The organism is Acidimicrobiia bacterium, assembly GCA_040878325.1.
Classification (GTDB): Bacteria; Actinomycetota; Acidimicrobiia; order Spongiisociales; family UBA11373; genus JAUYIV01.
The window spans coordinates 1-56,503 of the sequence record JBBDMM010000013.1; the positions used below are offsets into that span (position 1 = coordinate 1).

The following is a 56,503-nucleotide window of genomic DNA, read 5'->3' on the forward strand; positions in this document are numbered from 1 at the left end:
GAACCCGCGACCTTCGGGTTATGAGCCCGACGAGCTACCAGGCTGCTCCACCCCGCGTCGTAGGGGCCATTGTACGGGGGGGACGAAAGATAAGGCAATGTGAGCCCTCGCCACTGATAACGCCGCTTCAGTCGAACTGCACCGACCGCTTGGAAAGGCCGAACCAGAAGCCATCGACGACGCTCCGACCCTCCGGTGACGAGGCGGCGGCGGCCCCGAGGGCCACGAACAGAGGGGCGAAGTGCTCGGTCCGCGGGTGGGCAATCCGTGCCGCCGGCGCGGTCCGGTCGAAATCGATCAGGGCGTCGACATCCCCTCGCTCGATAGCCCCGGCCAACCAGTCGTCGAACTCCCGCGACCACCCCGGCGGATCCGAATCGGCGCCGAGGTGCCAGTTCATCTCTCGAAGATTGTGGGTGGCGAAACCGCTGCCGACGATCAGCACACCCTGGTCGCGGAGCGGGGCGAGCCGGGCACCGACATCGAAGAGGACCTTTGGGTCCAATGTGGGCATCGAGATCTGTAGGACCGGAATGTCGGCGTCGGGGTACATCTCCACCAGCGGGACATAGGCGCCATGGTCGAGACCGCGCGCCGGATCTTGCGCCACCGTCATGCCGGCGGATTCGAGGAGCCGGCTCACCTCAGCGGCGAGGCCAGGCGCTCCCGGCGCGGGGTATTGCACCCGGTAGTAGTGGTCGGGGAAACCCCAGAAGTCATACACCAGCGGCACCGGGGTGGTGGCACCGAGGGTGACGGGCGCCGACTCCCAGTGGGCGGACACCATGATCACCGAGGCGGGCCGGGGCATCGCCGCCGACCAGCGGGCCAACTCCGCCGTCCACATCGGGTCGTCGGCGAGCGGGGGCGCGCCGTGGCTGAGGTAGGTGACGGGCATTCGAACGTCGTTGAATTCCACGTCCCCAACAACGCCTCCAAGGTCCCCGATTCTTCCCGCCGTGCATGAACCACACCGCGGCACGCCCCCGCAGCGATCGAGTGGGCGGCGGCAGTGACTGGCACCCACGCGCTGGAGCGGCAGAGCGTGCTCCGGCACCGAAAGCCTCACTTTGACCACAAGGTTCGGTCAAAATGGGTTGCCCTCGCCCGCAGCCGGGTAAGAGGGGGTGGTGCTCAGCCGACTTTCAAGAGGTCAGCACTTAGAACCAAGATACGGAGGAGGCGGCCCCCGGCCATGCCGGTGACTACAGAGAAGTGGACATTGCCGGTGAACGTCACGGCCCCAGCCATGGCCCGGTCTGCCGCGTCACCCTTCGCTCAGACACTCGGCCCCGATCGCAAGAGCGACTTCCTCCTGCTAGTGAGCGAACTCGTCACCAACAGTGTCCGCCACGCCGGACCCATCCCCGTTGATTCGATCGACTTGGTCGTCCACATCGACGACAAACGGGCACGGGTCGAGGTGCACGACCCGGGCCCGGCGTTCGAGTTGGCTTTCCGGCAGCCCCAGCCCAGGGACCGGTCGGGGTGGGGCCTATTCCTCGTCGACACGGTCGCTCAACGCTGGGGCGTGGAGCAGCGGGCGACCACCAACGTCGCCTGGTTCGAGATGGATCTCTAGGCCTCGCTTCGCTCGGCCCGCGATTCGCAATTCGACAGAACGGGTGACCGCGCTCGATGCGGGTCAGCTCGAATCTTGCGGAAGGCGGAAGGCGGAAGGCTCAGTCTTCGCCGAGTTGCGCCCGGGATCGGATCGCCTCGAAGGACCGCGTCAGCAGACGCGAGACGTGCATCTGCGACATCCCCAACTCGGCGGCGATCTCGGTCTGAGTCAGGTCATCGAAGAAGCGGAGGTAGAGAATTCGCCGCTGCCGCTCGGGCAGGGCAGCGATAGCCTCGGCCACCGTCCCGAGGCGTTCGGCCAGGCCCAGATCGTCGTCCGGCGAGGCGAGGTCGTCGATTCGGGCGCGTGATCCCTCCTCGTCCCCTACGGGAGCGTCCAGGGACGCCAGCGTGTAGGTGCGACCGGCATCAAGCGCCTCGATCACCTCCTCCTCGGACATGTCGGCGGCCTCGGCGAGCTCGGACACCTTCGGAGACCTGCCCAGGCGCTGGCTGAGCTCCTGCTCGAGCTGACCAATCAGCAGACTGGCCTGTTTGAGCCCGCGTGGAATACGCATCGCCCAGGCCTTGTCGCGCAGGTGCCGTTTCAGTTCGCCGATGATCGTTGCGGTGGCGTAGGTGGAGAACTGGACCCCACGAGTGGGGTCGAACCGCTCGATCGTCTTGAGCAGCCCGATATAGGCCACCTGCTCCAGGTCGTCGATGGGCTCACCCTTACCGGCAAACCGCTTGGCCAGATAGGACACCAGCCGTTGGTGCTCGCGCACCACCTCCTCGCGGGCGGACTCGTCACCCGCGGCGATGCGCTCCATGAGAAGGCTCACCCTCTCGCGATCACTCACTGCTGCTGGCGCTCCTGATATTGGGGTGCCAACGAGGCTAACCGCAGGGCCGGCAAGTGCCGACCCTGTACCAATTGGCTTCTCGAACTTCCCGAACCGAGCGGCATTCCCTCCTCCGGGGCCGGCGGTGCCGGGGTTTACCCGGCGCCCCACCGGGTAAACCGCAGGCACCCAATAGAGGAGATTCGTCTCATGGATTCGAAGCGAATGCAGCTGGAAGGCAACTGGAAGCAGGCCAAGGGCCGTGTGAAGGAGGCCTGGGGCTCACTGACCGACAACGAGGTCGACGAGGCCGAGGGGAACTGGGATCAGTTGGTCGGAAAGATCCAGAAGAAGACGGGCGAGACGATCGACGCCATCGAGCGCAAGCTCGGGGAGATCGCCGACTCCTTCAGTGACAAGGCCGACCGCAAGGCATCCTGAGTCCCTTCCTGGCCTGGAGCGCCCGGATACCACCCACCCTCGCGATAGGCTTCGAAGCCACGCCGAGAGGAGCCTCATGTCGGTAGCCAAGGTCATCGAGATCACGGCCCAGTCGTCCGACGGCTTCGAGGCGGCGATCGCCGAAGGGATCGCCAAGGCCTCGGAGTCGGTGAAGAACATCCGCCACGCCTGGGTGAAGGACCACGAGGTCCACATCTCCGACGGCAAGGTCACGACATGGCGGGTGAGCCTCAAGATCACGTTCCTCGTGGAGTAAAACCAAAGGCCCCTAGGGGGCGAGCCTGATTCGCGCACCCCCTACGCCTCTACAGACGACCGGCGGACTCGCCGGTCGTCTGTTTGTTTGCCGGAAGAGATCCGAGGGAACGCCCCCCTTCTGGAAAGGGGGTCCCCAGTGGACATTGCCAGCGAAACGACGATCTTGCGAGGCACGAAGGCCAACATCGGCGGGCGCCGGCCGAAGACGGATCTCGACGCCCGGGCCTGTGCCGAGGACGGGTGCCCCACCCGCCTGAGCCGGTACAACATGCGCCCCCGTTGCTATGCGCACCGAGCCACCAGTTTCCCGCGGACAAGAGGGCGGGCGGTCGAATGATCCAGCCGGTAGCCGGCCGGGCCGATCAGCTCGCGTCGCGGGCTGATTCGACCGAGTCGAACACCGGGAACGACTCGTCGAGCTTGGTGAGCGCCAGCAGGCGTCCCGCCGGGCCGTTGTCGGAAACGAGGAGGACGGCGGCGCCATCGGACTCGAGGCGGTTGCGGCCATCGATGAGCGTGCCAAGCCCCATGGAGTCCATGAACGAAACGAGGAGCAGGTCGATGATCACCTTGCCACTGTGGCCGGCGATCTCGTCGAATGCCCGCTTCAGCTCGGTGGCGCCGTTGATGTCGACTTCGCCCGAAACAGCAAGGACGACATCGCTGTCGACTCGGTCGATGCGGACCGCGCTCGGCCGGTTCTCCAAGATTCTCTCCTCCGTGATTCGTTCAACGCCTAGCCTTAGTATATGGCTCGCCCGATGACTACCTCCCGCCGCGACCCCACCCAGATTGCGATCCCCGCGGACCCGGATCGCCTCGATGTCCTCAGACTGGTCGTGCGGAATGCGTGTGCCCGACGGGGTGCGTCCGTCGACGAGATCGACGATGCGGCGCTCGCCGTGCATGAAGCGAGCCTCGCCCTGATCGATGCGGGCGCCAGCCGGCTCGAGCTGGAGCTCGGCGGCGATGAAGGCGAGCTGACGGTGACCATCGGGTCCCCTGCCCCGATCGCGCTCCAACGGGAGGAAGGAATGTCGTTCCGCATCATCGAGGCCGTCGCCGCCGGCGTCGAGGTGTCCAATGGCGACGGTGGCACTTCGATCACCCTACGACTGCGCGTGGGTGGCGAGCCGGACCCGTCCGCGACCGAGTAGCGTCGGCAGCCGATGACCGACCCGACGCGACCTTCTCGGGACCCCCTCGAGCTGGTGCCCACTCGGTCCGGCCTCCTTCGGACCCTGGCCGGCCACTTGCTTGAGAGCCGGCTCGACGTCGAAGAGACCATCGAAACGGCCGCCGGCGCGGTGATCGGCACTCTCGCCGACTCGTGCACGGTGTTTCTGTTCGAGTACGGGGGTTTCGCGGTGCTACGCGCCGCACGCCATCGCGACCCAGCCCTCGAGGCCGCCATCGATCACCTCGCCGAGGCGTACCGACCCGATCCATCGGCCTCAGACGGCTCGCCGGTAGCCGCAGCACTCGCCGGCCGCGAGATTCGGGCGGATTGGCGTGCCATCCAACCCGCCGACGAGATGACTCGCACGGCCGTAGACGCGCTCAAATCGAAGGCGTGGCTCGCGCTGCCGCTGCGCGACACGGACGGGCAGATTCTCGGCGCCTTCCGCTTCTCCCGGGGGCGGGAAGAGCCGGCTTTCGACGATGCCGACACCGCCGTCGCCCGCGAGATCGCCCAAATGTGCGGGACGGCGATCGCCCGGACCCAGACCGCGCATGCCGACCGGGTGGCAGTCGAACGGTTGTCCCGGGACCTCGCCCCCAAGGCATTGCCCGAGATTCCCGGACTCGAGTTGCAGGTTCGGTATCACTCGGGCACGAGCGCGGTAGGAGTGGGTGGGGATTGGTGCGATGCCCTCCGTATCGGAGACCGGGTCGTGATCGCAGTCGGTGACGCGGCCGGCCACGGTATCGGCGCCGCCGTCACCATGAATGAGGTCGCGGGCGCCCTGCGTGCATTTGCCTTCGTCGAGTCCGCGGCGGGCATAGTCCGCCAACTCAACCGATATGTCACGGGCCGCCACAGCGCGGAGATGATCACGGCGTGCGTCGTAGACCTGGACCCGCAATCCAGGAAGGCACGAATCGCCAATGCGGGGCACATGCCCCCGATCCTTGCGGCAAAGCGCACCACCAAGTATCTGGACAAGGGGAGGACCGCACCTCTGGGGAGCGGCAAGGCGAGCATCCGATTCCGTCCAGCCAAACTCCGGCTGGATCCCGGTGATCGCCTGTTCCTCTACACCGACGGGCTGGTCGAGCGGCGGGGTGAAGTGATCGACATCGGCATCGACCGGCTGGTTCGCACGGTGGTGGACGCTCCCGATGACCTCAGTCGAGCGTGTGACTACATCCTCGACCGCATGGCCCCGACTGAAGGGTTCACCGACGATGTCGCCCTATTCGGGATAAAACTGAGCCCGACTGCGGGGCCGGCGCCGGCACCGGGTTTGAGACTGTGGCCCGGTGGGAAGAAGGATGGGTAACCCAACGGAGGCACCATGATTTTCAACACCCGGAACCTGTTCTTTGCCGCACTTGGCGCGGCTGCCATGTACTTCCTCGATCCGACCGCTGGCACGGCCCGGCGCGAATCGATGAAGCGGAAGGCCCACTCGGCTTACGAAGAGGGCGCCGACAAGATTCGGTCGGTGGCCTGACCTCAGGCTCCGGACAGGGCCTCTTCCAGCAGCGCCCTCGCCTGGTCGATCAATCTCTTAGCCTCGGCCACCTCGGCCTGGTAGGTGGCGAGGTTGGCGTCGCGGAGGGCCTGATCCGCCCGGGCGAACGCTGCGTCCGCCCTGGTAAGCAACTCGGTCACCGCCTCGGTGAGATCCGCCGGAAGCTCCCCCGGATCGTCCGGGTCGTCGGGATCCGGATCCACCACCGGGCCATCCCCGAAGACCGCAGCCAGGGCCTGGGCAAGCGTGTCCCGCATGGCGATTCGGTTTCCGAACACCACGATCGCCTTCTTGAACTCAGGCAGGGCGACCCCGGACGAACCGGCTTCCGAGCGTGCACTCAGATAGACGGGCTGCACGTAGACGACCGATTCCTCAATGGGCACGACCAGCATGTTCCCGAGGATCACCTCGGAACCCTCCTGGCCGAGAAGGGTGAACTCGCGTGAGATGTCGGGGTTCTGATTGATGCGGGCTCCCACCTGCCCGGGGCCGTCGACGAAGGAGTCGCGGGGAAGCTGGAAATCGATCAGTTCGCCGTATTCCTCGGCATCGGACTTCGCCACCAGGAACGACACCATGTTCGGCCGGGTCGCCGCGGTGAACGGCTGCAGCATCAAGTACGCCAGATCGTCCTCGCCGGGGAGCTCCATCAACAGGTAATAGGGCACCATCGGCCGGTCGTCCGCCGGGAAGGTCTCCCGGGTGTTCTCGGAGGCGGTGGTGGACGGGTCGCGGGCCACCTCCCACGGGTCACCGTTGTTGAAGAACACCCGCGGATCGGTCACGTGGTAGCGGGTGTAGATGTCCGACTGGACCCGGAACAGATCTTCGGGGTACCGCAGGTGGTCGAGGAGCCCGGCCGGCATCTCGTCACGGGTCGAGAAGAGCTCGGGGAATATGTCGCGGTACGCCCGGATCATCGGATCGCTCTCGTCGACCACGAAGAATCGAATCGTGCCGTCATACGCGTCGACCGTGGCCTTGACCGAGTTGCGGATGTAGTTGAACTCCGATGGCAGGCCCGACCGCACGTTGAGACGCCCGGTGGCCTCGATGCCGCCCGACGTCGAGTCGGTGTCACTCGCCGGCGTGGAGTACGGGTAGCGGTTGGTGACGGTGTACATGTCTTGCACCCACACCAATCGGCCATCGAGCAGCACCAGGTACGGGTCGTTGTCGGCGTGGAGAAATGGCGCGGCCTTGTTGAGCAGGTCGCGGAGGTTGCGCACCAAAAGAACCTTGCTGTCGGAGCGCACCTGTGACGAGATCAGCGTGTTGACATCGGCGAATCGCAGCGCAAAGGCCGCCCGGCGGAGCAGACCCCCCACCTCGATTCCTCCGCTGCCGTCGTAGTGATTGAAGGCGACCGTGTCGGTACCGGACTCGACCGGGAAGTCCACCTCCTGCTCGTCGGTCCCCACGATGACGAACGACCCCGACGGCAGCCCCTCGCCGAAGTACACCCTGCCCTGATCGACGGCGAGCTCGGCAGGGACCTCATCGCTCGGATTGATGTCTTTGACAAAGAAATCGGGCTGCCCGTCCACGGTCACGGCGTTCGCGGGGCTGACGACCACTCCGAACCCGTGGGTGTAGACGAGGTGACGGTTGACCCAGCCCTCGCCGGGGAGGCTGCTCTGCTCGAGCTCCCGGGTGGAAAGCATCACCTGGGTGAGGTCGCCGTCCAGGAGATACCGGTCGACGTCCACGTCGACGAACTGATAAAAGGGTCGCAGCTCTTGCAGCTGGCGATAGGTGGTCAACAGCACGGTGGGATCCCAGAGGCGAACATTCGAAATCGTCTGCCCGTTGGCGGCGATATCGGCGGCGTCGAGATCCTCGGCGGCCTCGAAGTCGCGAGTCTCCACCGCGTCGAGACCGTACGCGGCACGGGTGAACTCGATGTTGCGAGATACGAAAGGCAGTTCCCGGTCGATCTCGTTCGGCTGGACCGAGAACCTCTGGGTGGCCGCCGGCCAGATTCCGCCCAGCGCCACCGAGACCACCAGCCATCCGAACACCGCTACGGCCGGCAACGCCCAGCCCTTGAGCCGGATGTTCACCAACAGCAGCGCCGCAAAGAAAAGCGAGATCCACATCAACAGGCTCAACGCCGGCAACTGGGCGTTGACGTCCGTATACGTGGCTCCGAACACCGCCCCCCGGTCGCTGTAGAGGAGGTCGAACCGGTCGAGCCAGTACCCGACCGCCTTGAGGATCGCCATGAGCGCGAGGAGCACCGAAAGGTGGACTTTCACCCCGGAGGCGACCTTCTGCCGGCCGGGGGTCACCTGGATGCCGCCGTTGAGGTAGTGGAGGGCGGCCACAACGAGGGTGGTGATCAGCACGAACTGAAACGACCATCCGAAGAGATCCCGGTAGAACGGCACGTCGAACACGTAGAAGCCGACGTCGCGACCGAAGACGGGGTCGGTCACCCCGAAGTCCTGCCCGTTGCGGTAGAGCAGCCAGTGCTCCCACCAGGCCCCGGCGCCGAGGCCGATCAGGATCCCGAAGAACCCCGCCACCGCAAGGCGAAAGCGGAACACGCGCTCGGAAACCCATCCCTGAAATCGCTCGATCAGCTCCTCGTCGGGACTGCCCGCCGAGAGCGACAAAGCCGGGGCGAGACGATCGGCGATGATCAGGTTGAGGAACATGAGTACGAAGGCGACCGCGGTGGCGATGACCACGAGCATCACCCGGCTGAATACCAACGTTCTCCATGCCGCCCCGAATCCGACCGAGTCGAACCACAGATAGTCGGTCCAGAAGGTGGCGATGCCTCGCAGAGACATCAGGAGCACGACCACGACGCCGAAGACGATGAACAGCCAGCGACGACCGCGCGAAGGCGAGCGCCGGAAGGGTATCGGGGAGGGTCCGCGTTCGATCACTGGCGGCAGTCTACGGGGGTGAGCGAATAGGTCGCTGGCATCATCATGGTTCCGGCTTGTGGCAAGCCGGAACCTGATCCCGGGACGAGCCTATTCGCTTACCCCCGACGGGGGCGCGTCGTCCAAGGCTGCCGGCATTCGGCAAGCGGCAGGGGCGGCAGCCGGTCGCGGCTCCGACGAGGCGCGCCGGGGTCAATCGGCGACGGTCACCGTGCAAACACAATCAAGGTTGGCCGGGGGGATGAGGTAGCCCTCGGGAGCACCCGATTGCGGATCCCAGCGAAGCCGGTCGCTACCTGCACACCGCTCGCACGGCCGACCCGACGGCCGGCCCTCCACCTCGGTCCACCCACCGACGGCCACCGCGGCCAGGAAACTGTCGTGATAGGCCGCAAACACCACCATGCGCACCCAGCGTTCGGCCTCGTCGCCGCGCCAAGCCCGGAAAACCCGGCTGACGGTAGCGGCGACCTCGCTGGGGCCTCCCTCGCTGCGTACCGCCTCCTGTAGTTGACCGGTCAGGTCCTGGGCCATCGCCTCTACGAGCTCGCCCGGGCGCGGCCCGGGGCGCGACCGGACCCGCGAGACTCCGGCGATCGCCTCGGCGCCGCTCGAGCCCGCGGTACCCGCCTTCTGAATGGCGGTCCCCAGCGCGGCCGCCAACTCGCCGGCGATCCGGTCTCGATCCGGCGACCACCCCGATCGCTGCAAGGCGTCGATTGCCTCGCTCTGGAGATCGACGATCCGCCGCTTCACATCGCGCAGGCCCTCGTTGTGGACCGGGAGCACGAGGCGGTCCCGCACTGCGATCGGATCGCGAGGGACCCCGACCGGATCGTGGTCGGCGGTGGTCCGCAACGCCTCGAAGAGCGTCCCGACATCGTCACCTGGCGCCCGCTGATTGCCGCGGGGCGGAATCGGCGGGCCGTTCATCTGCTCGACCTCGGCGGCCAATGCATCGCTGAGATCGGAGCCTCCCGAATCGAGGGCACCGAACCCCGCCTCTGCGGTATCCCGACGCGGTTCGGCGGGCAGGACCGCCACCCCTTCGATCGATCGCTCTGCGTGCAGGCGCTCTACCTCTTCGATCCGCTGGTGTCGGTCCCGGTCATCGGCGGAGGGAAATACGGACTCGTCGTCGTCGTCGGCACCGCTCGCCCGGTCGATGATCGTCTGAGCCAGGGTGCGGGCCTGATTGAGGAGGCGATCCGCCTCATACCGCGCGTTGCGGATGACGTCGTCGGACTCTCTGCGGGTGAGCGCGAGCCGTTGGTGGGAATCCCGCTCCGCGTCGGCTCGGATCGACAACGCCTGCTCGCCGGCTTCGGCGATGATCTCGCCACCCGTCTCCTGAGCCGACGAAATGAGTGTGGTGCCCCCATCCCAGGCATCCCGTCTCAACTCGAATGCCTGCCGCTCCCCCTCCGCAACGATGCCGGCGGCCTCCTCGACTGCTGCCTGAAGCCGGGAGACTGCCTCTGCCGCCGCCTCGGCCGCCACCCGCTCGGAGTCCTCGCGAGCACGGCTTCGCATCCCTTCGGCGGCCTCCTTGGCGGCTTCGAGGATCCGCGACACCTCGCTGCCCACGGCCTCGACGTCTCTCGCCAGCGCCTCGGGCCCGCCGGAGCCGGCGACATCCTTTAGAAGGTCCTTGTGTCGACGCTCTAGCGTCCCCCATCGCTCCACCGCCTCGGCGATCAGGGCTTCCACGGCCTTCTTCTCGTATCCCCGCCTTGCCGTGGGTAGATCGCGAGTCGAAAAAGTGTCGGGCCCCAGGGGCTCATCGGCCATGGAGCAGACGATAACGCCCGGCGACTCGCCGCCGCGGGCACCCGCGCTCAGCCGGTAGCAACCAGATCCGGGAGAGGCTCCAGAGCCCGGAGGTAGTCGAGGGCCTCCTGGAGAGTCGCCACCGGCACGATGGCGATCCCGTCGCCGGCGGCAGTGAGGGCATCCGGGTAGTTGTCGACCGGCACGAAAACGATCTCGGCGCCGATCGCCCGCGCCGCGAAGACCTTCTGGCGCACCCCACCGATAGGCCCGACGGTCTCGTCGAACCGGATGGTCCCGGTGCCGGCGATCCGGTGACCCCCGGTCAGGTCCTCTTCAGTCAAGAGATCGATGAGCGCCAGCGCATACATCATGCCCGCCGATGGGCCGCCGATGTTGCGCGCGTCGACATCCACGTCGATGGGGAGGTCCATCGCCAGATTGATCGTGTCGAACACGACTCCGATCATCGGGGCGCCGGGAATCTGGGTGTGTTCGACCAGCGTCACCGAAAGCTCGATGGGCTCGTCGGCGCGGGTCCCGGTGAGGGTGATCGTGTCGCCGATGGCGTGGCTCCGAATCACCGCGCTGGCCTCCTCGGCCGTGGCGACCACCTGGCCGGCGACGGTGGTGAATCGGTCGCCCACTTCGATCACACCCTCACCCGGTGTCCCTTCGACCACCTGCAGCACTTCGATGCCGTCTCCGACGAACGCGACCTCGTATCCAAGCCGAGTGAGGGCGACATAGATCGCGGTATCGATTGACTCGTTCATCGCCTGAAGATTCGTCCGCCGCACCTGCTCCTCGGTGACCCCGGGCGGGCGAATGACCTGCCGCTCCAGCAGGTCGACCCGGTCGTCGAGATACCGGGCCTCGAACCACTCGAAGGGGTTCACCTCGCGGAGAGTGACCGTGAGCAGATAGAGGTCACCGGTGGTCGGATGGATGGCCACCTCTTCACCAAAGGTCACCAGATCGGCGACCTCTTCGGTGGGCCCCGGAGCCATTGCGAAGTACGGCAGCTTGACCGGCCAGAAAACCAGCACCACCAACCCCACCGCGAGAAATGCTGCCACCAGCACATACGGCCACTTGGTCGAACGGCCCCGCGGCGCGAACGACGGAGGAGGGGTGAGGAAGGGGTCGCTGTCGATCATGGCGGAGTAGACGCGATGGTACAGAGGGTGGGGGGTAGGAATGGCCTCCAGCAAAGAATCAAGAATCAAGAATCAAGAGTCGGGAAGGAAGGCGATCTTGAATCTTGGCTCTTGACTCTTCCTCGGCCTCTAGCGTCCCGCCATCCTCCATGCGGTGGGGAGGGCTACCCCGGCGAGGACCACCTTGGCAAGGTCGCCGACCACGAAGGGGACCATGCCGAGCTCCATCGCCCGGGTGACTCCGATGTTCAGCTCGTTGGCAAGCCACGGAACGCCGAACAGATAGATCACCACCGTGCCTGCGAGGAAGGCAGGGATGGCGGTGACCACCGAGCGATCCTGCTGGCGCTCGGCGAGATGGCCGACCACGGCCGCCGCCACCACGAACCCGAGCAGATAGCCGCCAGTGGCTCCGGTGGCCGCCTGCCAACCGCCCTGCGCCTCGGCATAGAACGGAAGACCGACGGCGCCGAGGGCGACATAGAGGGCCATGGATGCCGCACCTGCCCTCCACCCGAGAGCCGCCCCGGCGAGAAGCACCGAAAACGTCTGCCCGGTGATGGGGACCGGAGTGAACCAGAGGGGAATCACCACCTGCGCCATCAGGGCGGTCATCAAGGCAAATCCGACAACGAGGGAGGCGGTGATGGTGCGGGTTCGGGGCAGGACTCGAGCGGAGATGGTGGCGGTGGTCATGACGAGAGGTTAACTATCACGACCGCCCGAAGGCCGCCGCGACCCGGCCCGTCGCAAACGAGAGGAGCCGCCCTCAAGGGCGGCTCCTCTCGTTTCACTCACTCGCCGATCACCCCACGAAGCAGGGGCCAGCGAACTCGTATGCAGCCGCGATCTCACTGATCGTGGCGTCCGTCACTGCCATCAGGCCGTCCGACGAAGTCGGGTCGACCCGGTTGACGATCGTCGAACGAACCACATGGTCGTTCGGATCACCGGTGTAGTCGCGATCCGGAAGCGCGCCGTCGTAGCTCACTCCGTCCAACTCGGCCGCGATCGCGGCCAGGTTGGCACGCGTCAGGTCGTTGGAGGCGATCGCCTGCTCGAGCAGCGCCTTGATCGGGTACTGCCACACCCAGCCGGCGACATACGCGCCGTGCGGGCTGCGGTCGTTGGCATCCGCGGCAGCACGCATGTCGGCATGCGCCGTGGAGTCAGTGTCCCAACCGCCCCAAGGGGTGGTCCCCCAGTACGTCGCCTGAAGCAGAGGCACCAGGTCGGCGTTCCCAGTCAGGGCCACGTTCCAGGTCGGCGAGGCGCCGAGAATCTGGAACGTCTGGAACCCGCCCTGGAACAGACCGCCGGCGATCTGCGCCATCTCGGTGGGGCCGGTCACCACGACGATCAGGTTCGGCTGAGTGCCGAGCAGGGTCGTCACGGCCTCGGTCACGTCACCACCGGCCGATACCGGGATCTGCAGGAGGTCGGAGACCGGATCGCCCAGTCCGAGCTGGGCTGCGGCGATCTTGGCACCCGCACCGTAGTCGCCTCCGTAGTCGCCGGGGAACGCCACGAGCGCCCAGGTGATCTCGGCGCCGAGCGCATCGACCATGGCGCTCATGCCGTTCATCGCCTCGAAGCAATATGGCGCACCGGATTCGAGGATCAGACCGGAGTCCACATCGGCGAAGGCCCACCCCGACCACCAGGTCGCCGGTGCCGCCACCATGTTGTTCTCCACGAAGATCGGCAGGGCCGCCTGGGTCTGCGGAGTGCCGAGCGACTGCGCCAGCGCGGCTACCCGCCCTGACAACGCCGTCGCCCCCTCAACCGTCTGTGCGCCGTCGTAATGGGCATCGAAGGTGTTCTCCGCCGTGATGACGACGTCCCAACCGTCGAGTCCGCCGCTGGCATTGACCGCTTTCCAGTAGTCCTCCTGCGCCTGCGTGAGCGGGACGCCCAGCGGAGCAAAGGGACCGTCGACCAGGTCGGAGATCACACCCAGATAGATGCACCCGTTGCCCTCATTTTCCGCATCCGGACAAGGAGCCGGGGTGACCCCGATGTCGAACGCCGTCTCCGGAGGCGGTGTCGTAGTCGGGGGCGAAGTCGTCGTTGCCCCCGCGGTGGTGGTAGTGGCCGGAGCGGCCGTCGTCGTGGTGGCGTCGTCGTCACCACACGCCGTCGCCACAAGGGCAAACGCCATGAGAAGGCTCGCAAGCACGAGCCATCGTTTTCTCATTCTCTGTTCCTCCCAAGGATTGCTGTTTCGCTGAAGAGTCCCGCCCCCCATGGGCAGTTGAGGCAGCAGCCTATCGGATCGGGCCGAAACCGGCGGGCCAAACAGGCCCTTTCACCCATTAACTACCGGATCAGTAGCTGAAGGGCCACGCTTTCCAGTAGTTCCGTACCCGAATCCAGATCCCGTAGAGGCCGAGCGGCTCGAAGATCAAGAAACCGACGATGAGCCCGCCGAACATGATCTGCTCGAACTGGGAGGCGGTCACGAACCCGCCCGCGGGCGAGGTCGAGATGAAGCCGAATAACCACAAGCCCGCCATCCATCTGACGATCCGGGGCAGGAAGGTGATGAAGAACGCGCCCATGATCGAGCCGGCGATGGTGGCCGCGCCCCCGATCAGGATCATGGCGATATAGCGGATCGAGAGCAGAAGATTGAACGAAGCCGGCTCCAATCGCCCGATCGCCGAGTAGAGAAGTGCCCCGGCGATCCCGGCGTAGAAGGACGAGACCACGAAGGCGATCATCTTGTAGCGGGCGAGGTTGATGCCCATCATTTCGGCCGCGATGTCACGGTCGCGCACGCCGGCCAGCGCCCGGCCGATCCGGGACCGGGCAAGGTTCTTCGCCACGAGAGCCATGACGACCAGAAGGATCAAGCCCAGAAAGAACAACTTCTGGGGCTTCGTCATGAAAATGCCGAACACCTCGCCCGGCTGGTCGAATCGGAACCCGAAGAGCTTCGGAATGCCGGTCTCTCGCCCGATGCCGACACCGCCGGTCAAGGTCTCGGACTCGCGGAAGAAGTGCTCCCCGAGAAAAACCAGGCCGAGGGTAACGAAAGCCAGATAGAGCCCTCGCAGCCGGAATGCCACCGGCGAGATGATCAGCCCGGCAAGGGCGGCGACGATCCCGGCCGCCGGCAACCACAAGGCCATGTCCAGCCCATACCCCACCAGAACCGTCTTCTCGACGTTCTGGCCGGTGGCAAGATCGAAGACCTGTCGGGTCACCTCGGTGCCACCGAGCACGGCGGCGGTGAAGGCCCCCAGTCCGAGGAAGAAGGCGTGACCGAGCGACACCTGGCCGGCGTACCCGGTCACGATGTTGAGGCCGATCGCGCCGATCGATGCGAACAACGCGCTCACCCCGAGGATCAGCAGATCGCCCCTCATCGAGAAATCGATCAGCCCGGGGATCAGAGGGATGGTGCCGCCGAGACCGAGGACCACCGCCACCACGAGCAAGACGACCATCCAGAACCGCTGGACGTTGTTGCGGAAGATCGCACTGTCCGCGCGGTAGTCGCCGATGAGCCCGGGCCGGTTCCTCATACCCGCTCGACCTCCCTGGTGCCGAAGAGCCCATAGGGCCGGACGAGCAGGACGAGAAACATCACCAGGTACGGGACCACCTGGGCAAAGTTCCTGCCGAGGAACTCCGCATGGATCGGTTGATAGGTGGTCGTCATTGCTTCGGCGATTCCCACGATCAGCGCGCCCACGAGCGCACCGGCGATCGAATCGAGCCCGCCGATCACCACCACCGGCAACGCCTTGAGGGCGACCACCCCGGCCGACCGATCGAGCCCCGGCGGGGTGGTCCCGATGAGTACCCCGCCGACCATCGCCAGCACCGACGCGATTGCCCACGAGGCGGCAAACACCGCGGTCACCGACACCCCTTGAGTGAGGGCTACCTCCTGGTCGAAGGCCGCGGCCCGCATCGCCAGTCCGAAGCGGGAGTACTTGAAGAAGGCAAGGAGGACGGCGACGAGGATTGCCGCCGCCACGATCGCCGCCACCTGCCGATGGGCGATGTTGAGCGATCCGAGTTGAAAGAACTTCAGGCCCCAGGGGTCGCCCACCTGACGGGTCTCCACCCCGAGGAGGTCCAGGGCGACCACGGTGATGACGGTGTTCAGCCCGATCGTCATGATGGCGACGGCGAACACCGGTTTCCCCACCATGGGCCGCAGTGCGGTTCGCTCCACCAGCACCCCGGTGAGCGCAGCGAGACCGGCGGCCATCAGCACCGCCACCCAGAACGGCCAACCGATGATCGTGGCGAAGTACACCACCCAGTAGGCGCCGAGGAGCATCAGCGCGGGTTGGGCGAAGTTGAGAACCTGCGTCGACTTGTAGATGATTACAAAGCCGAGCGCGATCAAACCGTAAATCGCCGCGAGCGACGTCCCGTTGATCAGCGCCTGCAGGAACTGGGTCATCGATACATCGACTCGATGTCGTCGGCGAACCGCTCCTCGATGATCGACCGCTTGACCTTCTGAGTCGCGGTCAACTCGCCGTCCTCATGATCGAGTTCTTTCGTGAGCAGGCGGAAGTGCTTGATCTGCTCGACGCGGGCGAACTTCTCGTTCGTCTTGTCCACGGCCTTCTGGATCAGCGACCGCACTTCGGGTTTCTCGGACAAGTCTCGGTAGGTGGTGTGCGGGATGCGTCGCCGCTGAGCCCACTCGCTCACCACGTCGAGGTCGATGCCAATGAGGGCGGTCAGGTACTTGCGCCGATCGCCGATGACGATCGCCTCCTTGACGAAGGGCGACGTCTTCAGAGTGTTCTCGATCTCGGAGGGCGACACGTTCTTGCCGCCGCTCGTGATGATGATGTCCTTGATCCGATCGACGATTCGGACATGCGTGCCATCGACCCACTCGCCAACGTCGCCGGTGTGCAGCCAGCCATCGTCGTCGATCGTTCGCGCAGTGGCGTCGGGCATATTCCAGTAGCCGGCAAACACCGCCGGATGGCGAGTCAGGATCTCACCCGTCTCAGCATCGAGCTTGAGTTCACACCCCATGTACGGCTCACCGACGGTGCCCAGCACTGTGCGCCCCGGACGGTTGGTGGTGGCGACGCCACAGTTCTCGGTCATCCCGTACGCCTCGTAGATCGGCACGCCGATCGACATGAAGAACTCGAGTATCTCGGGTGCGATCGGCGCCGCCGCGGAGACGGCGTAGCGAATCCGACGCAGGCCGACGCGCTCGCGGAGCGACCGATACAGGAATACGTCGCCGAGTCGGGCGAGCACCCTGGTGGCGATCGTGTGCCGCCCGTGCCGACGGACCAGGGTCCGCCCGATGTACCGGGCAACTCTCAGCCAGATGACCGCATTGAACTTCTTGAGGCGCGAGGCAGAGGCGAGGCGCACCTGGATGGCAGCGTGGATGCGTTCCCAGATGCGGGGCACGCCCTGGACGATGGTCGGCTGCACGTCGCGCATGTCGGGGACCAGCGTGTCGAGCGATTCGCCGAAATGGATCGGGACACCCGCCCCGGTGCTGAACACCACCGAGAACAGCTTCTCGTAGATGTGGCACAAGGGCAGATAGGAGACGATCAGATCGTCCGGCCCCGGGCGTGGCCGCACGATCCCGTGGTCGCCGGCGATCTCGGCCGTGGCGAATTCCAGGTTGCCGATCGTGATCATCGACCCCTTGGGTGGCCCGGTCGTACCCGAGGTGTACACCAGATACGCGAGATCGGTTGGCTCCGTCGCCGCCATCCGATTCGCCACCGCCTCCGGATGGGTTTCCCGGTGCTCGACACCGCTCTGCATGAACGCATCCCATGAAATGAGACGCGAATCGTCGTAGGCGTCGACACCACGATGCTCGAGGTAGACGATCGTCTCGATGTGGGGAAGGTCAGACGTCGGGATCGCCAATACCTTGTCGGCCTGCTCCTCGTCCTCGACCACCAGGATTCGCGCGCCAGAGTTGTTGAGGAGGTACTCGACTTCGGACACCGGATTCGTCGGATACAGGCCCATGCACACCGCCCGAGCCGCCAAGGAACCGAGATCGGTGAACACCCACTCGGGCCGATTGTCCGAGTGGATCGCCACCCGGTCTCCCGGCTCGATCCCGGCGGCAACGAGGGCATGGGCGAAGGTATCGACCTGGTCCCAATATTCGGCCCAGGTGATCTCGCGCCAGATGCCCCGGCTCTTCGCCCGCAGCGCGACCAGGTCGGACGTGGCAGCCGCGCGGTCCCGCACCCGCGAAGCCGGCGAGGCGATGGCGGCAGAGCGATCGGCGGTGGTCGTCATTTGTCTCCTCCGGTGTCGACAATCGAGTGTTCCTGTCCCAGGTAGGCCCTGATCACATCCGGGTTGGCCTGGATCTCACTTGGGCGGCCCACGGCGATGGGCTTGCCGAAGTCGACCGCAAGCACCTTGTCGGCCAGGTCCATGACCACTCGCATATCGTGGTCGATGAGGACGATCCCGATGCCCAACTCCCGCTTGATGTCGGTGATGAAGCGGGCCATGTCCTCGGTCTCCTCGAGGTTCATGCCGGCGGCCGGCTCGTCCAACAGGAGCAGCTTGGGCTCCATCGCCAGGGCTCGACCGAGTTCGATGCGCTTCTGTATCCCGTACGGGAGCATCAGGACGTAGGACTTCCGATGCTGCTGGATGTCGAGGAACTCGATGATCCCCTCGACGACCTCTCGATTGCGTGCCTCCTCGCGCGACGCCCGGCCGAATCTGATGGCGGCAGCAAACGTCCCGTAGCGCACGTGCTGGTGGCGGCCGAGCATCAGGTTGTCCAACACCGTCAGTTGTGGGAACAACTCGATGTTCTGGAAGGTCCGGGCGACACCGAGATCTGCGATGCGGTCCGGCCGCATGGTGAGGAGATCCCGGCCGAGGAATCGAATCGATCCCTCCTGCGGCCGGTACACCCCCGAGATGCAGTTGAAGATCGACGTCTTCCCGGCCCCGTTCGGGCCAATGATCGCGAACAGCTCCCCGTTGCGCACCGACAGCGAGACCCCGTCGATCGCTTTGACGCCGGCGAACGCCAGGTGAACGTTGTCGATCTCGAGGATTACTTCGTTGCCGTCGGCCGCGGGGAGAAACTCGTGGAGGAGCCGCGCTCTCATGACAGCCACCGCTTCTTGCGCCGGTAGTGCTTCACTTCCGCGAAGGACTTCACGTCCTCGCCGTGCAGTCCGAGGTAGAACTCCCTCACGTCTTCATCTTCGAGGAGTTCGGCTGCCGGCTTATCCATGACGACCTTGCCGGTTTCGAGGATGTAGCCGTGGTCGGCGATCGACAGTGCCATCGTGGCATTCTGCTCCACGAGCAGCACGCCTGTCCCTTGTCGGTTGATCTCAACGATGATGTCGCGGATCTGTTGAACGAGCAGGGGGGCGAGCCCAAGGCTTGGCTCATCGAGAAGCAGGAACCGGGGGCTGGCCATGAGTGCCCGCCCGATCGCCAGCATCTGTTGCTGGCCACCGCTCAAATAGCCGGCCGTGAACTTCGGTCGCTCCTGCAGCGTCGGGAAGAGGTCGAACACCCGCGCAAGGTTCGCGTCCGCCTGCTTGCGGGCGGTATGCGCCCCGAGGCGCAGGTTCTCCTCAACGGTCATCTCGGCCAAGACCCTGCGGCCCTCGAGGGCTTGCCCGATGCCGATCTTGACGATCTTGGCCGCAGAAAAATGGTCGATCCGCTGACCGTCGAGGCTGATCTCCCCCTTGGTGAGATCGCCGTTGTGGACGTCGAGCAAGCCGCTGATCGCTCGCAGGGTGGTCGTCTTGCCGGCGCCGTTGGCACCGAGCAGCGCGACGATCTTGCCATCGGGTACCTCGAGCGAAAGACCGCGCAGCACGAGGATCACATCGCTGTAGACGACCTCGACGTTCTTAAGCGCCAGCACGATGTGTCGGTCCTCCGGCCGTTGGCGCAGAGAGGCTAGTGATTGGTCGGCCGCCTCGCCGGGGAGACGAGAGGTCTACGGTCTACCACCCCAGCGAACTACCCGCTCCCCTCTTGTACCCACTCCGCTCCGCCTGGCCAGTATTCCTTTTTCCAGATGGGGGCTCGGGACTTGAGTTCGTCGATCACGTGGCGAGCGGCGGCAAATGCCTCGGGTCGATGTGGCGCAGAAACCGCCACTCCCACCGAATCCTCGCCAACCTGGACGGTCCCCACCCGATGGGCTGCCGCAATCGAACCGAATGCCCATTGCGCCCGGGTCTCGGTGATGATCTCGAGGATCTTGGCCTCGACCACCTCGCGGTAGGCCTCGTACTCGAGGTGGGTCACCCCCTCGCGTCGGTCGGAATGGTCACGGACGGAGCCGAGAAACAGCACGATCGCCCCCGCATCGGGCCGACGCACCGCGTCGAGCAGCGCGGACGGGTCGAGCGGCGATTCCGTCACCGAGACCAGATCGTGATGGGTTAGGTCGCCTGCGTCCATAGAATCGACCTCCATGGCCGACACTACCCCTCCAACGGGTGCCCGCCCCGAGGACGGCCTCCCCCCATCGGAACTCGCTCCGCCACCTCCGTGGTCGAAGGATCTCGGGTTCGATCCGCAGCCGACCGAGGGCCAGCCAGTTGACGAGTGGCTCGCCGGAGACCCCTACCCGACGGTGGCGGTCGAGGTGCTTCGGCCCATCGCACTGCCGACCCGACGACGGTGGTTGGCTCGCACCGGGCGGACCGCCGCGCTGGTGGCGGTCGCGGCGTTCGCCGGCGCGGCCGCCGCCCTGGGGGTTTCCTTCGTGCTCGACGAGGAACCGACGCCACCCGGGGTGACCGTCGTCGAGCGGGTGGAGACGCGGGTGGTGACCCCGGACGAGGGCCTTTCGGTGGTCGCCGCCGTCGCCCGCCAGGTACTCCCATCGATCGTCTCGGTCGAGGTGAGCTTGGAGACCGGCGACGCCTTCGTGATCAGCGGTAGGGGCTCCGGGGTCGTCTACGACACCGCGGGCCATCTGGTGACCAACGCCCATGTGGTCGCTGACGGTCAACAGTTCCGGGCGGTCTTCGCCGATGGCCGCACCTATGTCGCGATTCTTGTCGGTGCGGATCCACTCACGGATGTGGCCGTCCTCCGGATCGATGCCTTCGGACTGACCCCGATCGCCATCGGGTCGGCACAGGATTCCTCCATCGGCGACCTGGCAATCGCCATCGGCAACCCGCTGGGGCTGGAAGGCGGGCCCTCGGTGACGACCGGGGTGCTCTCGGCCTTCGATCGCCGGATCGTGACGGGGGTCGAGAGCGAGCTGTTCGGGATGCTGCAGACCGACGCTCCCATCACCCGGGGATCGAGCGGTGGCGCGCTGGTGGACGATGCTGGCCGTCTTCTGGGCATCACTACGGCATTCGGAGTGAGCGATGTGGGCCAGGAGGGCCTCGGATTCGCGGTTCCGGTGGAACTGGTGGTCCGGGTCGCCGACGACCTCATCGCCGATGGAGTGGCTTCTCACACCTTCCTGGGCATCAGCGGTTCGACCCGGTTCGAGGTTCTCGCGGACGGAGCCCTGGCCCCGGCGGGGGTGAGGGTCGCCCAGGTGATCGACGGCACCGCGGCGGATCTCGGCGGCATCGAGGGCGGCGACATCATCCTCTCGGTCGACGGCGAAGCGGTCTCCACCCTTGATGGCTTGGTGATCCGGCTCAGAGTCTTCCGGGTCGGCGACTCGGTGACGATCGCCATCCTGCGCGGATCCGAACCCCTCGAGCTGCCGGTGACGCTGCTCGAACGCCCGGCGGACCTGTGACCGACAACATATTCGACCGCCTCGCCGACCTGCTTCGATCGAGCGGCCCCGTCAACTGGCGCCTGGCCAGGGAGATCTCCGAGAGCATCGCCGGACCGGCCGAGCCCATCGATCCATGGCTCGAGGAGGAGTATCGGGACCTGGCTGCGACGGCGGCGCGGATGGTCGACCTGGGTTCGCCGCTCGACCCCTCCCTGGGGGAAACCGAGGCGCGGATCGTCGATCGCCGCGGCTGGGCGCATGCGAACATCGAGTCCCTCGCATATCTCGCGGAGCCGCTCGCCGACAAGCTTGCCTCCGATGCCGGCTCGCCGCTTCAGCCACTCGGCCCGGCTCTCCTCGGAATGCAGATGGGCGCCACGATTGGATTCAGTGCCCAGACCGTCCTCGGTCAGTTCGACCTCGGTCTGCCGGGCAACTTCCCCACCGGACCGACATTTGTCGTTCCCAACATCGAAGCCTTCGCGGACGATTCGGCTCTGGATGCCCGCGAGACACGGCTGTGGGTCGCCCTCCACGAGGTGACCCACCACGCCGCTTTCGCGGTGCCGTGGCTCCGAGAGCACGTGATGATGCTCGCCCACACCTTCGTCGAAAGCCTGGAGTTCGACAGCGAAGGGATCGAGCGGCGGATCGAGGCAATGCAGGACCCGGAGGTGCTGCAGAGAATGATGAGCGAACCGACCGGCCTCGCCGGCCTGCTGTCACCCGACGACGACGGCGAAGCGATCGGCCGGATGCGCGGCGTCCTCGCCGTGGTCGAGGGATATGCGGATCACCTCGTGAGAAAGACCGCAGGCACGATGATCCCCGGCGCGTCCCGCCTGCGCGATGCCATCGATTTGCGGCGGGCCGAGGCATCCCAGGGTGAACAGTTGCTCCACCAGGCGGTTGCCCTGAACCTGCGGCACGCCGACTATCGGCGGGGTGACGAGTTCTGCGCCGAGGTGGTGAGACGGTGGGGAGAAGACGCCCTGGATCGAATCTGGGAAGGGCCCGAGATGGTCCCCACCGAAGGCGACCTCACCGACCCGGTGGGTTGGGCAGCCCGGGTCCTGCTCTAGAAATCAGCAAGCGGGCGACCGAGCCGAATTGCGACCTCAGGCCGTCTCCGCCAATGCCGCGACCGAAGCCGACGGCAACTCGAGTACGAACTGGGTCTCGTCGCCGACACGGGCGTAATTCAGTTCGCCGCCCATGAGGCGTGCCAGGCGCTGCGATACGGCGAGCCCGAGACCGATCGAGCCGGGCTGACGGGCCGACGACTCGCCGCCGCTGAAGAAGGCATCGAACATGCGGGCCACGGTGCGGTCGGGAATCTCACTTCCGCGGTCGGCGACCACGATCCGCACCCTGCCCCCTCGCGATTCGGCCCGCACCTCGACCGGCGCGCTCCCGTACCGAATCGCGTTCCCGACGAGATTCCTGACGACCTGACGTACTCGCGCCGCATCCGCCAGAACCAGCAGGCCCGGTGGCACACCGACCAAGACCCCGCTCGGACCACCGCCAGTGACCGAGGTGACAGCGACCTCGACGGTCGACCGGACATCGAACACATCCCGCTTAACCACCAGTTCCTGATTGTCGAGCCGCGCCGCCGTCAGCAGGTCATCCACGATCCCGGCGATGTCGCGCGCCTGGCCGGCGGCCAGGCTCAACAATTCAGCCTGTTCTCCAGCGTCGTCTCCAGTTTGGAGCAACTCGAGAAATCCGATTACGGCGGTAAGAGGTGTCCTGAGCTCGTGGCTGACCGCGCCAATCAGCTCCGACTTCGACCTCACCAGGGCCTCCAACTCCTCGAGGTTGCGGCGCTGGTCGGTTACGTCCTGTAACTCACCTTCGAAGAACACGATCTTGCCGTGCTCGTCGGTGACGGGGCGGGTGTGGTCGCGAAGCCAGATGGTGGATCCGTCGGGTCGTCGGAACCGGATGTCGGTGGTGACGGCATCAAGCCGATCTCCAATCGCGTTGCGTAGACGGTTGAAGTCCTCGCGATCGAAGAAAAACTCCTGGGCGAGACGGCCGATGCTGCTCTCGGGGAACGCCGACCAGATCGGCGAGCGCTGGGTTCCCGTCAAGGAGCTCACCCGCAAGACCGGTCCGATAGAGGCCGACCGGTACCCGATCGAACAGTTGACGGTACGAAGCATGCTCAGCGCGCAGCCGACCCACGATGTGGTGGAGGAGAAGCCACGTCACGAACGCACCGGGCAGAAGGATCCCGGCAGTCGCCAACCCAGCCCAGCCACCGCTCGCGACGACCAAAGTGACGGTGTGAGCCGAAAACGTCGCGAGGGCGGCGAGCATCGTCCATCGCGACGGCTCGACGATGGTGAAGAGCGGGAGGGCGAACATCACCGCGGCCGCCACCACGGCGATGACCGAGTCGGCAGGTCCGAACGGCGCAGCCACCGCCACCCCGACCGCGATTGCGACGGTCAACAGTTCGATGTCGGTCCTCTTGAGAAGCACCTCGACCAAGAGCAACGACCCGATCACCAGACCGAGCACGACCCATGCCAGAAGTGCGTTGTCCCCGGTGATCAGTGCGAGGATCGCGATGAGCGCGGTCATGACGGGAACCGCCACAGCGCCCAGCACCACCGCCCGGCGCAAGAGCGGAGCGGAGCCGGTGGTTACGACCGGGGACCGGAGGGGCCCGGTCGAAGAAGGCATGGGGTTGCTATCGGAAGCGCCCAGCGCCCCCTTGAGGAAGGTGGGTGCCGACGAATCCTGCCCCCGCTCCGATCGGTACCATCGCCGACACCCGTCGAGGAAAGGCTTCAGACCCATGGCTGCTGAGATCGGCTCTCCGGCTCCCGACTTCTCCCTGCGCAACTTCGACGGAGAGTTCGTCTCCCTCGGCGATCTGAAGGGACGGAAGTCCCTCATCGTCTTCATTCCTTTCCCGTTCACGGGGACCTGCGAGGGTGAACTGTGCGCCATTCGTGACCGGCTGGCCGACCTCGAGAACCTCGACGCCAATGTCATTGCCATCACGACGGATACGGTCTTCGCCCACAAGGTGTGGGCCGAGCAGAACAACTTCGGGTTCCCCGTCCTATCGGACTTCTGGCCTCACGGGGCGGTGACCACGGCCTATGGGACTTTCGACGAGCGGGTGGGGGCGGCCAACCGCAGCAGCTACGTCCTCGACGAAGAAGGCATCGTCCGCGCGATCATCGCCACCGAGACCCGCAAAGTGGCCCGCGAGTTCGAGGACTACGTAGAGGCGCTGGCTTCTTTCTGACAAAGACCCTGCGACCCGGACCGACCATAGGATCTGCCGATCATGGGTTCTGATCTTCTCTCGACCCTCGACTTCGGCAGGCGTGAACAGCCCGCCGCAGACACCGAACTGCGCGTGCAGCTCACTGAATGGCTCGGCTACCAACGGCACGAGTTCAACCGGAAACTCCGCGACCTGACGCCCACTGGGCTCGTTGCCTGGTCGATACCGCCGGTCGAACTCTCGGTCCTCGGCCTGCTCAGGCACCTGACCCAGATGGAGCACGTGTTCCTGTCGTGGGGGCTTGCCGGCGGAACCCGGTTGGACCACTACGGGGACGACGACTACGCGGGTGGATCGGTGGAGACCATCGACACCGACCTCAAGCTCTACCTGGACGAAGTGGAGAAGGCCGACATTGCGATAGGCGCCATGTCCGATCTGGACGCGGTCGGCGCGGGCCACGGACGGCCGCTCGGTGCCGTGCTGATCAAGATGATCGACGAGTACGCCCTGCACAGCGGCCAGGCCCACATGCTGAGGTACGCCGCCCTCGGCAAGATCATCCGCTGAGCAGGGTCTCGATCGCGGGACCGTTTCTTGTCATACCGGGGCGATACGTTTGAGCCATGTTGGAAACCCTTCAAGCACCTGCGACCGATACGCCGTTGCTTTCGGACGATGAACTTCTCGCCGCTTTCGAGCAGGGATGGATCGAACACCGGCGCATCGAAGCCCGCAACGCCGCGTTGTTGGCCGAGATCGATCGACGGCGCGCCTACCAGCCATACGGCTACCTGTCGACCACCGCCTATGTTGCCCATGCCACCTCTGAGTCCCAGCAGGCAGCCGCCGGTGAGGTCCGGGTCGCCCGGGGCCCTCACCGAGATGCCCGCAACCGCAGCCGCCTTCACCGAGGGTGATATCGACCGGACCCGGGTCCGTCGCCTGATCAAAGCCTGGGAGACCGCTCCGCAACCGTTCGCCCGTGCCGAATCGATGCTGGTAGACAAGGCCCGCAGCCTCGACGCGGCAGGTTTCACCATCGCCGTCGAAATGTGGCGACGGGGAACCGAACCCGAGATCGCCGCCGAAGAAGAACGCCAACGATTCGCCCGCCGACGCCTGACGATCCGGGAACGCTTCGATGGGATGATCGAACTCGAAGCCCTCCTCGACGTCGTCTCCGGCGAAACCATCCGCACCGCCATCGAATCTCTCGCCAGTCCCGCCAACCGCAGCAGCTACGACGAGCGGACCCCCACCCAGAACCGCGCCGACGCCCTTTCGGAGATCTGCCGCAACCACCTCGACACCGGCACCGCCCCCACCCAGGGGGGCCGCAAACCCCACCTCAACATCCTCGTCGACCTTGACACCCTCCACGGACCCACCCGCCGCTCCGAAATCGGCCACGGAAGACTCCTCGGACCAGCGGGCATCGAGTTCCTCGCCTGCGACTCCACCGTCTGCCGCGTCGTCGGCGACGGCCCCGGTCACATTCTCGACATGGGAAGAAGCGTCCGCACCGCAACCCCCGCCCAACTACAGGCACTCGCCATCCGCGACGGCGGCTGCGTCATCCCCGGATGCGGACGCCCACCTGCTTGGTGCGACGCCCACCACCTCATCGCATGGATCGAAGGCGGCTTCACCAACATCGACGAAATGTGCCTCCTCTGCCGACCACACCACCTCGCCCTCCACCTCGGCGCGATTCAGTTACCCCAGTTGGAGTGACCGCGGCCGGCGGTCACTCCCTACGGTTCAGAAATATCAGAAACCACCCGCCGACCTCTGCTGATTGATGCCGTCTGGCGACATTCGCCGCACCCTCAGGAACGGCACCGTGCTCCGACACCTACCCCGTCAGCCGATACCCCACCCCTCGCACTGTTTCGATCCGGGGGGCGCCTTCGGAGGATTCGAGGCGGCGGCGGAGCCTTCTGATGTGCTGGTCGAGGGTGCGGGTCTCCCCGACCCAGGTGTAGCCCCACACCCGGTCGAGGAACTCGTCGCGAGGCACCACCCTGCCCGGTTGGTCCATCAGGAGTTCCAGCACCTCGAACTCTTTCTTGGGGAGGTCGTGCTCGCCGTCCGGCAACCGCAGGCGCAGCGAGGCGCGGTCGAGTGTGGCCGTGCCGACCGAAATGGTGTCCGAGCCCGCGATGGGTGACGATCTCCTCGCGGCTGCCCTCACCCGGGCCAACAGCTCTCGCAGCGAGTAGGGCTTCGTCACATAGTCGTCGGCCCCCAACTCGAGGGCGGTCACGATGTCGCTCTCATGGTCCTTGGCGGAAACCACCACCACCGGGACCACGGAGTCGCGCCTGATGGCCTTGAGCACGTCGAGGCCCGACATCCCCGGGAGCATGAGGTCGAGGAGCACGAAGTCGGGCTTGATCTTCCGAAAGGCGTCGAGCCCCTCCCGGCCGTCCATAGCGACCGTGACCTCATGGCCCTCACGACCGAAGGCGATCTGTAGGGCCTCCACGAACGACGGCTCATCCTCGACTATCAGGATCTTCACGCCGGCTGCCTCCATCGCGGCAGCGTCACCGTGAAGGTCGACCCGACCCCTTCAGTGGAGTCCACCGAAACCTCGCCTCGGTGGTTACGGGCGATGTGCCGCACGATCGACAGGCCCAGGCCGGTCCCTCCCGTCTCGCGGCTCCGGGCTCGATCCACCCGGTAGAAGCGCTCGAAGACCCTTTCGACATGTGCCTCGGGGATCCCGATCCCCCGGTCGGCCACCTCGATCACGATCACGCCGTCCCGAGCCTCGGCCCCGATGGTCACCCTCGGGGAGCTGTTCGCGTCATCGGCGAACGAGTACTTGATCGCATTGTCGACGAGGTTCGACACCATCGTCCGCAACTGACGGGCATCGCCGGCAACCCGCAAAGTCGGGTCGACTGGCACCACCACCAGCTCGACCTGACGAGCCCGCGCCACTTCATCCAACTCCTCGACGACATCGCCAAGCAAGGCGGCAACCGCCACCGGATCGTCGTGAGCCGCGAGCGCCTCGGCTTGAGACAGGTCGAGGATGTCACCGACGAGGGTTGAGAGCCTGGTCGACTCGGCCTGGAGCCGCTCCGCCAACCGAACCGAGCCGGGGTCGGCGGACACACCGGCCGCCAGGGTCTCGGCAAGGACAGAGAGCGCCCCCAGGGGGGTCTTCAACTCGTGACCCACATTGGCGATGAAGTCGCGTCGCATCGCATCGACCCTCCGCTGTTCACTCACGTCCGACACGAACGCCACGCACCCGGCGCTCTCGACTCCGAAGTCGAGGGGGATGGCGGTGACCTCCAGAGCCGTCCGCACCGGGCTGTACAGATCGAGTTCCATCTCGACCGCGGACCGCTCTCGCATCGCCCGCTCGATCGCCTCGCGAATCCTGACCTCGGCAACCGCCTGACCCAGACGCGCCCCGAAGTAGCGGGCCGCGGCGGGGTTGGCGGTGACAATTACGCCGTGGTCATCGGTGATCACGATGCCGAGGGGCGCCGTCTGGATCGACCCGGCCAGCTGGGCTCGCTCCCGTTGCGCCTGCGCCGTCGATCGCTCCAGCCGACTGAGTCCAGCATCGAGCGCCTCCACCCGATGCCGCCGCCGGCTGGGAGAACCCGCCCCGATCCGCCGAATCGCGTCGTCCAGGGCCCGTCCGAGGCCCCTGCCCCGGAGCAACGCCCACAGAGCCAGAAGCAACCCAAGCGCGGCCACCACAGCCAGCACGATCGTGAGCGTGTCCACAGGGCCGAGGATAAGGGGCCTCGCGTTCGCTCGGCCGCGATTGGCGGCTTCGCCGCCCATCGCGGGAGGCCGCCAGAGGCCGCCGACACTCTTCACTTCCAGTTCACATTCACGCCCCGTCGGCGTCACCGGGGCTCTTTACGGTCGTTTCCGGCACCGACCGCGTCGGCCCATCAACCAGGAGGAACACCAGAATGAATCGCAGGAGCGGAAGGGTGGTTGTGGCGCTGATCGCGTTGTCCCTGGTGGGGGCGGCATGCGGTGGCGGCAACGGCGATGGCGGCGACATCACCCGAATTGCCATCTCCGGCTCGTCGACCGTCGAACCCATTTCAGCGCGGGTGGCGCAGGCATTCACTGACATTCCCGAGAACTCGAGCGTCGCCATCGCGGTCGACGGCCCGGGTACTTCGGATGGCTTCGTGCTGTTCTGCAACGGAGAGACCGACATCTCGGATGCCTCCCGGGCGATCAAGCAGGAGGAGTTCGACACCTGCATCGCCAACGGGGTGGAGCCGATCGAGATCAAGGTGGCGATCGACGGGCTCTCCGTGATCACCTCGGTCAACAACGACGCCGTCTCGTGCCTCGACTTCGGCGACCTCTACGCACTGCTTGGTGCCGAATCCGTCGGATTCGACAATTGGTCCGATGCAGACACCCTCGCCGCCGAGCTGGCCGCGGCCGGGCTGGGGGGATCACACGCCCCGTACCCGGATGCGCCGATCGTGATCACCGCGCCGGGTGAGGAGTCGGGGACCTTCGACTCCTTCATCGAGATCGTCCTCGAAGGCACCGCCGACGCTCGCGGCACCGAGGCCGAGCCGCGGCTCGACTACCAGGCGTCGCCCAACGACGACGTGATCATCGACGGGATCAGCCGAAACGACACCTCGCTCGGATGGGTCGGGTACGCGTTTTACGTCAATAACGCCAGCTCCGTGAAGGCCCTCGATGTCGACGGTGGCGACGGGTGTGTGACCCCCAGCCCCGAGACGATCGCCAGCGGCGAGTACCCGATCTCCCGACCGCTGTTCATCTATGTGAACGGGGCCGAGCTCGCCGAGAAGCCCCGGTTGGCCGACTTCGTCGACTTCTACCTGGGTGAGGCCGGCAACGTGGCCACCGACGGGGCAGGCTATGTCCGCCTCACCGATGAGGAGCGCGCCATGTGGAAGGCCAACTGGGACGCCCGCACGGTCGGCAAGGTCGACGGCTGAGCAGAGGGCGTAGCTCCTCCCGCCTCTCTCCCGGGCGGGATGAGTGGGTGGTGGGCCGGATCAGGATCCTCCGGCCCACCACCCACCCCTCGAGCAGTCCGGATCGATGATTACTCAGGACGACATCAGCATCGCACTCGCCGGCAGCCCGGTGCGCCGGCGCCGCGAGCGCCGCATCCGACGCCTCTTCCTGGGGGCTGCAGCCGCGTCGGTGCTGATCAGCGTGGCGATCGTGGCATCCCTCTTCGGTGAGGCTTGGACCTTCATCAGCAACGTCGGCTTCACACCGCTGGCCGACATCGGCTGGTTCCCGCGGCGCGGCCTGTACGACATCCGCACGCTCCTCGTGGGGACCCTGCTTGTGGCGGGCATCGCCATGGTGGTGGCCGGACCGCTGGGTATGGGCACCGCGGTCTACCTGAGCGAGTACGCCTCGCCCCGCACCCGGAGGTGGCTCAAGCCGGCCGTCGAGATGCTGGCGGGAATCCCCAGTGTTGTCCTGGGCTATTTCGCCCTGACCTTCATCTCGCCGTCGTTGCTCCGCCCGATCTTCGGAGAGGGCCTCTCCGGTTTCAACATGCTGGCCGCCGGACTTGGCGTGGGAATCCTCACGATCCCGCTGGTCGCTTCGGTTACCGAGGATTCGCTCCGCGCGGTCCCGCTCGCCCTGCGGGAGGCCGCCTACGGCCTCGGCGCCACCAAGATGTCGACGAGTATCCGCGTCGTGATCCCCGCCGCGGTCTCAGGAATCGTGGCCTCCATGATCATCGCTTTCTCCCGGGCGATCGGAGAGACCATGGTGGTAGCGATCGCCGCCGGCGCAACCGGCGGCTCGCTGTTCACCGTCGATCCACTCGGTGGTGGCCAGACGATGACTGCGGCTATGGCGTCTCTCGCGATCGGATCCGACCGGGTCCGCGGTGACGACTATGCCTTCCAGAGCCTGTTCTTCCTCGGCCTGGTCCTGTTTCTCGCCACCCTCATCCTCAACGTGGTCGCCGAGCGCTTCGTCCGCAGAGTGAGGCGGCAGTACTGATGAACGCTTCGGCAATCGCCACCGCTCCGGAAGCCGTCGTTCGGGCGCTGACCACCCGCCGCCGTGATCTTCGGGGCGGGGCATTCCGACTGGTCTTGCTGGGGTCCCTGCTGGTGGCCATTGGTGTCCTGGTCACGCTGCTGGTCGATATCGGGGCGAGAAGCGCATCGGTCTGGGGAGACCGCGGGATCGTGGATCTGATCAGCACCGAGATGTCAGCAGACCCCGAGCGCGCCGGCATCTGGCAGGCCTTTTACGGATCCCTCGTGCTGATGGTGTTCACGGCCGCGCTGGCCTTTCCTCTCGGCATCGGAGCCGCCATTTACCTGGAGGAGTACGCCCTGGACACCCGCTTCACCCGAATCGTCAACGCCAACATTCGCAACCTCGCCGGGGTTCCATCGATCGTCTATGGCCTGCTGGGACTGGCCATCTTCGTGAAGATCCTCGGCGGGTTGACGGGGCCGAACGTAGAGGGACGGAGCATCATCTCGGGCGGCCTGACCCTCGGAATCCTGGTGCTGCCCATCGTCATCATCACCACGGCCGAGGCCCTCCGCGCGGTACCGGTGGCGATCCGCGAGGGAGCGGTAGGTGTGGGGGCAACCCAGTGGCAGGCGATTCGACACCACGTTCTCCCCGTGGCCGCTCCAGGCATCCTCACCGGCACCATCCTCTCCCTCGGCCGCGCCTTCGGCGAGGCGGCACCGTTGCTCCTGGTCGGCGGGATCACCACCTTCTTCAGCTCGGGAGGGGCGGGGTTCGTCGAGACACTCCAGGGAAGGTTCAGCGCCATGCCGGTGCTGGTGTTCTCGTGGGCCCGGCTCCCCCAGGCGGAGTTCAAGGCACTGACGGCGGCGCTCATCGTGGTGATGCTCGTGGTGCTGCTGCTCATCAATGCGACTGCGATCTACCTGCGCAACCGATTCGAGAAGGGCGTGAAGACGTGACGACTCCCGACAAGCGGCCCCAGAGCCGGCGGTTCGAAGTGGCGGCCAGCCCGAAGTCGTCAAACGGTGGTGCGCTCTTCGCCCTCGAAGACCTGGCGGTCTCGTATGGCGCCTTTCAGGCGATCGCGGGAGTCACGATGAACGTCCGGCCGAACGAGATCACCGCGTTCATCGGGCCGTCGGGCTGCGGGAAGACCACCCTCTTGCGGTGTTTCAACCGTATGAACGACCTGATCGAGTCGGCAACGGTGAGCGGCTCGGTCAAGTATCACGGAGTGGATCTCTACGGGCCGAGGGTCGACCCGGTCGAGGTGCGCCGCCGGATCGGCATGGTGTTCCAGAAGGCGAATCCGTTTCCGAAGTCCATCTACGACAACATCACCTTCGGACCCCGCATCGCAGGCTATTCGGGCGACCTCGACGACCTGGTTGAAGAGTCCCTCATCCGAGCCGCCCTCTGGGACGAGGTCAAAGACAAGCTCGACGAGTTCGCTCCCGCGCTCTCGGGCGGCCAGCAACAGCGGCTCTGTATCGCCCGAGCCATCGCCACCAACCCCGATGTCGTGCTGATGGACGAGCCGTGCTCGGCGCTCGACCCGATCGCCACCCACAAGATCGAGGAGTTGATGCTGACCCTCAAGCAGGACTACACGATCGTGATCGTCACCCACAACATGCAGCAGGCGGCGAGGGTGTCGGATCGAACCGCCTTCTTCACCGTCGACGTCGGCGAGGAAGGGCAGCGAACCGGCCGCCTCGTGGAGTTCGACGACACCGGAGTCATCTTCACCAATCCCCGGGAACAGGCAACCGAGGACTACATAACCGGCCGGTTCGGCTGATGAATTCGAGTGCGGCGAGCAACCCCTGGCGTACCCTCTGAGAGGACACGATGCAACATCCCCACGACGACACCCGGCACCATTTCAACGAGACTCTCGACGCCATCCTCCGGGGGACGGTCGAGCTGGGCGCCCTCGTCCACGAGAACATGCTTCGAACCACTGAAGCAGTGCTCGAGAACCAGCTCGAACTGGCCAACCAGGTGCTCGCTGCCGACGACGAGATCGATGAGAAGTATGTCGCGCTCGAGCATCGCGTTTTCGAGGTGATGGCTCGCCAGCAGCCCGTGGCCGGCGACCTGCGGTTCCTGGTGTCGATGACGCGGGTTCTCTACGAGATCGAGCGAAGTGGCGACCTCGCCGTCAACGTGGCCAAGGGCCTGATCCGGCGCGAGGGCTACACCCTCCCGCCCGCCATCCACAGCCTGATCGCCCGCCTGTCGCGCGAGGCGGCCGCACTGTTCCGCCAGGGGCTCGACGCCCTGGCCGACCTGGATTCCGAGGCGGGCGTGCGCCTGGATGCAGAGGATGATGCAGTCGACGACCTGGTGGGCGAGTTGTACTCGGCCATAGCCCAGGGATCAGGCGACATGGGCTTCGATCTCGCGGTCGAGCTTTCTCGGGTGGGCCGCTACATGGAGCGGATCGCCGACCATGGCGTGAACATCGCCGAGCACGTGACCTTCATCGTCACCGGCTCGTTCCCCGAGGAATCCGCAACCACTTCCGACGAGGGCTGACACCCACGCTGGCGGCGCTTCTCAGTCGAACCAGCGTCGCCAGAGTCGCACGAAGAAGCCCCGCTCGCCCGGTTCGGGCAGTTCGGCCAGCACGGCCACCAGGTGGTCAGGGGGAAGGTCGCCAACCAGCACATACGACCGATCCGGGCTGCTCCAGTGCACCCAGACGGTGGTCGGGCTCACGATCCGGCGATACACCCCACCGTCGACACTGAACCGGGTCGCCTGCCGGAACTCCACCGGTATCGCCCCCCGCTTCGCCTCGAATACCGAGAAGGAGAACAACCCGTCGGTGTAATACGACTGGACACCACCCAGCGGAGCCGAATACGAGTCGGCCCGGCGATATCCGGCGGCGGTGGCCGGCAAGTGGGCGGACTCGCCGGCCGACTGCATGACGCTGCGCGCATCGAAGTCGGTCGGCATCGGCGGGTGATCATCCCTCGAGCCGACCGAGAACTCGACGAGGGTGGCGAGCCTGTAAAGGCGTCCCTCTCCGTCGAAGATCTCGGTCACCAACGGAATCGTGCTCTCGTCGTCGATGACGAGCCGCGCTCGCACCCGCTGGTTCTCCAGGATCGTCACCGCCGTTGCCGGCCGGCCCAAACGGTTCGTGGCGACAGGCTCTCCGAGCGTGTACCGATCGCTCAGCGTCCACGACGACCATTCAGCCACCTCGAGCGCGTACCACCCCGAGTCCGAGCCGACTGCGACCAGGGATCCGGAGAGCATGAGGTCGCGATGGGGTCCATGCACCATGGACATTCCGGCGGACCTCTCCACCTCGTAGGTTGCCGCAGCCGAGTCCGCCCCCCAATAGCACATCACTACCCCGACCGCGTGGAACTCGCCCGAGCCGGCGTTCGCCATCAAATCCTCGAGGGAGTCGTCGGCGGCGGCGCCTAGCGGCAGCGACACGGCCACCGCCACGATCAGGGTGGTCAGTCCCCGGCGGCTCACGGGTCACCCGCCGGGCCGCGGAGTGTGGAGATGCCGGGATCGACGACGAGCCGGGCGGTGTGCTGGTCGCGGAGCGTGTCGAAATCGAAAGCAGCCTCGGGCTCGTCGGGAACAAATGCCAGGCCGAGAGCGATCACCGCCGCGGCGACACCCGATAGCGCCCAAGCCACCGAGGGACGCCAAGCTCTGGCGGGGCGCCGACCGATCCGAGGAGGTTCGAGCATCGGCAGCGAGCGGACCGCATCGCGGGCTTCCTCGAGAGTCCGGAGCCCATCCCGGCATCTCGAGCACCCCTCGAGATGCTCGAGCACGAGGCGTCGGTCGGCGGGCGAGGCTTCGCCGTCCAGGTAGGCCGACAGGAGGTCGCCGGGGTGGCTCACGTCAGCAACTCCTTCAGCATCTTGCGCCCTCGGTGGATTCGACTGCGCACCGTGCCGACAGGTATCGCGGCCGCCTCGGCGATCTCTTCATAAGTGAGTCCCACGACGTCACGCAGGACGACGGCCTCGCGGAAATCGTATGGCAACTGCAGCAAGGCGCGCTGGACGTCCTCACCGAGCCTGACCCGAGCCAGTTCCTCGTCCGGGGACGGTGATGGCGCCAGGCCTCCCGGATCGTCATCCGGGAGGGGCACGCTCGGCCGGCGTTTGCGCCGCCTGACATCGTCGAGGAACGCGTTGCGGGTGATCCGCCACAGCCACCCGTCGAATGATCCCGGGCGATAGCCCTCGAGACCCTTGCGGACGCGGAGAAGAACCTCCTGGACGAGGTCGCCGGCATCGTCGCGGTTGCCCGTGAGGCGGTACGCGAAGTTGTAGATCTTGCGCCCATGATCGCGTGCTACCTCTTCCCAGGAGGGGACGGCGTCGTCAGCCATCCGCCATTCCCGCTAACGCCAGGAGCCCGGGCCGAGTTCCTCGGCCGGCAGCGCGCAATCCGGTGGAGGGCACTAGCGGAGTGCGAGTGCGTCGATGAACCCCTGCAAGCGTTCCCGCGTGACGAATCGAACCCGCCCGTCACGCCGCTCACGGTCATAGATCTCGAACGGGGCGTACTTCTCGGAGAACAGCAAGCCACGATCACTACCTGAACCGCCGAAGTCGACCACGAACTTTCTGATGGCCGACTCATCGAGCTCCGGATGGGCGCCCGCCGAGTGGGGAACGACCCGCACGAAGGTCGTCTGACCGGCCCGGCGAGCCCGGAAGGTGTCGGGACCGGCCGGCTCGATCATGTACCCGCCTGCACGCATCAGGCCGACCGCGACATCGGGGCCGGTTGCCACCGTCGGGTCGATGCCCTGGGTGCGCAAGGCGGCGGCGGCCGCGGCGGGAAGCCGGACTTCCGTGGAGAACGGGGGAAGTTCCTCGCCCCTGGTGGGGACCGCGACTCCGGGGACGGTCTGGGGCAGGGAGGAGATGTGGTCGAACACGTCGAGATCGCGGGCGCCGTGCGGCATCAGCTCGGGAAGCATCGGCGGAGGGAGTTCCCCGGGGGTGTCGAGCGACACGGTCGCCGCCACCGACCAGTCGCCGCCGCGGCGGCCGAGCGCCACGACTTCGTCGACATCATCGATTGGCAGTGAGTGCCGCTTCTCCCGTACGACTTCGACGGCCTCTCGGCCGAGGAGCTCGGAGAACACCTCGTCGGGCTCGTCGGGTAACGGGACGTCGAAGTGGACCCGGGCCGACTGTTGACTGACGTGAAACTCCGCCACCGTTGGCCGCAGACGGTCGGATTCGACCGTCTGCGTCCCCGGTGAGCTCGCCGCGGTCACCGACCCGACCGAGGAACGTGAACGAGAAACCAGCAGGATCACGATGCCCAGGGCGACGACACCTACACCGACGATGACCCACACCATGTGTCCACTCCCTGGTCGAGTCGGGCCATTCTACGGTGGCCCAGCCGCTCGGCCCGAAATGCGCAATGAGCGCATCGCTTGAGGCCACCCGCTCGTCAGGTGCTCCGGGGGGAGCCGAGGGGCGGGAGGCGGACGACCTACGACGCCCGGCGCGCCGCGGCGATCTGGCGGTCGCGGCGGACACGGCGCCGCTCACGCTCTGACATGCCACCCCAGATGCCGAACTTCTCGCCCGTGACGATGGCGAACTCGAGGCATTCGGCGCGTACCTGGCATTCCCTGCAGATTGCCTTGGCTGACCGGGTGGACGCCCCCCGCTCGGGAAAGAACAGGTCGGCGTTCGCCCCCTTGCAGTTGGCCTCGTCCTGCCACTCCATGTCGGCCCCGGCCGATAACGCCGCTCTCAAGTCTTCGAGCATTTGCCACCCGCTTCTGGGGGAATTACACGCTTGTCATTATTGCGCGCGCACCGCGCGCAGTCAAAGCCGGAAAGTGGCAACGCGCTAAGTGGCGCGCGAGATGCCCGCCGCGCGAGGAGTCGCGGGCCGCAAGGGGGGCGGCTTTCGGCCCGAGGGTGAAATCGCGGTGCCGCAGGTGCGCCCTACACCTGGGACGCATACCGCCGGTTGCGCAGCTTGGCCTTGAAGTAGTCCCGGTTCATGACGGCGATGAAGTCGATCGAGATCGACTTGGGACAAGCGTCCTCGCACTCGCCATGGTTGGTGCAGGACCCAAAGAAGGACTCCATCGTGTCGACCATCGCCTCGACGCGCCGCCACCGCTCGGGCTGGCCCTGGGGCAAGAGATTCAGGTGGGCGATCTTGGCGGAGGTGAACAACTGGGCGGCGCTGTTGGGACAAGCCGCCACACACGCGCCACAGCCGATGCACACCGCGGCGTCCATCGCGGTCTCGGCGACGTCCTTGGGAATCGGGATCAGGTTGGCCTCGGGGGCGCTACCGGTGTCGACACCGATGTATCCGCCCGCTTCGATGATCCGGTCCAGCGCCGAGCGGTCGACCACCAGATCCTTGAGCACCGGAAACGCCGAAGCACGCCAGGGTTCGATGACGATCAAGTCGCCATCGGTGAACTTGCGCATGTGAAGCTGGCACGCGGCCGTGCCCCGCTCGGGGCCGTGGGCCCGACCATTGATCATCATCCCGCACGAGCCACAGATCCCCTCGCGGCAATCGTGCTCGAAAGCGATCGGCTCTTGCCCCTCGAGGGTCAGCCGGTCATTGACCACGTCGAGCATCTCGAGGAACGAGGCGTCCGGGCTGATCTCCCGTGCCCGGTACTCCTCGAACTCACCCGGATGACCGGGCCCCTTCTGCCGCCAGACTCTGAGCGTGAGGTCCATCTACTTGTAGCTCCTGGTCTTCAACTCGACGCTCTCGAACTCCAGCGGTTCCCGAACCACCTCGGCCGGGTGATCGCGGCCCTGCCATTCCCAGGCGGACACGAACGCGTAGTTCTCATCGTCGCGAAGCGCCTCGCCCTCCGGGGTCTGGTGCTCCACCCGGAAGTGGCCCCCGCAGGATTCCTCGCGGTAAAGGGCGTCTCGGCACATCAGTTCGGCCAACTCGAAATAGTCGGCGACCCTCCCCGCCCTCTCGAGAGACTGGTTGATCGACTCTTCCTCACCGAGGATCCTGACATCAGCCTCGAACTCGGCCCGGAGGGCGGGTATCTCGCCGATCGCCTTCTCGAGCCCTGCCGCACTGCGCCCCATCCCGCAGTGCTCCCACACGATCTTGCCCAGCTCGCGATGGAACCAGTCGACGGTCCGCGAACCCTTGGTGGACATGAGCCGCCTCGTGTGATCCCGGACCTCGTTCGCTGCTTCCGTGAAGGCCGGATGATCGCTTGGGGGCGCCGCTTGCCCGAGCATCCCCGACAGGTAGGCGGCGAGGGTGTTGGGAAGGATGAAGTAGCCGTCGGCCAACCCCTGCATGAGGGCACTCGCCCCGAGGCGGTTGGCGCCGTGGTCCGAGAAGTTGGCCTCGCCGATGGCGTACAAACCGGGAATGGTGGTCATCAGGTCGTAATCGACCCACAGCCCTCCCATCGTGTAATGCGGGGCGGGGTAGATCCTCATCGGCGTCCGGTACGGATCCTCGCCGGTGATCCGTTCGTACATCTCGAAGAGGTTGCCGTAGCGCTCGTCGATCGCCGCCCGACCGAGCCGCTCGATCGCGTTGGCAAAGTCGAGGAACACGCCGTTGTGGAGTGGGCCGACGCCCTTGCCCGAGTCGACGGCGCGCTTGGCCGCACGAGATGCGACGTCCCGCGGCACCAGGTTGCCGAATGCCGGGTACTGCCGTTCGAGGAAGTAGTCGCGCTCCGACTCGGGGATTTCGCCCGCGGCGCGACCGTCGGTGCCGGAAGCGGGAACCCAGATCCGGCCGTCGTTACGGAGCGACTCGGACATGAGGGTGAGCTTCGACTGGAACTCGTCGCTTTGAGGAATGCAGGTGGGGTGAATCTGGGTGAAGCAAGGATTGGCGAACAGCGCCCCCTTGCGGTGGGCCCTCCAGATCGCCGTCACATTGCAGGCCTTGGCATTGGTCGAGAGGAAGTACGCGTTGCTGTAGCCGCCAGTCGCCAGGACCACGGCATGCGCCGAGTGCGCGGTGATCTCACCGGAGACGAGGTCACGCACCACGATGCCCGCCGCGCGGCCGTCGACCACCACCACGTCGAGCATCTCGGTCCGGTTGAACATCTGCACCGTGCCGGCCTTGATCTGGCGGGCAAGCGCCTGGAAGGCGCCAAGGAGGAGCTGCTGTCCCGTCTGGCCTCTCGAATAGAAGGTGCGGGCCACCTGGACGCCGCCAAACGAACGATTGGCGAGGAGGCCCCCGTACTCGCGGGCGAACGGCACCCCCTGTGCGGTCGCTTGGTCGATGATCTCGTTGGCGACCTCCGCCAGCCGGTACACGTTCGCTTCACGGCTGCGGTAATCGCCGCCCTTGATCGTGTCGTAGAACAACCGGTAGACACTGTCGCCGTCACTCCGATAGTTCTTGGCGGCGTTGATGCCACCCTGGGCCGAGATGCTATGAGCGCGGCGGGGGCTGTCGTGATAGGTGAAGGCCTTCACCTGGTACCCCTGCTCGCCCAGGGTGGCGGCGGCCGACGCGCCCGCGAGGCCAGTGCCCACCACGATCACCTCGAAGCGGCGTCGGTTGGGAGGGGCGACCAGCGGCATCTCGAAGCGATGATTCGCCCACTTGTCCTCCAGGCGCCCTGCGGGAATCTTGGCGTCGAGTTGCACCGTCACCTCACAGCTCCAGCAGCCCGAGTTGGACCGCGATCGGGAAGGAGAGGTTGCCGAGGACGATGAACCCGGTGAGCGCCAGTGCGATGTACCTCCGCCACCGGTTGAAGCCCGGGTGGTTCAGTCCGAGGCTCTGGAACATGCTCCAGGTGCCGTGGTAGAGGTGGAAACCGAGGGCGATGTTGGCCACTGCGTAGATCACCGCCGACACCGGCCGCTGCATACTGAGGATGAGATTGTCGTAGACCTCACCCCGGGCGAACCCATCCACTGCAGCCGGCTGCACCCCCCAGGTGAGGTCGGCTAGATGAAAGAAGATGAACAGCAGAACGATGGTGCCCGTCCACCGCATCGTCCGCGAGGCGTAGCTGGCGACCGCGTAGTCACGGTCCCGATACGCCCCTCCCCGGGCCTTCCAGTTGGTGTAGGTGAGTGAGTACGCCGCGTGCACGTGAAGCACGAAGGCGAGGAGCAGACCGCCCCTCATCAGCCACAACAGGCTGGTGCGCGGAACGAGGTGGCCGCCGAGGTCACGCAGGGCTTCGGCATAGGAGTTGATCTCGTCTTCGCCGAGATACACCTTCAAGTTGCCGACCAGATGAGCGATGAGGTAGGCGATCAGGACGATGCCGGTGACCGCCATCACCCACTTCTTGCCGATGGCCGACCGGTAGAAGCGGATTGGAAGCGGCGGGGTCCGGGGTGGCTTCGCGGTCGTCGTACTCACGGCTATCGCATTCTCGCGCGCTGAATCGACGGTGGCGAAGCCGATTGGCAGTCCTGCCGCCTCGCTCCCGCACCGATCTACCCTCCGACGATGCGCACACCCCCCAGACTGATGCCCGCGGTGGTCACCGCGTTCGATCACAAGGGCGAGCTGGACCTCGACGCCCACGGCCACAACGTCTCCCTGCTGACCTCCCGCGGCGTCCAAGGATTCGTCCTCGGCGGTTCCACCGGCGAAGGCCCGTACCTCGAATTGGGCGAGCGAACCCGGTTGGCCGCAGCCGCCCGGGCCGCCGCGCCCGACTCCTTCCTGATGGTGGGGTTGGCCGCAGAGTCGCTGCGATCGGCCCTGGCGCTGGCCGAGGAGGCTGCCCACGGTGGCGCCGACGCGGTCCTTGCCCTCACCCCCACCACCCTGGTGCGTCATCGACCCGATCTGGCCGAGGGGTTCTTCCGCGATCTGGCGGCGCGTTCTGCCCTTCCGATCTACCTCTATTCGGTCCCGCCGGTCACCGGCGTGGAGGTCGCGCCTGAATCCGCCATTCGCCTCGCCGCCGAGGCAAATATCGTCGGCATGAAGGATTCAGGGGGGCATCCCGGCAGGATCTCGACGATCGCCCGGGAAGCGGGTTCGGAGTTCTCCGTTTTCTGCGGAGCCTCGGCCGCGATCGCCCTCAGCGTCACCGGCGGGGCGTTCGGCGCGATCACCGCCAGCGCCAACTATGCCCCTGCTCTGGCAGCACTTGTCGTCGAGAACGCTCGGCTCGGGTCCTCGATGGCCGAACAGGATGCGCTGCGAGTGCTTGCTGCATCCGTCGAGCGGCACGGAGTCGCCGGAGTCAAGTACGCCGCATCCCGGGTGGGTCTGGTGACGGGCCCGCCGCGACGACCGCTTCTCGAGCCGGACACCGCGGCGCGCCACGAGATCGATCGGGCGTTGGCCGCAGCCGCATTGACCGGCTGACGACCCCGAGCCGGCGGGTATCCTCCCGCTCCAGGACGGAGAAAGGACCCCCGTTGGCTAAGTTCCTCAGCAACGACTGGCTCGACGCTCTCAACGAGACGGTGAACGCCCACCAGGGTTTCCGCACCGCAATCGCCAACACCGAGCTGACCCTCCAATTCGAGGTCCCGGACGCGCCCGACGGTGTGGAGAAGCGTTACTACCTGGAGATCCAGAATGGCGGCTTGACCGCAGCCGCCGGTGATGCCGAATCCCCCGATGCCACGATCACCAACAACTACGAGACCTCCGTGGCGCTGTCCAAGGGCGACTTGAACACCCAGATGGCGTTCATGTCCGGCAAGCTCAAAGTGAGCGGCAACATGGCAAAGATCATGATGAACCAGGGGATGTTCAACGCATTCGCCGATGCCGCCTCGGGAGTGTCGGTCGAGTACTGAGAGGGCCTCGCTGCGCTCGGCCCGCAATTGGCAATTCGCAATTTGGCCGACCGGAGGTCGGCCCAAGTCGGCCGTAGGCCGCCCGGCGATCTTGGCGATCGTCCAAGAGAACCAAGTTGGAAACGCGTGAGGGGCGCCCTGGGGCGCCCCTCACCTCGTTCCGATTGGACTCGGTCAGTGGTTGACCTGATCCTTCAGATTCTTCGCGGCCTTGAAGCCAGGAGCCTTGCTCGCCGCGATCTGGAGCGACTCGCCGGTCCGCGGGTTGCGACCGGTGCGAGCCGGACGATTCCGGACCTCGAACTTGCCGAAACCTGACACCTGCACCTCGTCGCCCTTGGCGAGCGCCTTGGAGATCGCCTCGAATACGGCGTCCACCGCCGCGGCGCCCATCGCCTTCGAGCCTCCAAACGACGTACCTACGGCGTCGCCGAGCTCTTTCTTGTTCATTGGAATTCCTCCTCTAAAGGGAATCACATCGATGTGACTGTATACCCGATCCACGACAGAATGCCACATTTCAAACCGGAAAGTGTTGATTTGCTTGCGGAACCGTGGCGAGGGCGGCGGCTGCGCCGCCCACTTCGGCGATTGGCGAGTCCGGCGAGGCGTATCGGCTCTCGTGGCCTCAAAGAGCCTCGAGTTCAGCCACCTTTTCCTTCACCGCTGCGGCCGCCGACCTGAGCTCGGCCAGTTCTTGGCCGGTCAGCGGCAATTCGACGATCTTGGTGACGCCACCGGCCCCGATCTGAGCAGGAACGCCGAGATATACGTCCGCTACGCCATACTCGCCCGTAGTCCAGGCACAAACCGGCATGGTCTCGTTGGAGTCGAGAAGAACCGCCTTCACCATCTTCGCCGCTGCCGATGACGGGGCGTAATAGGCGCTTCCGGTCTTGAGGAGGGCCACGATTTCCGCTCCGCCGTCGCGGGTCCTGGCGACGAGATCGTCGATGGCCGAGGCGTCCAACACCTCGGTGAGGGGCTTGCCCCCGACCCGACACTGGGAGGGCACGGGCACCATCGTCTCACCGTGGCTCCCCAGAGTCAGCGCCTCCACCGACAGAATGTCCGCCCCGGTGTGCTCAGCGATGAAGTGGGCGAACCGGGCACTGTCGAGATTGCCTGCCTGGCCGATCACCTGCGAACGAGGGAAACCCGATACGTCGGCGGCCAGGGTCGTCATCTGGTCCAAAGGGTTGGTGACGACGATCAGTACGGCATCTGGCGACGCCGTCGCCACCTGTTCGACGACCTCCCGGATGATCTTGGCGTTCACTCCGAGCAGGTCCATCCGGCTCATGCCCGGCTTGCGAGGGAGTCCGGCCGTGATCACCACCACGTCGCTGCCGGCGGTGTCGGCGTAGTCGTTGGTCCCGGTGACCTTGGTGCGATACCCCTCGAGCGGCCTGGACTGATTCATATCCAGCGCCAATCCCTGAGGCAGTCCCTCGACGATGTCGGTCATCACCACTTCGGCGGTGACATCGGCCTCGGCGATGCGCTGGGCAGTCGTCGAACCGTACTTGCCCGCACCCACCACGGTCACCTTGGTCATTGTGCCCTCCACTGGCTGAATTCGAGGTGAGCGTAACCGCGGCCTGTACGCGGTCCGCAGAGGCAAATGGCCATGCGCCGGCCTCAGCCGGTCGCCACCAGCCCCAACGACGCCATCAGCGCTCGCACCCGGCCCTCGATGTCCTCGCTGATCGACCTGACCACCTCGATTGGCTGGCCAGCCGGGTCGGCCAACTCCCAATCCTCATATCGTGGGCCGGGGACAACGGGGCACTCGTCGCCGCATCCCATCGTGACAACCACATCGGCAGCCGCGATCTCATCCAGTGTCCACGCCCGGGGGCTGTTGCCGGCGATGTCGATCCCCGCGTCAGCCATCACCTCGACCGCCACCGGGTTGATCGAGACGGCGGGTTCCGAACCACCGGACAGCACCACGACCTGGTCGCGAGCCAGGTGACCCAGCCACCCGGCAGCCATCTGTGACCGTCCCGCGTTGTGAACACATAGGAACAACACGGTCGGCTGGCTGCCGGAACTCACAGCCGCTCGATCACCGCGTCGGCGAACCCGCTGGTGCTCACCTCGGTGGGTGCCTGCATCATCCGGGCGAAGTCGTAGGTGACCACCCCGTCGCCGATCGCCGCCTCGATACCGTGCTCGATGCGGTCGGCGGCATCCCCCCAACCGATGTAGCGCAGCATGAGCGCGCCCGACAGGATCACCGAACCGGGGTTCACCTTGTCCTGACCGGCGTATTTCGGCGCGGTGCCGTGGGTGGCCTCGAACACGGCGTGTCCGGTGTCGTAGTTGATGTTGGCCCCCGGGGCGATGCCGATGCCGCCCACCTGGGCGGCGAGGGCATCACTGATGTAGTCCCCGTTGAGGTTCATCGTGGCAATGACGTCGTAGTCGTCGCCCCGAGTGAGGATCTGCTGGAGGAAGGCGTCTGCGATCGAGTCCTTGATCAACATCCGCTCACCAGGCGTGCCGCCGCACTCCTCCCAGGAGACGGTCCGGTCGCCGAATTCGTCCTTCGCCACCTCGTAGCCCCAACCTCGAAAGGCGCCCTCGGTGAACTTCATGATGTTCCCCTTGTGAACCAGCGTCACCGATCTCCGCTTATTGGCCAGGGCGTACCGGATCGCCGCTCGTACCAGGCGCTTGGTACCCGTCTCGGAAATCGGCTTGATCCCGATGCCGCTGTCGGGGCGGATCTGCCAGCCCATTTCGGCCTCCAGGAACTCGAGGAGCCGAACCGCCTCGGGGGTCCCGGCGGCCACCTCCAAACCCGCATACACGTCCTCGGTGTTCTCGCGGAAGATCACCATGTCGATCTTCTCAGGATGGAGGACCGGCGAGGGGACACCCCGATACCAGCGGACGGGCCGCACGCATGCGTACAGGTCCATGATCTGGCGGATGGCGACGTTGAGGCTGCGGATCCCGCCTCCGATCGGGGTCGTGAGCGGCCCCTTGATCCCCACCAGGTGATCGCGCAGGGAGTCGATCGTGGATTGGGGAAGCCACTCACCGGTCTCGTCGAAGCCCTTCTGCCCGGCGAGAACCTCCACCCACTCGATCCGGCGCTTCCCCGAGTACGCCCGCTCCACCGCCGCATCGAAGACCCGACTGGCGGCCCCCCAGATGTCAGGGCCGATCCCATCCCCTTCGATGAACGGGATCATCGGCTCGTCCGGGACTGCCAGGCCGTCGGTTCCAATGGTGATCTTCGAAGGCATTTGCTCCTCGCGTGACGGCGACCGGTTGATTATCGCGGCTCCCCGGCGGGTGCCCGCCACCAGCACGGCGCGCTAGCGAACAGATCCCTCGGCCAGGGCCACCGTGTTGAACAGCAGGCCGGCGATCGTCATCGGGCCGACGCCTCCAGGGACCGGGGTGACCCCTGCCGCCACCTCCACCACCTCGTCATAGACACAATCACCCACCAGGCCACCATCGACCCGGGTGGTGCCGGCATCCACCACGAACGCGCCCGGTTTGACGTGCCGCCCGCTGATCAGGCCGGGTCGCCCGGCGGCGACGAATAGCAGGTCGGCCCGGGCGGTCACCTCGTCCAGATCGGATGTGGCGGTGTGGGCCAGGGTGACTGTCGCGTCTCTCCCTTTGAGACCAAGCATCACGGCCAGGGGTCGGCCCACGAGCGTCGATCGCCCTACGACCACGGCCCGGGCGCCGCGGGTCTCGATCCCGTAGTGATCGAGCAGGCGGAGGATCCCGGTAGGGGTGGCGGGCCGCGGTCCCGGCACATTGCTGACCATGCGACCGAGGTTCACCGGATGGAGACCATCGGCGTCCTTGTCGGGATCCATCCCACCGAGGACCGGAGCGGGATCGAGATGGCCCGAAAGCGGCAGCTGGACGATGTAGCCATCGACCTCGGCATCGCCGTTGAGCCGTTCGACGGCCTCCTCCACCTCCCGCTGGGAGGCGCTCGCCGGTAGCCGCAGGTCGAAGGAGCGCATCCCGGCAGCCTCCGCCGCCTGGTGCTTGTTGCGCACATAGACCGCCGACGCCGGGTCGTCACCGACCAGGAGGGTCGCCAGACCCACCCTCTTCCCTTCGGCGGCCAAAGCCCCCACCCTGCCGGCGATCTCGGCGCGCCACACCGCAGCCGCTTCGGTTCCGGAAAGTACGCGCGCGGTCATTGGCGGGAGTGTATGGCGCAAGCGGCCACCCGCCTCCCGCCACCCGCCTCCCGCAAGAACCAAGAATCAAGACCCAAGAGCCAAGTCAAGGTAGAGACTTGCCGCTAGAAGGGTTCAAGCTCGCAACGTTGCGACCAATGCGTTGCGCATTGCGCATCGCGGTCCGAGCGGAGAGGCCCCCAGCTCAACTCTGGCGCAGTACGTCGCGGATCATCGAGATCACGGTCCCCACCGCTCCGAGGTTGTAGCCCTCGGGAATCACGATGTCGGCATATCGCTTCGACGGCTCCACGAACTGGAGGTGCATCGGGCGCACCGTCTCGAGGTACTGCGCTCGGACCGACTCGAAAGTACGGCCCCGCTCGTTGATGTCTCGGGCGAGACGGCGCACGATCCGCAGGTCGGCATCGGTGTCGACATACACCTTCAGGTCCATCAGGTCGCGTAGGTCGGGCTCGTAGAGGACCACGATGCCCTCGACCACCACCACCGGCTTCGGCTCCACCGCAACGGTCTCCAGCGCCCGGTTGTGCACGGTGAAGTCGTACACCGGACGCTGAATCGCGTTTCCCTCGAGCAGGCTCTTCAGGTGGCCCACCAGCAGGTCGGTCTCCAGCGAATCGGGGTGGTCGTAGTTGACCTTCGCCCGCTCCTCGAGTGGCAGGTGGGTGAGGTCGCGGTAGTACGCGTCGTGCTGGATGAGGGTGACGCTGTCCTCACCGATCGACCCGACGATCGACTCGGCGATCGTCGTCTTGCCCGATCCCGACCCGCCGGCGATCCCGATGATCAAGGGCCCGGCCGTCGGCCACGACCGCAGCGGAAGAGGAGGCATGGGCAGACAATACCTGCGTGGCCCAGACCGCCACCAGGTGCGTTCTGGGCCTCATTTCTGCTGGACTAGGCGAATGGGACCACCGTTCGCCGAGAGCCTGCCACTCGTCTTCCTGCTCGGAGCCCTCATCGTGATTGCGGTGTTCCTCGCGGCCACGGAGGCCGCGCTGCTCCGGGTGTCGTCGGTCAAGGCAAGGGTTCTCGCGGATGAGGGCGACAAACGGGCGGCGCGAGTAGTCGCCCTCATCGACGATCTCCCCCGCGTGCTGAATTCGGTGCTCCTGGTGGTGTTGCTCACCCAGATCGGGGCAGCGACGTTGGCGGGGGTGATCGCCGATCGGCACTTCGGCAGCCTCGGGGTGACACTGGCTTCGATCGGCCTCACGTTTGTGATGTTCGTGTACTCGGAGGCGATTCCGAAGACGATCGCGGTCCGCCGGCCTCTCTTCGTCGCCCGCCTCGTGGCCGGTCCGGTTCTGTTCCTCATCAGACCGCTGGGGCCGGTGGTGAGCGCCTTGATCTGGTTCGCCGACCTCCAGGCTCCAGGACGGGGAGTCACCACCTCGGCCTCGGTCACCGAGGCGGAGCTCCGGCGCATGGCCGCGGACGCTCAGGAGGCGGGAGAGATCGAAACGTCGGACTTCGAGCTGATCGAGCGGGCATTTCGGGTCGGAGACGCCACGATCGCCGAGGTCGTCGTCCCCCGGACCGCAGTGGTGGCGGTAGCGGCGACGGAATCGATGGCGAGTGCGCTCGACATCGCTCTGGAGTCCGGCCACCGCAGGCTCCCCGTGTACGAGACAACCATCGATGAGATCACCGGAGTGGTGCGGCTCCGAGACCTTGCTGCGGCTGTTGCCGACGGCATCGGCGGAAGCATCGCATCGCTCCAGCAGGCGCCTCTGTTCATACCGGAGACCCGTCGGGTGGTGGATGTCCTCCGCGACATGCAGGAGCAGGGGAACACCATCGCGGTGGTCGTCGACGAACACGGCGGGACGGCGGGCATCGTCACCGTCGAGGACATCGTCGAGGAACTAGTCGGGGCAATCGCCGACAGCGAGGGGGCGATGCCCGAGATCCGCGCCATCGGCCCCGGCCGCTGGGTGGTGCGAGGTTCGGCCGACATCGATGATCTCGAACTCGCATTGGGCACCAAGCTGCCCCGGGGTGATTACCACACCGTGGCCGGGCTCATCTTGGCGACGACCGGCCGCATCCCGCATGCTGGCGAGGAGTTGACGGTCGGGGACCACCACCTGCGGGTGGCCGAGGCGAGCCGCCGCCGCGTTCGGCTGGTCGAGGTCCGAGAAAAGTAGCGGACGGGGCCAGCGGACTGGAGTCAGATCCTGCCGGCGACTGCCTCGCCGATCATGGTGGGGTCGTCGACCACGGTTACCCCGGCGCTCTCCAGCGCCTCCTGCTTGGCGGCGGCGGTTCCGCTCGAACCGCTGATGATCGCCCCAGCGTGACCCATCTTCTTTCCGACGGGGGCGGTGAACCCGGCGATGTAGCCGATGACCGGCTTCGACACGTGATCGCGGATGAACTCTGCGGCCTGCTCCTCGGCGCTACCCCCGATCTCCCCGATCATGACGATCGCCCGGGTCTCGGGGTCCGCCTCGAATCGGGCGAGGACGTCGACGAAGGTAGTCCCCGGCACCGGGTCGCCCCCGATACCCACACACGTCGACTGCCCCAGGCCGCGCATCGTGAGTTCATGGATCGCCTGATAAGTGAGCGTGCCCGATCGCGACACCACCCCGATCGGTCCCGGCATGGTGATCTCGCCGGGCGTGATACCGCAGTTGGCCTTGCCGGGGGAAATGAGCCCGGGACAGTTGGGGCCGATGAGGGGAGTCCGACTGGTCTGTTGGATGTAGTTGTACAACCGGGCCTCATCTTGGGCAGGAATGCCCTCGGTGATCGCGACGATCAGTTCGATCCCTTCCGCCGCAGCAGCCTCGAGGATGCCGTCGGCGGCAAAGGCCGGAGGAACGAAAGTCATCGCGGTGTTGGCGCCGGTGGCGGCGACCGCCTCGGACATCGTGTCGAAGATGGGGACGCCGGCCAGGTCGGTTCCACCCTTGCCGGGAGTCACCCCCGCCACGAGGTTGGTGCCATATGCCTTGTTCCTGAAACCGTGGAAACGGCCCTGGGAGCCGGTGAGGCCCTGGACGACCAGGCGGGTGGATTCGTCGATGTAGATGGACATCAGAGCCTCGCTTCGCTCGGCGGCGATTGGCGATTGGCGATTGGCAATTGGCAATAAGCGGGTCCCGCTTCGCTCGATTGCGAATCGCGAATCGCTGATCGCAGTTCGCAAGAACACCAAGGACCCTCTCGGGTCGGAGGACGGAGACTCATCGGCCGCCTCCGGCCAGGGCTACGGCTTTTTCGGCGGCTTCGCGCATGGTGGCGGCGGGGACGATCATGTCCGAGGCGACGCCGGCGAGCATCTCTCTCGCTTCCTTGGCATTGGTCCCGTCGAGGCGTACCACCAGCGGCCACGGCAGGTCGAGAGTGCCCGCCGCTTCGATGATCCCGCCGGTGACCTGATCACAACGAGTGATCCCCCCGAAGATATTGATGAGCACCACCCGCACCGACGGATCGTGGGTGAGCACCTCGAGGGCATTCTTCATCGTCTCCTCGCCCGCTCCTCCTCCAACGTCGAGGAAGTTGGCGGCCTTGCCGCCGACAAGCGAAACGAGGTCCAGGGTCGACATGACCAGACCTGCTCCGTTGCCGATGATTCCCACCGAGCCTTCCAGCTTGATGAAGTTGAGGCCCTGGGCGCGGGCCATCGCCTCGATCGGATCGACGGTGAACGCCTCGCTGAACACGGCGAACTCGGGATGACGGAAGAAGGCGTTGGAATCGAGAGTGACCTTTGCGTCCAAGGCCACTATCTCGCCGTCGCCGGTAAGGATCAGCGGATTGACCTCGACCAGGTCGCAGTCGAGCGAAACGAATGCCTCGTACAACGACTGCAGCGCCGCCGCCGACTTGCGTGCGGTGGCGCGATCGAACCCGGCCCGATAGACCAGCTCCGAGGCCTGCCAGTTGGTCAGCCCCACCACCGGGTCGATGTGCATCACTACGACTGCCTCGGGCTCCTCCGCCGCCACCGCTTCGATGTCCATGCCCCCTCGCGCCGACACCATCGCGAGGTGCTTGCGGGCGGCTCGGTCCAAGGTGAATGACGCGTAGTACTCGGCGGCGATGTCCGAGGCTTTCTCGACCCACAGGCGATGAACGACGTGACCCTTGATGTCCAGACCAAGGATCTCCTCGGCCCGCGCTTCCGCTTCGTCTGGCCCCTCGGCCAGCTTGATCCCGCCCGCCTTGCCCCTGCCTCCCACCTGCACCTGGGCCTTCACCACCACTCGCCCGCCGAGCTTCTCAGCAGCAGCGCGAGCCTCGGCAGGCGTGGTTGCCACCATTCCCTCGGGCACGTTCACCCCGAGACGGGCGAAAAGCTCCTTGCCTTGATATTCGAAGAGATCCACCGGCGCCCTCTCAGGTCGAGTCGGGAATGTGCTCGTTCACCCAAGTCACGACCGTGGCGAGCGGGGTGCCCGGCGTGAAGATCTCCGCCAGGCCGGCCTTCTTCAGGGCGACGATGTCCTCGCCGGGGATGATCCCACCGCCAAAGACAACGATGTCCCGGGCATCGCGTTCGGCGAGGAGTTCAACCACTCTCGGGAAGAGGGTCATGTGGGCGCCCGAAAGTACCGACAGCCCGATCCCGGCGACGTCCTCCTGGAGGGCGGTCTCCACGATCTGTTCGGGTGTCTGGTGGAGGCCCGAATAGATCACCTCGCAGCCGGCGTCACGCAGCGCCCGGGCGATGACCTTCGCTCCCCGGTCGTGCCCGTCGAGGCCCGGTTTGGCGATGAGGATGCGACGGGGCATAAGGCGCGTGAGGTTAGCCCGAGCAGGAAGGAGCCCCCATGGAGCGGGGATTCAAGAGCCAAGAGCCAAGAGCCAAGAGCCAAGATGATTTCCTGTCTTGATTCTTGATTCTTGATTCTTGACTCTCTCTCACCCATCCACCCTGGTGACCTTCTCGACTCCCTCGAGGCCGCGCAGCCCGACCATCACCGCGTCGGCGTGTGCCGGCTCGACCGTCACCTGAATGCTCGCCCGGTCGACCGCGATCTCATGGATGAACACCTCACCTCCCGGTCCAGCGAGACTCCGAGCCGCGGCCGATGCGTCCGCCACATGCCTCGGGTCATTCATGCGCATGACGATCACCGTCGTCGCCACCCCCCGACGGCCGCGAACCAGCCACTGGGTGAGCCCGACGACATAGAGGACCACCACGGCGACCCCGGTGGCGAGGACCGCCACCTCCCACTCGCCGATGCCGGAGGCCATCCCCACCGCCGCGGCCGACCACAGGCCGGCAGCCGTCGTCAGCCCCCGCACCGTGAAACCATGACGGAAGATGGCGCCCGCACCGAGAAAGCCGATGCCGCTGACCACCTGCGCGGCGACCCGGGCGGGATCCGAGCCATCGAATGCCTCGACGCTGAGGAGGCTGAAGACCCCGGCTCCGAGGCCAACGAGCATGTGGGTGCGAATGCCGGCGGCCTTCTGCGCCACCTCGCGCTCGAAGCCGATGACTCCGGAAAGGGCCGCGGCTGCGATCAGGCGTGCTGCCGCCTCGCCCAGTTCGAGCGTCATGCCGGCTCCAGGGGTGCCCAGGCCAGCAGGAGCCTCTTCTCCCCGGCTTCATCGAACCGGACGGTCGCCTCGGCCCGGTCGCCGAAGCCATCGACGGCGAGCACGGTGCCGAGGCCCCATTGCCGGTGACGAATCCGATCGCCGCGGCTCACGTCCTCGCCACCGAGAGTCGGCCGCGGAGCGGTCGCCTCCCGATCGGCCCGCCTGACCCGCTTGTCCGCTTCGGCCATCAGTTTCGCCGGGATCTCCCCGAGGAATCGGCTCGGCGAGTTGTAGTTCGTCGCCCCAAAGAGGTTCCTGGTGGTGGCGTGGGTGAGGAACAGGCGGCGCTGAGCCCGGGTGATGCCGACGTACGCGAGGCGGCGCTCTTCCTCGAGCTGCACCGGGTCGCCGAGGCTTCGCATGTGGGGAAACACTCCCTCTTCGAGCCCGGCGATGAACACCGCCGGGAATTCCAGGCCCTTGGCGTTGTGGAGGGTCATCATTGTGACAGCCCCCGACTCTGCCAGTGCGTCGACGTCGGATACCAGGGCGATCGACTCCAGGAAGAGCTCGAGGCGGCGCATGCCATCCATCTCATCCCAACGCTCGTCGCCGAGGTCGACCATCGGGCCGGAATCCTCGAATTCGGTGGCCACCGACAACAGCTCCTTCAGGTTCTCTGCCCGGCTGAGCGCCTCGATCGACCCCTCGCGCTCCAGCTCGTCGAGGTAGCCGGTGTCGGCCAGAACGGCCTGCAGCGCCGCGCGGGGACCTTCCGCCGCCGCCCCGACGAGCATGTTCATCACCGCTACGAACTCGGCGATGCTGTTGGCCGCCCGCGCGGTGAGGCGGGCATTGGAACCCGCCCGTGTCAGGGCCTCGTAGAACGAAGTGCCGTCGGACTCCGCCATTCGATCGATGTGGCCCACGGTCGTGTCGCCAATCCCCCGCTTGGGCACATTGATGATCCGCTTCATCGCGACCGGGTCCGCCGGGTTCACGATCGCCTTGAGGTACGCCATCACATCCTTGACCTCGCGGCGGTCGTAGAACTTCGGCCCGCCGATCACTTGATACGGAACCCCGTAGCGGACCAACACCTCTTCGAGAACCCGGGACTGGGCATGCGTGCGATAGAAGATCGCGGCGTCCGCAAGCCGCAGCCCTTCGTCTTCCAGCGTCCCCAGATGCTCCGCGATGAACGCCGCCTCGTCGTGCTCATCCTCGGCCCGGTAGAGGGTGACCGGCTCTCCGGTGCCGAGATCCGTCCACAGGTGCTTGGGTTTGCGCCCCGAGTTGTTGCCGATCACCGAATTGGCCGCGTCGAGGATCGTCTGCGTCGACCGATAGTTGCGGTCGAGCACCACGACCTGCGCATCGGGATAGTCGCGCTCGAACTCGAGGATGTTGCGTATGTCGGCGCCGCGAAATGCGTAGATACTCTGGTCCGAGTCTCCTACCACACAGAGATTGCGATGCTTGCCGGCAAGGAGCTGCACGAGCCGGTACTGGGCGCGGTTCGTGTCCTGGTATTCGTCGACGAGGATGTACCGAAACCGGTCCTGGTAATGCTCGAGCACCTTGGGGAATGCCCCGAACAGCTCGACCGTGATCATCAGCAGGTCGTCGAAGTCCATCGCGGAGGCTTCGAGCAGCCTCCGTTGGTACATCCGGTAGACCTCGGCGACCTTCTGGTGGTATGGCCCTGATCCCTGCTCGGCGAACGACTCGAAATCGACCAACTCGTTCTTTGCGTTGCTGATTACCGCCCGAATCCCCTTGGGAGGGAACCGTTTCGGATCCAGGTCGAGGTCACGCACGCACCATTCCACCAGCCGTCGGGAGTCGAGTTCGTCGTAGATCGTGAACGCCGACTTGTATCCGAGCACGGCGGCGTCCCGGCGGAGAATCCGGACGCACGCAGAGTGAAACGTCGACACCCACATTCCCCGAGACACGCCACCGACCAAGCGGGCGACCCGCTCCTTCATCTCGTTGGCTGCCTTGTTGGTGAAGGTGATGGCGAGCACCGAGTAAGGCGACACCCCGAGGTCCTTGATCAGGTGGGCGACTCGATGGGTGAGGACGCGCGTCTTGCCCGATCCAGCCCCGGCCACCACCAGGACCGGACCCTCCGTGGTGGCCACCGCCTCCCGCTGCGACGGGTTGAGGCCCTCGAAAAGATCGGACTCGGGCATGGCCGAAGTGTAGGACGCACCTCCCCCGAGAATGCCAGCCATGTGATTAGGCCTCGCTTCGCTCGGCCCGCAATTGGCGATTGGCGATTGGCAAGACGGCCTCGCCTCGCTCGGCCCGCAATGCGCGAGGCGCCATGCGCTATGGCCGAGCGCAGCGAGGCCCTATCCGATCAGGTCGTGGATCACTGCGGCGAGGGCGCCCTTGCGCACGTCGTCCTTGTCGAGATATGCGTTGGCGCCAGCCTTGAGGGCGCGGCTCTGATCCTCGGCAGTGGCAGCCCCGGAGAGCATCACGATCGGCGCCTCGATCCCGAGGGCCCGAACGCGCCCGGCCAGGGTGGCACCATCCATGGTCGGAAGCACGTAGTCCATGACGATCGCATCGAACTCCTGCTCGGCCAGCACCGACAGGGCCTCAGTCGGACTGCCGGCGAGGTCGACTTCGAAGCCCGCAGACCCCAGCGCCCCGCCCACCACCTGGCGGGCGCCCCGCGAGTCGTCGATGACCAGGACGCGGCGACGAGGGCCGGCGGTCTTGCGCACGGCGCGCGCCCGCTCGGCGAGGCGGCTCGGGTCGACCAGCACCACGACGTCGCCGCCGCCCAGCATGGCGGCACCGGTCAGATGGGGCACTCCATCGAGAACAGGGCCTAGTTCCCGGGCGGCCACCTGTCGGCGTCCGAGTTCGGCGACGACCATGAACCCCACGGGACCCACCGGGCTCGAGACGACAAGGACCTTGGTGACCTCGGAGGTCTCGCGGAGGCCGACGGCCTCGGCGAATGTGGTCACGGGAACCGTCGAGCCCTGCCACGTCATCTCGGTGCGTTGCGGAGTCTCGACCAACTCGACAGCATCCATGGGGATCCGGTCGAGAACCGCAAGCTCCGGAATCCCCCACGTCTGCCCGGCGGCCACGATGAGCACGGCATCCTGCAGAGCCCGGCTGGTCGGCACGGTGATGGACACCCGGGTGCCCCGGCCGGGCTCCGTCTCGAGGGTCAGGCTCCCATGAAGGGCCTCGACCGCCTCCGCGACCACGGCGAGCCCCTGGCCGTCTCCAACCAGTTCGCTCGGCTGACTCGTCGAGAAGTTGGGAGCGAACAGCAACGACCGGAGTGCCTCGGTGTCGGCGATGTCCCCCTCCGGCAGCAGGCCGCGCCGTACCGCGGCGCGCTGCACCTTGTGCCAGTCGACACCCCGCCCATCGTCCTCGACGACGATCGAAAGGCGATGGTTTGCCGCCTCAGCCCTGAGGGAAATCGTCGCGGTCGGAGGCTTGCCCGCGGCTTGGCGCTCTTCCGGAGACTCCACCCCATGCTCGACCGCGTTGACCAACAGGTGGCGGAGGGCATCCGAGAGCCGCTCGAGCACCTGCCGGTCTGCGGTGTGCTGGTCCCCGACGAGCTCGAGCCGGATCTCCTTGCCGGCTTTGCGCGACACGTACCTGACGAGTTGGGGGAAAGTATTCGTGATCTCGTTGAGCGGCGCCGCCGCCAGATCGACAGCCCTGGTCTGCAGGTCGATCACGGCCTTCTCTGCTCCGGACACCATCGAGCCGAGACGGATGAGTGCGTCCTCGAGGGCTGCTGGATCATCGAGGCTCCGGGTGACGCTCCCCACCCCGGCGACGAGCGCCTCGGCGTCGACCCGTAGGGAACACACCTCGTTGATGAGCCTGAAGAGCTCGGCGGCGTTGACACGGGTGTTCTCGGCGAATGCCCAGGAGTCGAGGCTGCCCAGCAGGCCTCCCAGATCGCCGTAATCGTTGCTCGAGCCTCCGTCGGGGGCGAGTTCGGCGATGGCGAGGCGATCGATGGCCAGGAGGCGGCGCAGGTCGCGCATTCCGGTGGCGAGGCCGGGGGTGCCCGTCGATGGATCGGCGAGGACCGCTTCCTCGAGTTCGCGGGCCAGACGCTCCAGAGGATTGGCGATCGTCACGTCCGCCTCGATCTCACCCTCCCGCAGCGAGCGCCACACGTCTTCGAGCAGCTTGCCTGCGTCGGATACCGCGCTGTAACCCATCATCCGGGCCGTGCCCTTGATGGTGTGCCCCTCGCGCACCATGTCGGCGTAGAGGCTCTCACCGGGCTCGCCCGCGACAAGGCTGGTCGCGCCGGCGATGAGGCGTGCGGACCGTTCCTCAATCTCCCCGGCGAACAGCCTCTGCAGTTCGAGATCGTCGTTGAACGCGGCCAAAAGGTCACCTCGAGGGGGATTCGAATGCCTATTTGCTATCGACTCCGTGGCCTCGGCCCTTGAGCGGCCGCATCGAAATTCCCTCGCGTTCTACCAATTGCCAAGTGGGCCGAACGCAGTGAGGCTTCTGCTACTCCCACTCGATGGTGGCGGGGGGCTTCGAGGTGACGTCGTAGGCGACGCGGTTGATGCCCTCGACCTCATTCACCACCCGCGCCGAGATCCGCTCCAGCACCTCGTAGGGGAGCCGGACCCAATCGGCGGTCATGGCATCCTCGGACGAGACCGCCCGCACGACCAGCGGGTAGGCATAGGTGCGGGTGTCGCCCTGCACCCCCACCGTTTGCAGCGCAGGGAGGATCCCGAACGCCTGCCACACCTGCCGTTCGAGGCCGGCCCGGCGGATCTCCTCGGTGATGATGGCATCGGCCTTGCGGAGAATCTCGAGGCGCTCCCGGGTCACCTCACCGATGATTCGCACTGCCAGACCGGGCCCGGGGAACGGTTGGCGCCACACGACCGACTCCGGCAATCCAAGTTCCTCGCCGATGGCCCGGACCTCATCCTTGAATAGGTCCCGGAGGGGTTCCACCAGCTCGAAGTCCATGTCATCGGGAAGGCCGCCCACGTTGTGATGGCTCTTGATCTTCGCCGCATCCTTGGTGCCCGACTCGATGACATCGGGGTAAAGCGTCCCCTGGACGAGGAAATGGGCCTCCGAGTGCTCCCGGGCGAACTCTTCGAACACCCGGATGAAGGTCTCGCCAATGATGCGCCGCTTCGACTCGGGGTCGGTGACCCCCTCGAGCGCTCCGAGGAACCGGTCGACGGCGTCGACCACCACGAGTTCGGCGTGGAGGCTGCTGTTGAAGGCATCGGCCACCTGTTCGACCTCACCGGAGCGCAGGAGGCCGTGATCGACGAGGACACAGGTGAGGCGGTCACCGATTGCCCGGCGCACGACTGCGGCGGCCACCGCCGAGTCGACGCCGC

At 66.1% G+C, this 56,503-nt stretch carries 59 protein-coding genes (1 of these 59 cut by a window edge); 20 read left to right on the forward strand and 39 right to left on the reverse strand.

What is annotated here, in order from left to right; translation table 11 throughout:
- Positions 1-127 precede the first annotated feature (127 nt).
- Positions 128-898: a class III extradiol ring-cleavage dioxygenase gene (locus WD184_08045; GenBank protein ID MEX0826680.1), complete on the reverse strand. Its 771-nt coding sequence runs from the start codon at positions 896-898 to the stop codon at positions 128-130.
- A gap of 297 nt (positions 899-1,195) precedes the next feature.
- Between WD184_08045 and WD184_08050 the strand changes: the two genes are divergently transcribed.
- A complete protein-coding gene (locus WD184_08050; GenBank protein MEX0826681.1) occupies positions 1,196-1,582 on the forward strand; it encodes an ATP-binding protein in 387 nt (128 codons plus the stop codon).
- Positions 1,583-1,682: 100 nt separating this feature from the next.
- Here the strand turns inward: WD184_08050 and WD184_08055 are convergent, their stop codons facing one another.
- Complete coding sequence (locus tag WD184_08055) at positions 1,683-2,426, reverse strand: SigB/SigF/SigG family RNA polymerase sigma factor (protein ID MEX0826682.1); 744 nt, start codon at positions 2,424-2,426, stop codon at positions 1,683-1,685.
- 192 nt (positions 2,427-2,618) lie between these two features.
- Here WD184_08055 and WD184_08060 point away from each other — a divergent pair, with 192 nt between their 5' ends.
- Both WD184_08060 and WD184_08065 read left to right on the forward strand, forming a co-directional pair.
- Positions 2,619-2,849, forward strand: coding sequence for a CsbD family protein (locus tag WD184_08060; GenBank protein ID MEX0826683.1), 231 nt, complete (start codon positions 2,619-2,621; stop codon positions 2,847-2,849).
- A 76-nt stretch (positions 2,850-2,925) separates the two neighbouring features.
- Positions 2,926-3,126 (forward strand): dodecin family protein, encoded by a 201-nt coding sequence (locus WD184_08065; protein MEX0826684.1) that lies wholly within the window; start codon positions 2,926-2,928, stop codon positions 3,124-3,126.
- A 364-nt stretch (positions 3,127-3,490) separates the two neighbouring features.
- On the opposite strand, the gene WD184_08070 is transcribed toward WD184_08065, so the two are convergent.
- Complete coding sequence (locus tag WD184_08070) at positions 3,491-3,835, reverse strand: STAS domain-containing protein (protein ID MEX0826685.1); 345 nt, start codon at positions 3,833-3,835, stop codon at positions 3,491-3,493.
- Positions 3,836-3,877: 42 nt separating this feature from the next.
- On the opposite strand from WD184_08070, the gene WD184_08075 reads away from it, so the two are divergent.
- The 3 genes from WD184_08075 to WD184_08085 are packed head-to-tail and all read left to right on the forward strand — an operon-like array spanning position 3,878 to position 5,806.
- Positions 3,878-4,285, forward strand: coding sequence for an ATP-binding protein (locus tag WD184_08075; GenBank protein MEX0826686.1), 408 nt, complete (start codon positions 3,878-3,880; stop codon positions 4,283-4,285).
- A 12-nt stretch (positions 4,286-4,297) separates the two neighbouring features.
- Complete coding sequence (locus WD184_08080; protein MEX0826687.1) at positions 4,298-5,632, forward strand: GAF domain-containing SpoIIE family protein phosphatase; 1,335 nt, start codon at positions 4,298-4,300, stop codon at positions 5,630-5,632.
- 15 nt (positions 5,633-5,647) lie between these two features.
- A complete protein-coding gene (locus WD184_08085; GenBank protein MEX0826688.1) occupies positions 5,648-5,806 on the forward strand; it encodes a hypothetical protein in 159 nt (52 codons plus the stop codon).
- 2 nt (positions 5,807-5,808) lie between these two features.
- Here WD184_08085 and WD184_08090 read toward each other — a convergent pair whose 3' ends face one another.
- The 11 genes from WD184_08090 to WD184_08140 all read right to left on the reverse strand — a co-directional run bounded on the left by WD184_08090 (position 5,809) and on the right by WD184_08140 (position 20,102).
- On the reverse strand, positions 5,809-8,727 hold the full coding sequence (locus tag WD184_08090; protein MEX0826689.1) for a UPF0182 family protein: 2,919 nt from the start codon (positions 8,725-8,727) through the stop codon (positions 5,809-5,811).
- A 192-nt stretch (positions 8,728-8,919) separates the two neighbouring features.
- The gene (locus WD184_08095) at positions 8,920-10,518 is read right to left on the reverse strand and encodes a hypothetical protein (protein MEX0826690.1); all 1,599 of its coding nucleotides are present in this window, start codon (positions 10,516-10,518) and stop codon (positions 8,920-8,922) included.
- 47 nt (positions 10,519-10,565) lie between these two features.
- A complete protein-coding gene (locus WD184_08100) occupies positions 10,566-11,657 on the reverse strand; it encodes a PDZ domain-containing protein (GenBank protein MEX0826691.1) in 1,092 nt (363 codons plus the stop codon).
- A gap of 129 nt (positions 11,658-11,786) precedes the next feature.
- Positions 11,787-12,353, reverse strand: coding sequence for a biotin transporter BioY (locus tag WD184_08105; protein MEX0826692.1), 567 nt, complete (start codon positions 12,351-12,353; stop codon positions 11,787-11,789).
- A gap of 109 nt (positions 12,354-12,462) precedes the next feature.
- Positions 12,463-13,854, reverse strand: a complete 1,392-nt coding sequence (locus tag WD184_08110) for a branched-chain amino acid ABC transporter substrate-binding protein (protein MEX0826693.1) — start codon at positions 13,852-13,854, stop codon at positions 12,463-12,465.
- 130 nt (positions 13,855-13,984) lie between these two features.
- Positions 13,985-15,187 (reverse strand): branched-chain amino acid ABC transporter permease, encoded by a 1,203-nt coding sequence (locus WD184_08115; protein MEX0826694.1) that lies wholly within the window; start codon positions 15,185-15,187, stop codon positions 13,985-13,987.
- A complete protein-coding gene (locus WD184_08120; GenBank protein MEX0826695.1) occupies positions 15,184-16,080 on the reverse strand; it encodes a branched-chain amino acid ABC transporter permease in 897 nt (298 codons plus the stop codon). The genes WD184_08115 and WD184_08120 overlap by 4 nt, the downstream gene beginning before the upstream one ends.
- Positions 16,077-17,927 (reverse strand): long-chain fatty acid--CoA ligase, encoded by a 1,851-nt coding sequence (locus WD184_08125; GenBank protein ID MEX0826696.1) that lies wholly within the window; start codon positions 17,925-17,927, stop codon positions 16,077-16,079. Before WD184_08125 ends, WD184_08120 begins: the two co-directional genes overlap by 4 nt.
- The gene (locus tag WD184_08130) at positions 17,924-18,763 is read right to left on the reverse strand and encodes an ABC transporter ATP-binding protein (protein MEX0826697.1); all 840 of its coding nucleotides are present in this window, start codon (positions 18,761-18,763) and stop codon (positions 17,924-17,926) included. The genes WD184_08125 and WD184_08130 overlap by 4 nt, the downstream gene beginning before the upstream one ends.
- A complete protein-coding gene (locus tag WD184_08135) occupies positions 18,760-19,542 on the reverse strand; it encodes an ABC transporter ATP-binding protein (GenBank protein MEX0826698.1) in 783 nt (260 codons plus the stop codon). The genes WD184_08130 and WD184_08135 overlap by 4 nt, the downstream gene beginning before the upstream one ends.
- Before the next feature lie 98 nt (positions 19,543-19,640).
- Positions 19,641-20,102: a molybdenum cofactor biosynthesis protein MoaE gene (locus tag WD184_08140; protein MEX0826699.1), complete on the reverse strand. Its 462-nt coding sequence runs from the start codon at positions 20,100-20,102 to the stop codon at positions 19,641-19,643.
- Between WD184_08140 and WD184_08145 the strand changes: the two genes are divergently transcribed.
- Both WD184_08145 and WD184_08150 read left to right on the forward strand, forming a co-directional pair.
- Positions 20,101-21,399: a trypsin-like peptidase domain-containing protein gene (locus tag WD184_08145; protein ID MEX0826700.1), complete on the forward strand. Its 1,299-nt coding sequence runs from the start codon at positions 20,101-20,103 to the stop codon at positions 21,397-21,399. The two genes, WD184_08140 and WD184_08145, sit on opposite strands and share 2 nt — an antisense overlap.
- The gene (locus WD184_08150; protein MEX0826701.1) at positions 21,396-22,463 is read left to right on the forward strand and encodes a zinc-dependent metalloprotease; all 1,068 of its coding nucleotides are present in this window, start codon (positions 21,396-21,398) and stop codon (positions 22,461-22,463) included. The genes WD184_08145 and WD184_08150 overlap by 4 nt, the downstream gene beginning before the upstream one ends.
- 36 nt (positions 22,464-22,499) lie before the next feature.
- On the opposite strand, the gene WD184_08155 is transcribed toward WD184_08150, so the two are convergent.
- Both WD184_08155 and WD184_08160 read right to left on the reverse strand, forming a co-directional pair.
- Positions 22,500-23,456, reverse strand: a complete 957-nt coding sequence (locus WD184_08155) for a PAS domain-containing sensor histidine kinase (GenBank protein ID MEX0826702.1) — start codon at positions 23,454-23,456, stop codon at positions 22,500-22,502.
- A complete protein-coding gene (locus WD184_08160; GenBank protein ID MEX0826703.1) occupies positions 23,350-23,976 on the reverse strand; it encodes a hypothetical protein in 627 nt (208 codons plus the stop codon). Before WD184_08160 ends, WD184_08155 begins: the two co-directional genes overlap by 107 nt.
- A 217-nt stretch (positions 23,977-24,193) precedes the next feature.
- Between WD184_08160 and WD184_08165 the strand changes: the two genes are divergently transcribed.
- Genes WD184_08165 through WD184_08180 form a run of 4 tightly spaced genes read left to right on the forward strand, consistent with a single transcriptional unit; the run spans position 24,194 to position 26,371 of the window.
- Positions 24,194-24,652, forward strand: a complete 459-nt coding sequence (locus WD184_08165; protein ID MEX0826704.1) for a redoxin domain-containing protein — start codon at positions 24,194-24,196, stop codon at positions 24,650-24,652.
- Positions 24,653-24,694: 42 nt separating this feature from the next.
- Entirely contained in the window at positions 24,695-25,204 is a 510-nt protein-coding gene (locus WD184_08170) for a DUF664 domain-containing protein (GenBank protein MEX0826705.1), read from the forward strand.
- Positions 25,205-25,260: 56 nt separating this feature from the next.
- Positions 25,261-25,554: a hypothetical protein gene (locus tag WD184_08175; protein ID MEX0826706.1), complete on the forward strand. Its 294-nt coding sequence runs from the start codon at positions 25,261-25,263 to the stop codon at positions 25,552-25,554.
- Positions 25,520-26,371, forward strand: coding sequence for a DUF222 domain-containing protein (locus WD184_08180; GenBank protein MEX0826707.1), 852 nt, complete (start codon positions 25,520-25,522; stop codon positions 26,369-26,371). Before WD184_08175 ends, WD184_08180 begins: the two co-directional genes overlap by 35 nt.
- Before the next feature lie 121 nt (positions 26,372-26,492).
- Here the strand turns inward: WD184_08180 and WD184_08185 are convergent, their stop codons facing one another.
- Both WD184_08185 and WD184_08190 read right to left on the reverse strand, forming a co-directional pair.
- Complete coding sequence (locus tag WD184_08185) at positions 26,493-27,161, reverse strand: response regulator transcription factor (protein ID MEX0826708.1); 669 nt, start codon at positions 27,159-27,161, stop codon at positions 26,493-26,495.
- Positions 27,158-28,390 (reverse strand): ATP-binding protein, encoded by a 1,233-nt coding sequence (locus tag WD184_08190; GenBank protein MEX0826709.1) that lies wholly within the window; start codon positions 28,388-28,390, stop codon positions 27,158-27,160. Before WD184_08190 ends, WD184_08185 begins: the two co-directional genes overlap by 4 nt.
- Before the next feature lie 194 nt (positions 28,391-28,584).
- Here WD184_08190 and WD184_08195 point away from each other — a divergent pair, with 194 nt between their 5' ends.
- The 5 genes from WD184_08195 (at position 28,585) to phoU (ending at position 33,178) form a co-directional block, all read left to right on the forward strand.
- Positions 28,585-29,610, forward strand: coding sequence for a substrate-binding domain-containing protein (locus WD184_08195; GenBank protein MEX0826710.1), 1,026 nt, complete (start codon positions 28,585-28,587; stop codon positions 29,608-29,610).
- Positions 29,611-29,716: 106 nt separating this feature from the next.
- The gene (pstC, locus tag WD184_08200) at positions 29,717-30,646 is read left to right on the forward strand and encodes a phosphate ABC transporter permease subunit PstC (GenBank protein ID MEX0826711.1); all 930 of its coding nucleotides are present in this window, start codon (positions 29,717-29,719) and stop codon (positions 30,644-30,646) included.
- A complete protein-coding gene (gene pstA, locus WD184_08205) occupies positions 30,646-31,596 on the forward strand; it encodes a phosphate ABC transporter permease PstA (GenBank protein MEX0826712.1) in 951 nt (316 codons plus the stop codon). The genes pstC and pstA overlap by 1 nt, the downstream gene beginning before the upstream one ends.
- Before the next feature lie 38 nt (positions 31,597-31,634).
- Positions 31,635-32,438 (forward strand): phosphate ABC transporter ATP-binding protein PstB, encoded by an 804-nt coding sequence (gene pstB / locus WD184_08210; protein ID MEX0826713.1) that lies wholly within the window; start codon positions 31,635-31,637, stop codon positions 32,436-32,438.
- A gap of 50 nt (positions 32,439-32,488) precedes the next feature.
- Positions 32,489-33,178: a phosphate signaling complex protein PhoU gene (gene phoU / locus WD184_08215; GenBank protein ID MEX0826714.1), complete on the forward strand. Its 690-nt coding sequence runs from the start codon at positions 32,489-32,491 to the stop codon at positions 33,176-33,178.
- A gap of 21 nt (positions 33,179-33,199) precedes the next feature.
- Here the strand turns inward: phoU and WD184_08220 are convergent, their stop codons facing one another.
- The 8 genes from WD184_08220 to WD184_08255 all read right to left on the reverse strand — a co-directional run bounded on the left by WD184_08220 (position 33,200) and on the right by WD184_08255 (position 40,012).
- Complete coding sequence (locus tag WD184_08220) at positions 33,200-34,138, reverse strand: hypothetical protein (protein ID MEX0826715.1); 939 nt, start codon at positions 34,136-34,138, stop codon at positions 33,200-33,202.
- Entirely contained in the window at positions 34,135-34,518 is a 384-nt protein-coding gene (locus WD184_08225; GenBank protein MEX0826716.1) for a zf-HC2 domain-containing protein, read from the reverse strand. The genes WD184_08220 and WD184_08225 overlap by 4 nt, the downstream gene beginning before the upstream one ends.
- Entirely contained in the window at positions 34,515-35,015 is a 501-nt protein-coding gene (locus WD184_08230) for a sigma-70 family RNA polymerase sigma factor (GenBank protein ID MEX0826717.1), read from the reverse strand. The genes WD184_08225 and WD184_08230 overlap by 4 nt, the downstream gene beginning before the upstream one ends.
- Positions 35,016-35,087: 72 nt before the next feature.
- Positions 35,088-36,002: a hypothetical protein gene (locus WD184_08235; protein MEX0826718.1), complete on the reverse strand. Its 915-nt coding sequence runs from the start codon at positions 36,000-36,002 to the stop codon at positions 35,088-35,090.
- Between the two features lie 137 nt (positions 36,003-36,139).
- Positions 36,140-36,421, reverse strand: coding sequence for a WhiB family transcriptional regulator (locus WD184_08240; protein MEX0826719.1), 282 nt, complete (start codon positions 36,419-36,421; stop codon positions 36,140-36,142).
- Positions 36,422-36,603: 182 nt separating this feature from the next.
- The gene (locus WD184_08245) at positions 36,604-37,365 is read right to left on the reverse strand and encodes a succinate dehydrogenase/fumarate reductase iron-sulfur subunit (GenBank protein ID MEX0826720.1); all 762 of its coding nucleotides are present in this window, start codon (positions 37,363-37,365) and stop codon (positions 36,604-36,606) included.
- On the reverse strand, positions 37,366-39,282 hold the full coding sequence (locus tag WD184_08250) for a fumarate reductase/succinate dehydrogenase flavoprotein subunit (protein ID MEX0826721.1): 1,917 nt from the start codon (positions 39,280-39,282) through the stop codon (positions 37,366-37,368).
- 7 nt (positions 39,283-39,289) lie between these two features.
- Positions 39,290-40,012 carry a succinate dehydrogenase cytochrome b subunit gene (locus WD184_08255; GenBank protein ID MEX0826722.1) on the reverse strand — a complete coding sequence of 241 codons (723 nt, stop codon included), beginning with the start codon at positions 40,010-40,012 and terminating at the stop codon, positions 39,290-39,292.
- 90 nt (positions 40,013-40,102) lie between these two features.
- Between WD184_08255 and WD184_08260 the strand changes: the two genes are divergently transcribed.
- Both WD184_08260 and WD184_08265 read left to right on the forward strand, forming a co-directional pair.
- Positions 40,103-40,975 (forward strand): dihydrodipicolinate synthase family protein, encoded by an 873-nt coding sequence (locus WD184_08260; GenBank protein MEX0826723.1) that lies wholly within the window; start codon positions 40,103-40,105, stop codon positions 40,973-40,975.
- Between the two features lie 53 nt (positions 40,976-41,028).
- Positions 41,029-41,415: an SCP2 sterol-binding domain-containing protein gene (locus tag WD184_08265; protein MEX0826724.1), complete on the forward strand. Its 387-nt coding sequence runs from the start codon at positions 41,029-41,031 to the stop codon at positions 41,413-41,415.
- A gap of 174 nt (positions 41,416-41,589) precedes the next feature.
- Here the strand turns inward: WD184_08265 and WD184_08270 are convergent, their stop codons facing one another.
- The 6 genes from WD184_08270 to udk all read right to left on the reverse strand — a co-directional run bounded on the left by WD184_08270 (position 41,590) and on the right by udk (position 46,437).
- Positions 41,590-41,865 (reverse strand): HU family DNA-binding protein, encoded by a 276-nt coding sequence (locus WD184_08270; GenBank protein MEX0826725.1) that lies wholly within the window; start codon positions 41,863-41,865, stop codon positions 41,590-41,592.
- 178 nt (positions 41,866-42,043) lie between these two features.
- Positions 42,044-42,973 (reverse strand): malate dehydrogenase, encoded by a 930-nt coding sequence (gene mdh, locus WD184_08275; protein ID MEX0826726.1) that lies wholly within the window; start codon positions 42,971-42,973, stop codon positions 42,044-42,046.
- Between the two features lie 83 nt (positions 42,974-43,056).
- Positions 43,057-43,476, reverse strand: coding sequence for an arsenate reductase ArsC (locus tag WD184_08280; GenBank protein MEX0826727.1), 420 nt, complete (start codon positions 43,474-43,476; stop codon positions 43,057-43,059).
- A complete protein-coding gene (icd, locus tag WD184_08285) occupies positions 43,473-44,675 on the reverse strand; it encodes an NADP-dependent isocitrate dehydrogenase (GenBank protein ID MEX0826728.1) in 1,203 nt (400 codons plus the stop codon). The genes WD184_08280 and icd overlap by 4 nt, the downstream gene beginning before the upstream one ends.
- Positions 44,676-44,747: 72 nt before the next feature.
- Positions 44,748-45,602: a bifunctional 5,10-methylenetetrahydrofolate dehydrogenase/5,10-methenyltetrahydrofolate cyclohydrolase gene (locus tag WD184_08290; protein MEX0826729.1), complete on the reverse strand. Its 855-nt coding sequence runs from the start codon at positions 45,600-45,602 to the stop codon at positions 44,748-44,750.
- 184 nt (positions 45,603-45,786) lie between these two features.
- Entirely contained in the window at positions 45,787-46,437 is a 651-nt protein-coding gene (udk, locus tag WD184_08295) for a uridine kinase (protein ID MEX0826730.1), read from the reverse strand.
- 73 nt (positions 46,438-46,510) lie between these two features.
- On the opposite strand from udk, the gene WD184_08300 reads away from it, so the two are divergent.
- Positions 46,511-47,755: a hemolysin family protein gene (locus tag WD184_08300; protein MEX0826731.1), complete on the forward strand. Its 1,245-nt coding sequence runs from the start codon at positions 46,511-46,513 to the stop codon at positions 47,753-47,755.
- A gap of 23 nt (positions 47,756-47,778) precedes the next feature.
- Here the strand turns inward: WD184_08300 and sucD are convergent, their stop codons facing one another.
- The 7 genes from sucD to guaA all read right to left on the reverse strand — a co-directional run.
- Complete coding sequence (gene sucD / locus WD184_08305; GenBank protein MEX0826732.1) at positions 47,779-48,651, reverse strand: succinate--CoA ligase subunit alpha; 873 nt, start codon at positions 48,649-48,651, stop codon at positions 47,779-47,781.
- A gap of 148 nt (positions 48,652-48,799) precedes the next feature.
- Positions 48,800-49,948, reverse strand: coding sequence for an ADP-forming succinate--CoA ligase subunit beta (gene sucC / locus WD184_08310; GenBank protein MEX0826733.1), 1,149 nt, complete (start codon positions 49,946-49,948; stop codon positions 48,800-48,802).
- Between the two features lie 10 nt (positions 49,949-49,958).
- Positions 49,959-50,354, reverse strand: a complete 396-nt coding sequence (locus tag WD184_08315; protein MEX0826734.1) for a cobalamin B12-binding domain-containing protein — start codon at positions 50,352-50,354, stop codon at positions 49,959-49,961.
- A gap of 129 nt (positions 50,355-50,483) precedes the next feature.
- Positions 50,484-51,131 carry an MgtC/SapB family protein gene (locus WD184_08320; GenBank protein MEX0826735.1) on the reverse strand — a complete coding sequence of 216 codons (648 nt, stop codon included), beginning with the start codon at positions 51,129-51,131 and terminating at the stop codon, positions 50,484-50,486.
- On the reverse strand, positions 51,128-53,311 hold the full coding sequence (gene pcrA / locus WD184_08325) for a DNA helicase PcrA (protein MEX0826736.1): 2,184 nt from the start codon (positions 53,309-53,311) through the stop codon (positions 51,128-51,130). Before pcrA ends, WD184_08320 begins: the two co-directional genes overlap by 4 nt.
- A 162-nt stretch (positions 53,312-53,473) precedes the next feature.
- A complete protein-coding gene (locus WD184_08330; protein MEX0826737.1) occupies positions 53,474-55,510 on the reverse strand; it encodes a response regulator in 2,037 nt (678 codons plus the stop codon).
- A 130-nt stretch (positions 55,511-55,640) separates the two neighbouring features.
- On the reverse strand, positions 55,641-56,503 hold the 3' portion of the coding sequence (guaA, locus tag WD184_08335) for a glutamine-hydrolyzing GMP synthase (protein ID MEX0826738.1). The gene runs 679 nt beyond the window's last position; the window shows 863 of its 1,542 coding nt (coding positions 680-1,542); its start codon lies beyond the right edge, outside the window — the gene reads right to left on this strand; the stop codon is at positions 55,641-55,643.

Coding starts and splice junctions, on each gene's coding strand:
- WD184_08230 (MEX0826717.1), bottom strand. CDS start 35,015: ATGGCTGACGACGCCGTCCCCTCCTGGGAAGAGGTAGCACGCGATCAT.
- mdh (MEX0826726.1), bottom strand. CDS start 42,973: ATGACCAAGGTGACCGTGGTGGGTGCGGGCAAGTACGGTTCGACGACT.
- pstC (MEX0826711.1), top strand. CDS start 29,717: ATGATTACTCAGGACGACATCAGCATCGCACTCGCCGGCAGCCCGGTG.
- WD184_08175 (MEX0826706.1), top strand. CDS start 25,261: ATGTTGGAAACCCTTCAAGCACCTGCGACCGATACGCCGTTGCTTTCG.
- udk (MEX0826730.1), bottom strand. CDS start 46,437: ATGCCTCCTCTTCCGCTGCGGTCGTGGCCGACGGCCGGGCCCTTGATC.
- WD184_08245 (MEX0826720.1), bottom strand. CDS start 37,365: ATGGACCTCACGCTCAGAGTCTGGCGGCAGAAGGGGCCCGGTCATCCG.
- WD184_08045 (MEX0826680.1), bottom strand. CDS start 898: ATGCCCGTCACCTACCTCAGCCACGGCGCGCCCCCGCTCGCCGACGAC.
- WD184_08315 (MEX0826734.1), bottom strand. CDS start 50,354: ATGCCCCGTCGCATCCTCATCGCCAAACCGGGCCTCGACGGGCACGAC.
- WD184_08080 (MEX0826687.1), top strand. CDS start 4,298: ATGACCGACCCGACGCGACCTTCTCGGGACCCCCTCGAGCTGGTGCCC.
- WD184_08140 (MEX0826699.1), bottom strand. CDS start 20,102: ATGGAGGTCGATTCTATGGACGCAGGCGACCTAACCCATCACGATCTG.
- WD184_08270 (MEX0826725.1), bottom strand. CDS start 41,865: ATGAACAAGAAAGAGCTCGGCGACGCCGTAGGTACGTCGTTTGGAGGC.
- WD184_08290 (MEX0826729.1), bottom strand. CDS start 45,602: ATGACCGCGCGCGTACTTTCCGGAACCGAAGCGGCTGCGGTGTGGCGC.
- WD184_08320 (MEX0826735.1), bottom strand. CDS start 51,131: ATGACGCTCGAACTGGGCGAGGCGGCAGCACGCCTGATCGCAGCCGCG.
- WD184_08060 (MEX0826683.1), top strand. CDS start 2,619: ATGGATTCGAAGCGAATGCAGCTGGAAGGCAACTGGAAGCAGGCCAAG.
- WD184_08260 (MEX0826723.1), top strand. CDS start 40,103: ATGCGCACACCCCCCAGACTGATGCCCGCGGTGGTCACCGCGTTCGAT.
- WD184_08100 (MEX0826691.1), bottom strand. CDS start 11,657: ATGATCGACAGCGACCCCTTCCTCACCCCTCCTCCGTCGTTCGCGCCG.
- WD184_08050 (MEX0826681.1), top strand. CDS start 1,196: ATGCCGGTGACTACAGAGAAGTGGACATTGCCGGTGAACGTCACGGCC.
- WD184_08105 (MEX0826692.1), bottom strand. CDS start 12,353: ATGACCACCGCCACCATCTCCGCTCGAGTCCTGCCCCGAACCCGCACC.
- pstA (MEX0826712.1), top strand. CDS start 30,646: ATGAACGCTTCGGCAATCGCCACCGCTCCGGAAGCCGTCGTTCGGGCG.
- WD184_08085 (MEX0826688.1), top strand. CDS start 5,648: ATGATTTTCAACACCCGGAACCTGTTCTTTGCCGCACTTGGCGCGGCT.
- WD184_08065 (MEX0826684.1), top strand. CDS start 2,926: ATGTCGGTAGCCAAGGTCATCGAGATCACGGCCCAGTCGTCCGACGGC.
- WD184_08120 (MEX0826695.1), bottom strand. CDS start 16,080: ATGACCCAGTTCCTGCAGGCGCTGATCAACGGGACGTCGCTCGCGGCG.
- WD184_08130 (MEX0826697.1), bottom strand. CDS start 18,763: ATGAGAGCGCGGCTCCTCCACGAGTTTCTCCCCGCGGCCGACGGCAAC.
- WD184_08170 (MEX0826705.1), top strand. CDS start 24,695: ATGGGTTCTGATCTTCTCTCGACCCTCGACTTCGGCAGGCGTGAACAG.
- WD184_08115 (MEX0826694.1), bottom strand. CDS start 15,187: ATGAGGAACCGGCCCGGGCTCATCGGCGACTACCGCGCGGACAGTGCG.
- WD184_08240 (MEX0826719.1), bottom strand. CDS start 36,421: ATGCTCGAAGACTTGAGAGCGGCGTTATCGGCCGGGGCCGACATGGAG.
- WD184_08075 (MEX0826686.1), top strand. CDS start 3,878: ATGGCTCGCCCGATGACTACCTCCCGCCGCGACCCCACCCAGATTGCG.
- WD184_08145 (MEX0826700.1), top strand. CDS start 20,101: ATGGCCGACACTACCCCTCCAACGGGTGCCCGCCCCGAGGACGGCCTC.
- phoU (MEX0826714.1), top strand. CDS start 32,489: ATGCAACATCCCCACGACGACACCCGGCACCATTTCAACGAGACTCTC.
- WD184_08160 (MEX0826703.1), bottom strand. CDS start 23,976: ATGACCGCGCTCATCGCGATCCTCGCACTGATCACCGGGGACAACGCA.
- WD184_08095 (MEX0826690.1), bottom strand. CDS start 10,518: ATGGCCGATGAGCCCCTGGGGCCCGACACTTTTTCGACTCGCGATCTA.
- WD184_08165 (MEX0826704.1), top strand. CDS start 24,194: ATGGCTGCTGAGATCGGCTCTCCGGCTCCCGACTTCTCCCTGCGCAAC.
- WD184_08195 (MEX0826710.1), top strand. CDS start 28,585: ATGAATCGCAGGAGCGGAAGGGTGGTTGTGGCGCTGATCGCGTTGTCC.
- WD184_08300 (MEX0826731.1), top strand. CDS start 46,511: ATGGGACCACCGTTCGCCGAGAGCCTGCCACTCGTCTTCCTGCTCGGA.
- WD184_08110 (MEX0826693.1), bottom strand. CDS start 13,854: ATGAGAAAACGATGGCTCGTGCTTGCGAGCCTTCTCATGGCGTTTGCC.
- WD184_08235 (MEX0826718.1), bottom strand. CDS start 36,002: ATGGTGTGGGTCATCGTCGGTGTAGGTGTCGTCGCCCTGGGCATCGTG.
- sucD (MEX0826732.1), bottom strand. CDS start 48,651: ATGTCCATCTACATCGACGAATCCACCCGCCTGGTCGTCCAGGGCCTC.
- WD184_08180 (MEX0826707.1), top strand. CDS start 25,520: ATGCCCGCAACCGCAGCCGCCTTCACCGAGGGTGATATCGACCGGACC.
- icd (MEX0826728.1), bottom strand. CDS start 44,675: ATGCCTTCGAAGATCACCATTGGAACCGACGGCCTGGCAGTCCCGGAC.
- pcrA (MEX0826736.1), bottom strand. CDS start 53,311: ATGCCCGAGTCCGATCTTTTCGAGGGCCTCAACCCGTCGCAGCGGGAG.
- WD184_08125 (MEX0826696.1), bottom strand. CDS start 17,927: ATGACGACCACCGCCGATCGCTCTGCCGCCATCGCCTCGCCGGCTTCG.